Genomic DNA, 55712 nt, shown 5'->3' on the forward strand with positions numbered 1-55712 from the left:
TCGGCAATGGCGGGGCCGACCTGCTGGCGGGCGGGGCGGGAAATGACCAGTTGGACGGCGGCGAGGGCAATGACACGCTGCGCGGCGGCGCCGGGGCGGACCGGCTGGCGGGCGGCGGGGGCGTGGATTACGCCACCTATGCCGATGCGGCGGCAGGCGTGCGGGCCGATCTGTCGAACCCCGCCGGCAATACCGGCGATGCGGCGGGCGACAGCTATGTTTCGATAGAAAACCTTGCCGGATCACAATCCGCCGACACGCTGACCGGCGATGGCGGCGACAATGTTCTGATCGGCAATGGCGGGGCCGACCTGCTGGCCGGGGGCGCGGGCGCTGACACGCTGGACGGGGGTGAGGGCAACGACACCCTGCGCGGCGGGGCCGGGGCGGACCGGCTGGCCGGGGGCAACGGCGCGGATTACGCCACCTATGCCGATGCCACAGCGGGCGTGCGGGCCGATCTGACGAACCCCGCCAGCAATACCGGAGATGCGGCGGGGGACAGCTACCTGTCGATCGAGAACCTTGCCGGATCGCAATTGGCCGATGTGCTGATGGGCGATGCCGGGGCGAACCTGATCAACGGCAATGGCGGCGCGGACTGGATCGACGGGCGCGGCGGCGATGACCTTCTGGCCGGGGCGGCCGGGGCCGATACTTTCGTGTTCAATGCCGGGCGGGATACCGTGCTGGATTTCGAGGATGACACCGACACCATCCTGCTGGACCCGGCCCTTTGGGGCGGCGGCGCGCGCGACATCGCCAGCATCCTGGCGCCCGAGAACGTGATCGTCACTGCGACTTCGGTGATCCTGGTGTTTTCCGACACCGACCGGCTTGAGGTGCGGGGCGTGACCGATGCCGCGCTGCTGGCCGACGATCTGGTGATCGGCTGATCCGGGCAGGCACGTTTTCCGACCGGCGGCAAGGAAGCCTTAACCCTGGTCGTGCAGAGATCGGGGCAAGGCGGGGGCAGGCTGTGCCCCCAGACGGCAGGAGGTCGCGGTATGACGCAGCATGTCTTCGCACAAGGCAGACAGGCCCCGGCCCGGGGCGGGCCCTTCCTGGCCGGTCCTTCTGGCTGACCCCCCCGGAATTTCAAGGATTCTGACCCATGCTCAGGCTTTTGGGCTATCTGCACACGCTTGCCCTTTACCCGGCGGCCCGGACCGTTGTGACCGCCCAATCGCTGCGGATGTGGCTGAAAACGCTGGGACAGCGGCCCCGGGTTCACCATGAGACGGCCTATGACGGCCGCCCGATCCTGTTGCTGGCGCTGTATGAAAAGGGCGGGCTGCGGCCCGATGTGACGCGGCTGCTGCGGGCGGCGCGGGGGCAGGGGCTGTATGTTCTGGCCGTGAACACGCTGCGGCTGACCGACCCCGCCGCCACGCGCGACCTGATCGACTGCTATATCGAGCGGCCGAATTTCGGCCGGGATTTCGGCAGCTACAAGACCGGCTTCCTGCATCTGTTCGCGCGCGGCTGGCAGGGCACCTGCCCGCGCCTGCTGATGCTGAACGACAGCATCTATTTCTCGCAAGAGCGGATGCCCGCCTTCCTGCGCGACATGATGGCCCCGGAGGCCGAGGTTCTGGGCGGAACCGAGAATTTCGAGATCGAATATCACCTTGGATCGTTCTGCATCGCGATGGCGGGGCGCATCCTGGCGCATCCGCAGTTCCGGGCCTATTGGCGCGGCTACCGGCTGACCGACGTGCGCCCGGTGGTCATCCGGCGGGGCGAGATGGGGCTTTCCAAGGCCCTGAAGCGCTGCGTTGCCGACCCGCGGGGCTTTGCCGCGCTGTATGGCGCCGCCCGCTATCTGCGGGCCTTGCAACAGGACGACAGCCTGATCGACGTGACGCTGACCCGCGCCCGCACATCGGACCTGACGGGGTGGAAGCGGGTCAGCCCGGAAAACATTCGCACGGCCTTGCAGGGCCGGTTCCTTGCCCCGGTGAACACGCTGTCGAAGCAGGTTGAAAAGCACGACATCCAGTTGGATGCCCGGCTGGAGGAACTGAACCGCCGGATGTTCGTAAAGGATCGGGAAACCCTGCTGGGCTATCTTCGCAAGAACCTGGACGACGGGGCGCAAGCGGATGAGGCGATCTTGATGGAAGCGATCCGGTCCGAACTGGGCCATGCCTTTCTGGAGGGCAGCCAGATCCACCAGAACGCGGCGATCCTGCTGCATATGGGGATGCCGCTGGTCAAGCTGGACGGGCTGTATCGCGGCATGTTCAACCTGTTCGACATCCGCAACATCACCGCCGCCCTGACGGTGGACGAACAGCAGGAACTGACCGCGCTGCTGGTGGAGCGGCCCTATGGCAATGACACGCTGACGGGCTGGCGCCGCGCCGCCTTCAACCGTGGTCTGATCTGAGGGGGGGCCGCGATGAACGCCTTTTCTGCTGCGCTGAACGGCCTGCCCGCGGATTTCGATCCCGAACTGTATCTGCGCCTGAACCCCGATGTCGCCGCCGCCGGGATCGCGGCCGCCGCGCATTACCTGGCCCATGGCCGGGCCGAGGGGCGGGTCTGGCGCAGCGATCCCCTGCCGGCGGATTTCGATCCGGGGCTTTACCTTGACCTCAACCCCGAACTGGCCCGGGCGGGCGTTGACCCGGCCCTGCATTACCGCACCTTCGGCCGGCGCGAGGGGCGGTTCTACCGCGATGCCGATCCGGCCGCCGCGCCGCGCCGCGAGGCGCTGGTGGTCTTTGTCCATATCGGCAAGACGGCGGGCAGCAGCCTGAACGAGGTGCTGTACCGGGCCCTTGGCCCCGGTGTCCGGCATGTCGAGACGCTGGTGGACCATCCGTCGGTGGCGGCGCGGCAACTGGCGCAAAGCGGCTGGGTTTCGGGCCATCTGTGGACGGGGGCGCTGTGTGGCCTTGTCCGCGGCGTGACCGACCGGCCGCTGCGGCTGTTCACCCTGCTGCGCGATCCGGTGGAGCAGATCTGTTCGGCCTATAACTGGCTGCTGGTGCTGGCGGCCCGAGGCCCCGCCGCCGAAGCCGTGATGCCCGAGGACATTCGCGCCGCCACCCGCGCGGTGGCCGCCACCGACCACGGCGATCCGGCAGCGGTGATCCGCACGCTGGCGCGGCATGGCGGGCTGTTCCTGAACCATCAGGCCCGGGCGGTGTTTGGCCCCGGTGCCGGCACGATGACCGACGAGGAGATGCGCGCCGGCCTTGCCCGGTTCGAGGGCGTGGGTCTGCCGGACCGGATTGGCGATCTGGCGGCGCAGATGACCGGATGCCCCGACATCACGGTGCCCCGGGAAAACGCCAGCCCCTATCGCTTTGACAAGGCGGTGTTCCGCAGCCCGGCGGTGGCCGGGTTCCTGGCCCGGGCCCATGCCGCCGATGCGCGGCTGGTGGCGCTGGTGCGGGCCGGAAAGGGATGAGGCCGATGTTCCATCTGCGCGCCCCTGCCGTGGAACCGGCCCCGCCGCTGGCCGAGGTGGTGCTGGCGGTGCGCAACGGGGCCCGCTTTCTGCCGCAGCAGATGGACAGCCTGTTCGCACAGACGGGGGTGCGGTTGCGGCTGCGGGCGCTGGATGACGGGTCCACTGACGGATCGCGGCAGGTGATGGTGGATCAGGCCGGGCGGGCGGGCCGGGTGCTGCATCTGGCCGAAGGGCCGCGCGCCGGTGTGGCCGAGGCCTTCTTTACCCTGTTGGACCGGGTTGGTGCCGATGCCGATCTGATTGCGCCCTGCGATCAGGATGATGTCTGGCTGCCGCGCAAGCTGGCGCGGGCGGGCCGAGCGCTGGCGGCCTTGCCCACGGGCTGCCCCGGGGCGGTGATCGGCGCGCGGATGGTGACCGATGCCGGCCTGCGCCCCCTCGCGCGCGATCCGGCTTGGCGGCGGCCACCGGGCTTTGCCAATGCGCTGGTTGAAAACATCGTGCCCGGCAATGCGCTGGTGATGAACGCCGCCGCGCTGGCGCTGGTGCGGGCCAGCCTGCCCGCCGCGCGCGCCGCCGGGGTGCCGCTGCATGACTGGTGGATCTATCTGGTGCTGTCCGGGGCCGGGGCGAACCTCTGGCACGACCCCGAGCCGATGGTGCTGTATCGCCAGCACGGCGGGAATGAGATCGGCGGTGCGCCGCGCGGGCTGCGCCGGAGCTTGCGGATGCTGGCCGCGCTGGACGGGCGCTATCGCCGGCGGATCGACGCCAACCTGTCCGCCCTGCTGGCCTGCGCCGACCTGCTGACGCCGGAAAACCGGCGCCTGTTGCAGCAGTTCGCGGCGCTGCGGGTGGCCCCACCGGTGCGGCGGCTGGCGGGGGCTTTCGGCCTGGGCCTGTACCGGCAGGGGCGGGCGGCGCAGGCGGCGCTGCGGGTGGGTCTGGCGCTGGGGCGGGCGTGACCCTAACGCTCCAGCAGCAGCCACTTTGCCTGCCAGCTCAGCAGCCGCAGCCCGGCCAGCAGCAGCGCCAGCGACACCCCGCAGACATAGACCGCCGAGGTGTAGCTGTCAGGGTAATCGGGAAAGAAGCCTGACCGCATGATCCCGGTGACATGCACCAGCGGGTTCCACCACAGCACGGCCTGCAGCGCCTGCGGCATCCGCTCAAACAGCACCAGACCGCCCGAGATCAGGAACAGCGGGCGCGAGATCAGCGACCAGATCACATGCCAGGTGTGAAAGCGCAGGAACAGCCAGGCGTTCAGCGTGCCCACGGCCAGCGCGAAAAGCGCCGCCAGAGCAAGGGCTTCGCCGATGCGGGCGATGTCCGGCACGGCGCGCGTGTCGAACATCAGCAGGATCGCGGTGATGACGATGTAGAACACCAGAAGTTCGGCCAGCAGGTTGACCACGAACCGCGCCGTGATGGCATCGACGAAGGTGACCACCGGATAGCTGAGCAGGGGCCGCGAAAAGACCAATGCCCCGCTGACCCGGTTCGCCACCGTGGTGAACAGCGCGAAGGGCAGCATCGCCGTGGCATAGAACAGCTCGAAACTGCTGCCGATGGGGGGCGCCGCGAAGAAGAACGAGAAGGCGAAGGTCAGGATCGCGATGCCGGCCACCGGCTCAAGGATCGCCCAGAGATAGCCGCCGGGCGAACGGCCATAGGTCGTGGCCATTTCGCGCAGCATCAGCGCCCCGACCGCGCGCGGGCTGAACAGCCGCCGCAGGGGCGGGCGGCAGGGGCGCAGGGCAGGGCTGATTCGGCTTCCATCCATGGGGCCTTATAGCCGGGCAGTCGTTAGGCGTTTCTTAGCACCCGCCGGGCATTGTCTGTGAAAACCGGCCCGCAGGGGCCAAGCCGCATGAGGATGAGGTGACCGCAGACCGCCAGATCGCCCCCCAGATCGCCGCCGTGGAAGCTGCTGTTCCGGCGCCCGCGAAACCTTCGGTCGTGGCGCTGGCGCCGCCGCCCCTGCTGCCCGCCGCCGCCCCCGAGGCTCCGGTCCGCCCGCCCGTGCGGCGGATGCGGGTCCGGCTGCGGCATCATCTGGTGGCGCTGTCCTTCGTGCTGGTCGTGCTGCTGCCCTCGGCGCTGGGGGCCTGGTATCTGTGGGCCCGCGCCGCCGACCAGTATGCCTCGACCGTGGGCTTTTCGGTGCATCACGAACAGACGGATTCCGCGCTGTCGCTGCTGCGGGGCATCGCGTCCTTTTCCGGCTCCAGCTCGGCCGATACCGATATTCTTTACGAATACATCTTCAGCCAGCCGCTGGTGGCCGAGATTGATGCCGAAATCGGCCTGCGCGACATGTGGTCGAAACCGCAGGGCGACCCTGTGTTCACCTTCGGCCCCGACGGCACGATCGAGGATCTGGTCGCCTATTGGGAAGACATGGTGACGGTCTATTACAACGCCAGCACCCGCCTGATCGAGATCAGGGTGCTGGCCTTCACCGCCGAGGATGCGCAGCGCATCAGCGAGACGATCTTTGCCAAGTCGAACGCCATGATCAACCGGCTGAACGACATCGCGGCGAATGACCTGATCCGCTACACGTCCGACGAACTGGCCCGGGCCGAGGCCGAGTTGCGGCGGGCGCGGCAGGCGCTGACCGATTTCCGCAACCGCAACCAGCTTGTCGATCCGGCGGCGGATCTGGCCTCGCAAAGTGGCATCCTGGCGGGGCTGCAGCAGGAACTGACCGGCGCTATGGTGGAACTGGATCTGCTGCGCGACCGGGGCGCGCAGGAAGACCCGCGCATCGGCCCGATGGAAAAGCGCATAAGGGTGATCGAGGCGCGCATCGCCGCCGAGCGGCAGAAGCTGGGCCTTGGCGCGGATGGCGATGGCGCCAACGCCATGGCGGATGTGGTGGCCGAGTACGAGCGGTTGCAGGTTGACCGTGAATTTGCCGAAACCACCTATGCCGCCGCCCGCGCCGCGCATGAGGCCGCGCTGACCGAGGCGCGGCGGCAAAGCCGCTATCTTGCGCCGCATATCGCGCCGACGCGGGCCGAAAGCGCGCGCTTTCCCGAACGCGGCAAGATCCTGGCGGTGGGGATGGTGTTCCTGTTCATGCTCTGGGGCATCGCGGTGCTGCTGTATTATTCGCTGCGCGACCGGCGCTGAGGCTCGGCCATGATCGAATTGCGCAACCTTTCCAAGACCTACCGCATGGACGGGGTGTCAAAGACCGTGCTGCACCCCACCACGATGCGGCTGCCGCGCGGGCGCACCATCGGGCTGGTGGGGCGCAACGGGGCGGGCAAGTCCACCCTGTTGCGCATGATCGCCGGCACGCAGGCAGCTTCGGGCGGGACGATCCGGCTGCACGGCACGGTGTCCTGGCCGGTGGGGTTTGCCGGATCGTTCCACCCGGATCTGAGCGGCGCGCAGAACGCCCGCTTCGTGGCGCGGATCTATGGCGTGGACAGTGATGAGCTGATCGGATTCGCCGAGGATTTTGCCGAACTGGGCGGCCATTTCCGTCTGCCGGTGCGCACCTATTCGTCGGGGATGCTGTCGCGGCTGGCCTTCGCGCTGTCGATGGGAATCGCCTTCGACTGCTATCTGGTTGATGAGGTGACGGCGGTTGGCGATGCGGGCTTTCGCGCCAAGTCGGAACGCATGTTCCGCGCCCGGATGCGGGGGGCGGGGGGGATTGTCGTCAACCATTCGGACGCGGTGATCCGCGATCTGTGCGATTGTGTGCTGCTGCTCGAAGGGGGGCGCCTGACCTGGTATGAGGACGTGGCCGAGGCGCTGCGCCAGCATCAGCGCAACATGACGGGATAGCCCGGCACGGTTCGACAAACACGCCCGCGTCAGATAAGGCAGGCCGCGAAACCTGAACAGGGGAACGAGATGGGTGAGTGTGTGCTGGTCACCGGGGGGGCGGGCTATGTTGGCGCCCATGCCTGCAAGGCGCTGGCGAAGGCGGGGTTTCAGCCCGTGGTGTTCGACAATCTGGCCACCGGCTGGGCCGAGGCGGTGAAATGGGGCCCTCTGGTGCAGGCCGACCTGATGGATCGCGCCGCGATTGACCGGGCGCTGGCCGACTATCGCCCGGTTGCGGTGATGCACTTCGCAGCGCTGTCGCTGGTGGGCGAATCGATGAAAGACCCCGGCCTTTACTGGCGGGTGAATGTCGGCGGCGCGCTGAACCTGGCCGAGGCCTGCGTTGCGGCGGGTGTGAAGAACTTTGTCTTCTCGTCAACCTGCGCCACCTATGGCGATCAGGACGGGGTGATGCTGACGGAGGACACCGCCCAGCATCCGATCAACGCCTATGGCGGGTCGAAACTGGCGATCGAGCATATCCTGCGCGACTACAGCGCCGCGCACGGGCTGAACCATGTGATCTTCCGCTATTTCAACGTGGCCGGCGCCGACCCCGAGGGCGAGATCGGCGAACAGCACCGCCCCGAGACGCATCTGATTCCGCTGATGCTGGAGGCGGTGGCCGGCACCCGCCCGGCGCTGACGGTGTTCGGCACCGATTACCCCACGCCCGACGGCACCTGCGTGCGCGATTATGTGCATGTCAGCGATCTGGCCGCCGCGCATGTGCTGGGGCTGCGGCGGCTTTTGGCGGGGCAGGGCAACGGGGTGTTCTGCCTGGGCTCGGGCCGTGGCTTTTCGGTGCGCGAGGTGATCGACGCCAGCCGCGCCGTGACCAACCGCGAGGTGCCGGTGGTGATCGGCGCGCGGCGGCCCGGCGATGCGGCGGCGCTGGTGTCGTCGTCCACGCTGGCGATCACCGACCTGGGATGGGAGCCGCAGCGATCGACCCTGCGCCAGATGATCGGCGACGCCTGGGCCTGGGCGCAGAAGCCGGGCTACAGCCGCTGACGCTGCGTCGATTTCTTTGAAGAAATCTTGCCGGAGCCTTTGAAGGCTCCGGTGCGGAGTTTTTTGAAAACGCCGCGGTCTGCGCTACAGATCCCAGTCCAGCGCGGCTTTCTTCGGCGCGGCCGCCGCCGGCGTGTCCTCAAGCCCCAGCCAGCCGCCGCGGATGGGCAGCTTGCGTTCGGCGCCCCAGTCGCCGGTCACGGTCAGCGTGTCGCCGTCCAGCATCACGCCGGCCACCGCCTGCCCGGCGGACCAGCGGATTGCCCCCAGGATATGGCGCACCTCGACCGTTCCCATCGGGTCCAGCGTCACCAGGCCGGGTTGGCCGGCGGCGGTCAGCGGATCGGGGGTTTCGCGGGCGGACAGGCCCAGGTTGGGCAGGGCTGCGCCTTCCTCGACCCCAAGGCAGCCGCGGTGACGGCCGTTCCAGGGGGCGTAATCGCGGCCGCCGTTCGAATGCCAGAGCATTGTCATCGGCAGGCGGCGGGCATTGCGCAGCGACAGGAACAGGTCGCCCTCCTGGGGGCGGACGACGGCGGTCCAGCCAAGGCGCGAAGCCGGGTCTTCCACCGCGCTGACGAAATCTTCATGCGCATCGCCCCAGGGGTAGCGGTGCAGGTTCACCGACCCGCCATCGGCGGCGGGGAATTCGGCCGGGTCTTCGCTGCGGCGCGGATAGGCCAGCCGCGACCGGCCACGGGTGGGGGCAGCTTCCAGCGGTTCGGCAAGGGTTTCGAACCAGCGCTTGCGCGAGAACGAGAGTTTCGCGCCATTCGGGACCGAGATCATGGCGTGATTGCTGACGGGCAGGCTGCCGGTGCCGCCGATGAACAGGTGGCGCTGGTAAAGGAAGGGGTGGTCGTCGCTGACCGAAAGTTCCTTGACCAGCGTGGCCCCCTGCACCTCGCCCGAGAGGATGGCGCGCAGGATGCCGGGGCCGGCGGGCGTGGGAACCCAGGTGCCGTTTGCTGCCAGACCGTGCAGCCCGGCGGGGCTGGCGCCCATGGGGGCGGCCAGAAAATCGCCGCCCAGCCGGCGCTGATGCGGTGGGGCCTCGGCGGGCACCTCGTCTTCGGTCCAGGGGGCGTGGTGCAGCGGGCTTATCGCGGCGCCTTCATCGGTGATGGTCAGGCGGGTGATCTGGCCGCCCCGCGCATCGAAGGCAACCGCGATGCCACGGGCGGCAAGGGATGAGGTCTGGGGCATCGGGTCTGTCTCCTGCGGGCGGTGTCGGGTGCAGGGTAGGCCCGCCGATGCCCGGCCTGCAAGGGCGGGTCAGGGAACTGGCATGTCGGCGGCCGGGTCTCTAGGTTGCGGTCAGGCGGATCTGCAGGGAGGCAGGGATGGGGCGGCTGGACGGCAAGGTGGCGGTGGTGACGGCGGCGGGGCAGGGCATCGGCCGGGCGTCCGCGCTGGCGATGCAGCGCGAGGGGGCGCGGGTCATCGCGACTGACATCAACAGCAAGACGCTGGCCGAACTGGCGGCGGCGGGGCTGGAAACGCGGCTGCTGAACGTGCGCGATCCGGCGGCGGTGGCGCAGATCGCGGCGGACCTGCCCGAGACCAGCGTTCTGTTCAACTGCGCGGGGTTCGTGGCGAATGGCACGATCCTGGAGTGCAGCGATGATGACTGGGCGTTCTCGCTGGATCTGAACGTGACGGCGATGTTCCGCATGTGCCGCGCCTTTCTGCCGGGGATGATCGCCCAAGGCGGCGGGTCGATCGTCAACATGGCCAGCGCGGTGGGGTCGATCATCGCGGCGCCGAACCGCTTTGTCTATGGCGTGACCAAGGCGGGGGTGATCGGGCTGACCAAGGCGCTGGCGGCGGATTTCGTGACACGGGGCATCCGCTGCAACGCGATCTGCCCCGGCACGGTGGAAAGCCCCAGCCTGGAGCAGCGGCTGCGGGCGACGGGGGATTACGAAGCCGCCAGAACGGCCTTTATCGCCCGCCAGCCGATGGGGCGGATGGCGACGGCCGAGGAGATTGCCAATCTGGTGGTCTATCTGGCGTCGGACGAGTCGAGCTTCACCACGGGACATGCCCATGTGATTGATGGGGGCTGGTCCAACGTCTGACCGGGGGATGTTGCCCCACGCCGCCGAAGGCCAGCCGCCGCGCCCGGGTGGCTGGCCGGTCAGCAGTCAGTCGTCAAGGCCGACCATCACGTCCGAGGCCTTGATCACGGCATAGGCTTTCTGGCCGACGGTCAGACCCAGTTCCTCGACCGATTCATTGGTGATCGAGGCGGTGACGATGCTGCCGCCCACGTCGATGCGGACATGGCTGGTGACCGCGCCCGAGACGATTTCGACCACGGTGCCGGGCAGCAGGTTGCGTGCGCTGAGTTTCATGGGGGAGTCCTTTTCTCAGGGTTGTGGGAAAACTGTTCTCCTGCATCTGTGGATTGTCCATCGGATGTGGCGCAAAGGGGCCGCGACAAATCTGCCTTGCCTGCGAAACGGGCATTCAGGTGCGGAATGTGCCGGCAGGCCGACCCGTTGTCGCACAGGGTGGCCGAAGGCGAGGCTGGCGCCGTGGTCCGGCCTATCCGGCTGAAATGATTTGAAGAATCCGGTCCGTGGTATTCTTTCTGCCAGAGCCGGGGCCGGACGCGCCACCTTGACAGACCCGTGCCCCCGCCGGATAAGCCCGGTGCCTCCGTCTTGTAGTGCCGCTTTGGCAGGAAAGGCCCGCCGATGCCCGCCGCCTCCTCCGTCGATTTGACCCGCGTCTTGCCCGCGGCCCGCATCCCGGAACTGCCCCATCCCTATTTCGGTAAGGTGCGCGATTGCTATGATCTGCCGCCGTCGGACGGGTTTCCGATGGGGCGGCGCATCCTGATTTCGTCGGACCGGATCAGCGCCTTCGATCGCATCCTTGCGGCCATTCCCTGCAAGGGCCAGGTGCTGACGCAGACCGCCCGCTACTGGTTCGATGCCACCCGCGACCTGTGCGACAACCATGTCGTGGCCTATCCCGACCCGAATGTCGTGATCGGCCGCCGGCTGACCATCCTGCCGGTCGAGGTGGTGGTGCGCGGCTATCTGGCGGGCACCACGTCAACCTCGATCCTGACGCAATACAAGGCCGGCGCGCGCGAGATGTATGGCCATACGCTGCCCGATGGCCTGCGCGACAACGAGGCCCTGCCGCAGGCGATCATCACGCCCACCTCCAAGGCGTTTGACGGTGGCCATGACGAACCGCTGACCGCCGACGAGATCGTGGCGCAGGTGCTGCTGACGCGGGCGCAGTGGGATGAGGTGTCGGAAAAGGCGTTGGCGCTGTTCGCGCGTGGCCAGAAGATGGCGGCCGAGCGCGGGCTGATCCTGGTGGACACCAAATATGAATTCGGGCTGGACGAGAACGGCCGCATCCTGCTGGCGGACGAGATCCACACCCCCGACAGCAGCCGTTACTGGATCGCCTCGGGGTATGAGGCGGCGCTGCGCGACGGCACCCGTCCGCCCAGTTTTGACAAGGATGTGATCCGGTCCTGGGTGGTCAGCCGCTGCGACCCCTATCGCGACCCGATCCCCGAGATTCCGGCCGAGATGATTGCCCGCACGGCGCAGGTCTATATCGACGCCTATGAGGCGATCACCGGCCAGACGTTCGTGCCCGATACCACGGGTGACACGCCGCTGGACCGTGTGCGCGCCAATCTGGCGCCCTGGTTCACGGCCTGATGCAGCCTGCCCTTTGCAGCATGACCCCGCGCCGCCCTATGCTGCGCGGGAACCGGGAGATTAAGCGATGATTCTGTCCTGTGGCGAAGCCCTGATCGACATGCTGCCGCGCACCGCGACCACGGGTGAGGCCTGTTTTGCCCCCTATGCCGGCGGGGCCGTCTTCAATACCGCCATCGCGCTTGGCCGCCTTGGGGCGCCGTCGGCGTTCTTTTCCGGCGTGTCGAACGACATGCTGGGCGAGATCCTGACCGAGACTCTGACCGCGTCAAAGGTGGACACGCGCTATCTGGCACGGTCGGACCGGCCCACCACGGTGGCCTTTGTCAAGCTGGTGAACGGGCAGGCGACCTATGCCTTTTATGACGAGGCGACGGCGGGGCGGATGCTGTCGCCCGACCAGTTGCCCGACCTGCCCGCCGGGGTGGCGGCGCTGTTCTTCGGCGGCATCAGCCTTGTGAACGACCCCGCCGCCAGCACCTACGAGGCCTTGCAGGCCCGCGAGGCCGGCGCGCGTGTCACCATGATCGACCCGAACATCCGCCCCGGCTTCATTGCCGGCAAGGAAGAAGCCTACCGCGCCCGCATTGGCCGGATGATCGGGCGCGCCGACATCGTGAAACTGTCGGACGAAGACCTGCACTGGCTGGAAGGCAGCGGTGACCTGACCGCGCTGGCGCGCGGGATCGTGGCGCGTGGCCCGAAGGTGGTGTTCATTACCGAAGGCGCGAAAGGCGCGCGGGCGGTGACGGCGACGCAAGACCGCTTTGTCGCGGCCACGCCGGTGACGGTGGCCGATACGGTGGGGGCGGGCGATACGTTCAACGCGGGCGTGCTGGCGGCGCTGCACGCGGCGGGCGTGCTGACCAAGGCCGGGGTCGCGGCCCTGCCGGACGCGGTGCTGGATCAGGCGCTGTCGCTGGGCACCCGTGCGGCGGCCGTCACGGTCAGCCGCGCCGGCGCGAACCCGCCCTGGACGCACGAACTGTGAGGGCTGTCCTGCAACGGGTGAGCCGCGCGCAGGTCTCTGTCGCGGGCGAGGTGGTCGGGCGCTGCGGGCCGGGCCTGATGATCCTGATCTGCGCCATGCAGGGCGACAGCGACGAGGCGGCGGCGAAGGTGGCGGCCAAGATCGCCAAGATGCGGATCTTCAAGGACGATCAGGGCAAGATGAACCTGTCGGTCCGCGATGTGGGGGGCAGCGCGCTGGTGATCAGCCAGTTCACCCTGGCCGCCGACCTGCGCGGCAACCGCCCCGGCTTCAGCACCGCCGCCGCCCCGGAGGAGGGCAAGCGGCTGTACGAATTGTTCGCGGCGCATCTGGCGGCGGAAGGGGTGCCGGTCGAGACCGGCATCTTCGGGGCCGACATGGCGGTGGAACTGGTGAATGACGGGCCGGTCACCATCTGGATCGACAGCGAGGCCGGCTGACCGGCCTATTTGAACGGGTTGCCGGGCGATTGCTTGGTGATCACGTCCCCGCAGCCGATCAGCGCGTCGATCGAGGCGCGCGATCCGGCCAGCGTGTAGTTCTGCACATCCGCCCCGTCCGCCGACCGCAGGAACAGCCGGTTGCCCTTGGCCACCTCGACGATGAAGTCGATGCCGGCATCGCTGTCGGGCAGGGTGAACAGCACCGAATTCAGCCGCAGGTTGGCGGCGTTCAGGTTCCAGGGCGCCATGCGGTCGATCTGCACCTGAAGGTCGGCGGTATCGCCGGTATCGCCGGTATCGCCGAAATCCCATTGGGTGGAATAGAACTGCAACTGGACCGAACCGTCCTGGAACGTCCAGATCGAGAAGGTTTCGCCGGGGGCCGAAACCGTGGCGACGCAGCCCATCGTGCCATCGTCCCAGGCCACCATTTCCACCAGCCAGGCCTTGTTGCGTTCAAGCACCTGGGATTCATAGTTCTGTGCAAGCGCCGGTGTGGCGGTCAGCAAGGCGGCGGCTGCGGCAAGGGCTTTGGGCGAAATCATCTGTCAGGTCCGATCTGTGGCAGGCGCGGCCAGTTTGGCCGCGCCGGCACGATTCCTGCAAATGAAAACTCCCGTCATGCGGGCTGTTGAGGGGTCAGGCCTTCCAGTCCCAGGCGCCGGTGAAGCCGCCCAGAAGGTGGCCGACCTTTTCCTCATCCACCGGGCCGGTCTTGGCCAGACGCGCGACCAGGCCGCGCTTCTTGTCTTCGACCACCTCGGCCACATGGGCGGCGATGCCTTCCTTCTGCAGGGCGGCATCATAGACCCGGGTGATCGACATCCGGCGCAGGGCCGGCTTGAACACCTTGCCCACGGCCGTTTTCGGCATGTCATCGACGATTTCCAGATACTTCGGCACCGCCGCCCGTTCGACGATATGCGCCTCTGCATGGGCGATCAGCTCGTCTGTCGTGACCGTCGCGCCCTTGACCAGTTCGACATAGGCCGCGGGCAGTTCGCCGGCATGGGCATCGGGCTGGCCGATGGCGCCGACCATGGCCACGGCCGGGTGGCTCATCAGGGCCTCTTCGATGATCGCCGGGTCGATGTTGTGGCCGCCGCGGATGATCAGATCCTTGGCGCGCCCGGTGATGAACAGATAGCCGTCCGCATCCAGGCGGCCCAGGTCGCCGGTGCGCAGGAAGCGGCCTTCGGCGAAGAGTTCGCGGTTCTTGTCGGCTTCGGTATAGGTCGAGCCTTCAAAGACGCCGGGGTTCGAGACGCAGATTTCGCCCACCTCATCGACGCCGCATTCCCGCAGGCCGATGGCGCCCATGCTGGTCAGGATGCGCACCTGGGTGTGCGGGAAGGGCAGCCCGACCGAGCCGATCTTCTTGGCACCGTCCGGCGGGTTGATCGAGACAAGGCAGGTGGCTTCGGTCAGGCCATAGCCTTCGATGATCTCGATGCCGGTTTCCTTCTTGAAGCGGTTGTACAGTTCGACCGGCAGCGCGGCAGACCCTGAAAACGCATTCCGCAGCGAGGAAATATCGGCATTGACCGGGCGCTGCATCAGGGCGGCCAGCGCCGTGGGCACGGTGATCAGATAGGTGACCTTGTGGCGTTCGATCAGCTTCCAGAGGTTGTCGAACACGCCCTCGCCGCGATAGCCCGCCGGCGTGGGGAAGACGACATGCGCGCCCGAGGCGATCATCGACATCATGATCGGGTAGCAGGCGAAGACGTGGAACAGCGGCAGCGGGCACATGACCACATCTTCCGGCTTGAACAGCAGCCGTTGCCCGAGCCAGCCGTTGTAGACCATGCCCGAGACCTTGTGCTGGGCCACCTTGGGCATTCCGGTGGTGCCGCCGGTGTGGAAATAGGCGGCAACGCGGTCTTCCTGCGGGTCGGCAAAGGTCAGCCGGTCGGCGGGCTGGCGGGCAGCCTCGGCGTGGAAGGACTTGACCTCGGCCCGGTGGTGGAAATGCAGCTTCGGCCGGATCAGCGGCACGATCAGCCGCTTGAGGCCGGTCAGATAGGTGAGCAGGTCGATTTCCAGCACGGTCTGCACGCTGGGTGCAAACTTGACCGCCTCGGCCACCTTGTCGGGCACGTCAGTCTTGGGGAAGGCGCGCAGCGTGACCACGACCTTGGCCTTGGTCTCGCGCAGGATGGCGCTGATCTGGTCGGCTTCCAGCAGCGGGTTGATCGGGTTGACGATGCCCGCCACCGCGCCGCCCAGCAGGGTGACGGCGGTTTCCAGCGTGTTCGGCAGGATGAAGGCGACCACATCCTTTTCCCCCACGCCAAGGCTGCGGAACAGGTTGGCGGCCTGGGTCACGCGACCCAGAAGCTGCGACCAGGTCAGCGTCGATTTCGGCGCCTTCGGGTCGGATAGCAGTTGATAGGTGATCGCAGGGCGTGACCCGTGGCGGGACGCGGCCCGCGACAGGAAAGCATACATGCTGCGCGGTTCGTCGCGATCGGGCCATGGCATTTCGGCCTCGATCGCCCGCACGTCGGCGAGCGTGGAAAAGCTTCCCATAAGTCTCCTCCCTTCTGGTCAGCGCCCCGGTTCTGACGGCCGGGTTATCGGCGAATGTGGGGGCTGGGCCGGTCTTTGCCAACCGCTTTCCGTTGCCGGATACGCAACGTCAGGGCCGGGTCAGATCGTGCCGTCGGTAAATTGCAGCCGCGCCAGCCGGGCGTAAAGGCCGCCTTCGGCCACAAGCGCATCATGCGTGCCCTGTGCGACGATCTGCCCGTCCTCGAACACGATGATGCGGTCGGCGCGTTTGACGGTGGCCAGACGGTGCGCGACGACCAGCGTGGTGCGGCCCTGCGACAGGTGTTCGACCGCCTCTTGCACGGCGCGTTCGCTTTCGGCGTCCAGCGCGCTGGTCGCCTCGTCCAGCAGCAGGACGGGGGCGTTGCGCAGGATGGCGCGGGCGATGGCCACGCGCTGCTTCTGGCCGCCCGACAGCATGACGCCGCGTTCGCCAAGGAAGCTGTCATAGCCCTGCGGCAGCACGCTGATGAAGTCATGCGCGGCGGCGGCGCGGGCGGCGGCTTCAACCTCGGCATCGCTGGCTTCGGGGCGGCCGAAGCGGATGTTGTCGCGGGCCGAGGCGGCAAAGATCACCGGATCTTGCGGCACAAGCGCCAGCGCGCGGCGGAAGTCGCTGCGGGCCATGTCGCGCAGGTCGATCCCGTCCAGCGTGATGCGGCCCGATTGCGGGTCGTAGAACCGTTGCAGCAGTTGCAGGATGGTGGTCTTGCCGGCGCCCGAGGGGCCGACCAGCGCCACCGTCTCGCCGGGGCGGACATGCAGCGACACGCCTTTCAGGGCGGAAACATCGGGGCGGGCCGGATAGCGGAAGGTGACGCCTTCGAAGGCGATCTCGCCGCGCACGGGGCGGGGCAGGGGCTTGGGCCGGGCCGGGTCCTGCACGCTGTCTTCGGCATTCAGGATCTCGACCAGGCGTTCGGTCGCACCCGAGGCGCGCTGCAATTCGCCCCAGATCTCCGAAAGCGCGCCCACGGCCCCGGCCACCAGAACGGCATAGATCACGAACTGGATCAGTTCGCCCATGCTCATCCCGCCCGCCCGCACGTCGCGGGCACCGACCCAGAGCACGCCCACGATGCCGGTGAAGACCAGGAAGATCACGATCACGGTCATCACCGCCCGCGTGCCGATGCGGCGGCGGTTGGCGTCAAAACTTTTCTCGGTCACTTCGGCAAAGGCGGCGCGGGTGGGGCCTTCATGGGTGTAGGATTGCACGGTCTGGATCGCCAGCAGCGATTCAGAGGCCGAGCCCGAGGAAGAGGCGATCCAGTCCTGGCTTTCGCGCGACAGCGACCGCAGGCGGCGGCCCAGAACGATGATCGGCACCACCACGGCGGGCACGATCAGCAGGACAAGCCCCGTCAGCTTGGCCGAGGTGAGCAGAAGCATCACCATCCCGCCCAGAAGCAGGATCAGGTTGCGCAGCGCGATGGAAATCGACGAGCCGATGACAGACAGGATCAGCGTGGTGTCGGTGGTGATGCGGCTGAGAACCTCGCCCGTCATCACCCGTTCGAAGAAGGACGGGCTGAGGGAGGTTACCTTGTCAAAGGTGGCGCGGCGGATGTCGGCCACGACGCGTTCGCCCAGCCGGGTGACAAGGTAGTAGCGCAGCCCGGTGCCCACGGCCAGAAGGGCCGCGATCAGCAGGAAGGCCCCGAAATATTCGTCCAGAAGCGCGACATTGGTCGAGTTGAACCCGTCCACCACGCGGCGCACCGCCAGGGGCAGGATCAGGCTGATCCCCGCCGTGACCACCAGCGCCGCCAGGGCCGCCACCGTCATCATGCGATAGGGCCGCAGGAAGGGCATCAGACCGGCAAGGGCGCCGACGCGGCGCGAGGTCGGGCGGTCTTCGGTCGGGGCGGTCTTCGGGGATCTGGCCATGGCGTCGCGGCTTCCTCTTGCTGCCGGGCCGGGGTTTAGTCCGCATGGCCTGCGGGGGCAAGCAATGCCTTGCCGAAAGGGGTATCCGTCTCTCCTCTTTTCCCCGGTCGCGGGGCGTGCCAGTGTTGCCCCGCACCGGGACGATCCGGCGACGATCCGGCCGAAGCGGCTTCGGGCCGGCGGGACGATCCACGATTCTTGCGGTTTCTTCGAGGGGATGACCATGCCGCAGCATTTTACCGCCACGGACGGGGCGCGGCTGGCCTATCGCGACGAGGGCACCGGGTTGCCGGTGCTGTGTCTGGCCGGCCTGACCCGCAACATGGCCGATTTCGACGATGCCCTGCCGGCGCTGGCCGGGGTGCGGGTGATCCGCATGGATTACCGTGGCCGCGGCGACAGCGACTGGACCGGGGCCGCCAGCTATACCGTGCCGCAAGAGGCGGCGGATGCGCTGGCGCTGCTGGATCATCTGGGGCTTGAACAGGCGGCCATTCTTGGCACGTCGCGCGGCGGGCTGATCGGGATGCTGCTGGCGGTAACCGCCAAGCCCCGGCTGCTGGGGCTGTGCCTGAACGACATCGGCCCCGAAATCGTGCGGTCGGGGCTGGAGCGGATCAAGGATTATGTCGGCCGCCGCCCGGCGGCGCGGACGCTGGCCGAGGTGGCCGAGAAGCTGCCGGCCAATTCGCCGGGCTTCGAAGGCGTCAGTGCCGCGCAATGGCAGGCCATGGCAGACCGGCTTTACCGTCAGGGCGAGGGACGGGTCGAACTGCGCTATGACCCCGCGCTGCGCGAGTCGGTGCTGGCCTCGTTCGCGGTGCCGCCCACCGACCTGTGGCCGCTGTGGGCGGCGACGGCGGGCCTGCCGGTGGCGCTGATCCGGGGCGCGAATTCCGATCTGCTGACCCCGGACACCGTGGCGCGGATGCAGGACATGCGGCCCGACCTGATTTTCACCGATGTGCCCGACCGGGCGCATGTGCCCTTTCTGGATGAACCCGAAGCCGTGGCGGTGCTGCGGCGGTGGCTGGAGCAAATGGAATGACTCTGCAGGCGATCGAGGCGGCGGCGGCGCGGATGCGCGGCCATGTGCGGGTGACGCCGCTGTTGAACGCGCCCCTGCTGGACCGGCTGGCGGGGCGGCGGATCTTCGTCAAGGCGGAATGTCTGCAGGTGACCGGCAGTTTCAAGGCGCGCGGCGGATGGGCGGCGGTGTCAGCCCTGCCGGCGGGCGCAAGGGGCGTGCTGGCGATGTCGTCAGGCAACCACGCGCAGGGCGTGGCCTGGGCCGCGGCGGCGCATGGGGTGCCGGCGGTGATCGTCATGCCGTCGGATGCACCGGCGGTGAAGGTGGCCAATACCCGCGCCTATGGGGCCGAGGTGGTGCTGTATGACCGCGTCCGCGACGACCGCGACGCGCTGGCGGCGGGGATCGCGGCCGAGCGGGGGCTGGCGCTGGTGCCGCCCTATGACCACCCCGAGGTGATTGCCGGTCAGGGCAGCGTGGGGCTTGAGATTGCCGTGCAGGCGGCCGAGGCCGGGATTGCCGGTGCCGATGTGCTGGTCTGCTGCGGGGGCGGCGGGCTGTCGGCCGGGGTGGCCATGGCGCTGGACGCCCGCGCGCCGGGTCTGCGTGTCCGCACGGTGGAACCGGCGGGGTTCGACGACATGGCGCGGTCGCTGGTTTCGGGGCAGCGCGAAGGCAACGCGGCGGCGACCGGATCGGTCTGCGACGCGATCCTGACGCCGATGCCGGGGGCGCTGACCCTGCCCATCCTGCACCGGCTGGCCGGGCCGGGGATGGTGGTCAGCGATGACGAGGCGCTGCGGGCGGTGGCGCTGGCCTTCCGGTATCTGCGCATCGTCGCCGAACCGGGCGGCGCGGTGGCGCTGGCGGCGGCGCTGTTCCGCGATGACCTGCCCGAGACGGTGATCTGCACCGTCAGCGGTGGCAATGCCGACCCGGAGATCTTTGCCGGGGCGCTGGCCCGCTTTGGCGGCTGAGGCCGCCCGGAAACGACAGACGACGAAGGTTCCCATGGCCCCGATCTTCCTGCCCGACCTGCGCCTGAACGCCCGGCTTGACGGCCCCACCGACGGCCCGCCGCTGGTGCTGCTGCACGCGCTTGGCCTGCGGCTGGAGCTGTGGGACGCGGTGGTCGCGCGCCTGCCGCGCCACCGCATCCTGCGGCTGGACATGCGCGGCCATGGCGGCAGCGACGTGCCGCCCGCCCCCTATGCCATGGGCACGCTGGTGCGCGATGCCGAACGGGCGATGGACCATTTCGGAATGAAGGAGGCGGTGGTCGTCGGCCTGTCGATCGGCGGGCTGATCGCGCAGGGGCTGGCCGTCAAGCGGCTGGATCTGGTGCGCGGGCTGGTGCTGTCGAACACCGCCGCCCGCATCGGCATTGCCGGACAATGGCAGGACCGCATCGCCACGGTGCGCGACGGGGGCCTTGCCGCCCTTGCCGATGCCACGATGGAGCGCTGGTTCGGCCGCAAATGGCGCGAGGTGTCGCAGATGCCGGCGCTGCGCGAGATGCTGCTGGCCTGCCCGGCCGAAGGCTGGATGGGCTGCGCCGCCGCGATTGCGGGCACGGATTTCTATGAAACCACGGCCATGCTGCGCCTGCCGCTGCTGGCCATTGCCGGGGCGAATGACGGGTCAACCCCGGCCGATCTGGTGCGCGAGACCGCCGATCTGGTGCCGGGCAGCCGGTTCACGGTGATCCGTGGCGGCGGGCATCTGCCCTTTGTCGAACAGCCCGACGCCTATGTCGCGGCGCTGGCGGAGTTCCTGACCGGCATCGGCCATGGCTGAGGTGCTGCTGGTGCCGGGATCGTGCCACGGGGCGTGGTGCTGGCACCGGGTCATTCCGGCGCTGGCCGCGCTGGGGCACAGTGCCCGCGCCATTGACCTGCCCGGACGCGGGGCGGATGCGGCCACGGTCACGCTGGACGATCTGGCGGCGGCCATCGTGGCGGCGCTGGACCGGCCGACCGTGGTTGTGGGCCATTCCGCGGCGGGATACGCCATCACCGCCGCTGCCGAGCGCGACCCCGCGAACATGGCCGCGCTGGTCTATCTTTGCGCCTATGTGCCGGTGTCGGGCCAGTCGCTGGCGCAGATGCGGCGGGCCGGGCCGCGCCAGCCGCTGGCGGGCAGCTACCGGCTGGATGCGGCGCGGACGGTGTTTTCCTTTGATCCGGCGCGGGTGGACGATCTGTTCTATCACGACTGCCCTGCTGAGGACCGCGCCCTTGCGGCACGCTGCCTGGCGCCCGAACCCATTGCCCCGCAGGAAACGCCGTTGCGGCTGACCGCCCGGTCGCAAGACCTGCCGCGCCATTACATCGCCTGCACCGAGGACCGGGCCATTCCGCCGGAGTATCAGGCGGTGATGGCGGCTTCGGTGCAGGAGGCCAACCGGACGGCGCTGCCTTCGTCCCATTCGCCGTTCTTCGCCATGCCGCAGGCGCTGGCCGCGCGGATCGACCGCATCGCGGGGGGCCTTTCGGCGGCGGGCCGGGGTGATATGGTCGCGCCCGTTCCGAAAGGCTGAGCCATGCCCAACCCGCGCCTTGCGCTGACCTTCATCCTGATCACCGTGGCGATGGACGCGATCGGGATCGGCATCATCTTTCCGGTCATGCCCGACCTGATCCGTCAGGTAACGGGGCGATCCTTGTCCGAGGCCGCGCTTTGGGCCGGAACGCTGGGCACTGCCTTTGCGGTGATGCAGTTCCTGTTCGGCCCCGTCCTGGGCGCGCTGTCCGACCGTTTCGGCCGCCGTCCGGTGTTGCTGGTGTCGCTGGCGGTCATGTCGGCGGATTATCTGGTGATGGCGACCGCGGGCACGATCTGGCTGCTGCTGGCGGCGCGCATCGTGGCCGGCATCACGGCGGCCACCTATTCCACCGCCACCGCCTTCATTTCCGACATCACCCCGCCCGAAAAGCGCGGCGCGCGTTTCGGCCTGATCGGGGCCTGTTTCGGGGTGGGCTTCGTTGTCGGGCCGCTGATCGGCGCCGGTCTGGCCGGGATCGACACCCGCGCGCCGTTCTTTGCCGCCGCCGCCATGGCCGCCGCCAACATGCTGCTGGGCTGGTTCACCCTGCCCGAGACGGTGACCGATGCCACCCGCCGCCCGTTCCTGTGGGCGCGGGCCAATCCGCTGGGGGCGCTGCGGTCGGTCAGCCGGTTGCCGGGGGTGGGCTATACGCTGGCCTGCTTCCTGATCCTTGGCATTGCGATGAATGTCTATCCCACGGTCTGGGCCTTTTACGGCGAGGCCAATTTCGGCTGGTCCTCGGGCATGGTCGGGGTGTCGCTGGCGCTTTATGGCATCAGCTTTGCGGTGGGGCAGGCGGCGATTGTCGGCCCGGTGATCCGTCGCTGGGGCGAACACCGGGCGGCGCAGTTCGGCATGGTGGTGGATGTGGTGACGCTGACCGCGCTTGGTCTTGTCACCTCGCCCGTGGTGGCGCTGGCCATCATCCCGGTCACGGCGCTTGGCGGCACCGTCACGCCGTCGCTTCAGGCGCTGGCCTCACGCGCGGCGCCGGCCGATGCGCAGGGTGAGGTGCATGGCGTGTTGTCCAGCCTGAACGCGGTGGCCACCATCCTTTCGCCGCTGGTGATGACGACCACCTTCGCGCATTTCACCCGCGAGGGCGCTGCGGTCCATGCCCCCGGCGCGCCGTTCCTGCTGGCCGCCGGGCTGATGGCCGGCTGCCTTGCGCTGCACAGCCTGGCGGCGCACCGTCCCCGGAGCTTGCCCGCCTGATTGCCCGTTTGCGGCATGTTCTGTCGCTGAAAGACCGGCCCGGGCGGCCTTGGCTGCCTAGGCTTTCGGCTGACGGTGCAAGGGGGGCGCGCATGAAACTCACGGATCTTGAAATCTTCGTCGTCGCCCCGCCGGCGCCGGGCTGGGGCGGGCGCTACTGGATCTTTCCGAAGATCACCACCGACGATGGCATCACCGGCTATGGCGAATGTTACGCCTCGACCGTGGGGCCGAAGGCGATGCGGGCGGTGATCGAGGACGTGTTCGACCGGCACATGCGCGGCCAGTCGGCCGAGGATCTGGAGCTGATGTATCGCCGCGTTTATTCCAGCGGCTTCACCCAGCGGCCCGACCCCACGGTGATGGGCGCCTTCGCGGGGCTGGAAATTGCCTGCTGGGATATTCTGGGCAAGGCGCGGAACCGGCCGGTCTGGGCACTGCTGGGCGGGCGGATGAATGACCGGGTGCGCAGCTATACCTATCTTTACCCGGACCCCGGGCAGGACCAGACGGAATTCTGGGTGAACCCCGACTGGCAGGCCGAGGCGGCCGCCAAGGCGGTGGCGCAGGGCTTTACCGCCGTCAAGTTCGACCCGGCCGGGCCTTATACCATTCGCGGCGGGCACCAGCCCGCTATGAGCGATATTTCCCGCAGCGTTGCCTTCTGCAAGGCGATCCGCGAGGCCGTGGGCGACCGGGCCGACCTCTTGTTCGGCACCCATGGCCAGTTCACCACCGCCGGGGCCATCCGGCTGGGCCGCGAGCTGGAGCCGTTCAACCCGCTGTGGTACGAAGAACCGATCCCGCCCGACAACCTGCTGGAATTCGCCGAGGTGGCGCGGGCGGTGCGTATTCCGCTGGCCACGGGCGAACGGCTGACCACCAAGACGGAATTCGGGATGCTGCTGCGGGCAGGCGGGGTGAAGATCCTGCAACCGGCGCTCGGCCGGCTGGGGGGTATTCTTGAGGCCAGGAAGCTGGCCGCCATCGCGGAAATCTTCAACGCCGAAATGGCGCCGCATCTTTATGCCGGCCCGGTGGAATGGGCCGCGAATGTGCATCTGTCGGTGTCGATCCCGAACCTGCTGATCGCGGAAACCATCCAGACCGGCGGCGCCTTCCACATGGCGCTGATCCGCAACAGCCTGACATGGGAAGATGGCTACATCCTGCCGCCCGAGGCACCGGGGCTGGGCATCGACTTCGACGAGGATCTGGCGCGCGCGCATCCCTTCACCGGCACGGGGCTGCATCTGCAGATGCAGGAGGCGCCCTGCGATTACCGCCACGGCAACCGCTTTGAGGGCGGCGCCCCTGCGGCCAAGGCCTGAGCCGGCCGAAGGGCGCCGGACCCTGCCCGGAAAAGCAAAACCCCCGCCGGTGGCGGGGGTTTTCTTTTCTGGATCATTCGGCCGTCAGCAGCGGGGGCTTCTGGCCGGTCAGCCGGGGTTTCTGCGGTTCCTGCACCTCAAGGACGATGGCATCGTCCTTGACGCCCACCTTCACCAGCCCGCCCTTGGTCAGCTTGCCGAACAGCAGTTCCTCGGCCAGCGGCTTCTTGATGTGTTCCTGGATCACGCGGCCCAGCGGACGCGCGCCCATCTTGTCATCATAGCCCTTTTCGCCCAGCCAGGCCGCCGCTTCCGGCGTCAGCTCGATATGGACGTTGCGGTCGATCAACTGGGCTTCAAGCTGCAGCACGAACTTCTCGACCACTTGCAGGATGATCTCGCGCCCAAGGGGCGCGAAGGAAATCACTGCGTCCAGACGGTTGCGGAATTCCGGCGTGAAGGTGCGTTCCACCGCCGCCGTATCCTCGCCCGTGCGGCGTTCGCGGCCGAAGCCGATGGCTTCCTTGGCCATGTCCGCCGCCCCGACGTTCGAGGTCATGATCAGGATCACGTTGCGGAAATCCACCGCCCGGCCGTTGTGGTCGGTCAGCTTGCCGTGGTCCATCACCTGCAACAGGATGTTGTAGACATCCGGGTGCGCCTTCTCGATTTCGTCCAGCAGCAGCACGCAATGCGGGTGCTGGTCCACGCCATCGGTCAGCATCCCGCCCTGATCGAAGCCGACATAGCCGGGCGGGGCGCCGATCAGACGGGAAACCGCGTGTTTCTCCATGTATTCCGACATGTCGAAGCGCAGCAGTTCCACGCCCAGCGTGGCCGCAAGCTGTTTGGCCACCTCTGTCTTGCCCACGCCGGTGGGGCCGGTGAACAGGTAGTTGCCGATGGGCTTTTCCGGTTCGCGCAGGCCGGCACGGGCCAGCTTGATGCTGGCCGACAGCGCCTCGATCGCCTTGTCCTGGCCGAACACCAGCCGTTTGAGCGTTCTTTCCAGATCGCGCAGCGTTTCGGCATCGTCCTTCGAGACGTTGCGCGGCGGGATGCGGGCGATCTTGGCCACCACGGCCTCGATCTCCTTGGTGCCCAGAACCTTCTTGCGCTTGGAATCGCTGACCAGATGCTGCGCCGCCCCCGCCTCGTCGATCACGTCGATGGCGCTGTCGGGCAGCTTGCGGTCATTGATGTAGCGGCTGGCCAGTTCCACCGCCGACTTGATCGCATCCGCGGTGTAGCGCAGTTCGTGGTGTTCCTCGAAATGCGGCTTGAGGCCCATCAGGATCTTGATGGCATCGGGCACCGACGGTTCGTTCACGTCGATCTTCTGGAACCGGCGCGACAGCGCGCGGTCCTTTTCGAAGTGCTGGCGGAATTCCTTGTAGGTGGTCGAGCCCATGCAGCGCAGCTTGCCGCCCTGCAACGCGGGTTTCAGCAGGTTCGAGGCATCCATCGCTCCGCCGCTGGTGGCGCCGGCGCCGATGACGGTGTGGATCTCGTCGATGAAGAGAATCGCATCGGGGTGATCCTCAAGCTCTTTCACCACGGCTTTCAGCCGTTCCTCGAAATCGCCGCGATAGCGGGTGCCGGCCAGAAGCGCGCCCATGTCGAGGCTGAAGATCGTGGCGCCCGACAGAACCTCGGGCACCTCTTTCTTGATGATCTTCCAGGCCAGGCCTTCGGCGATGGCGGTCTTGCCGACGCCGGGGTCGCCCACCAGAAGCGGGTTGTTCTTGCGCCGGCGGCACAGCACCTGGATCGCCCGCTCAACCTCGGCCTCGCGGCCGATCAGCGGATCGACATCGCCCTTGCGGGCCTTGATGTTCAGATCGACGCAATACTTGGACAGCGCCGATTCCTTGGCTTCGCCCGCCTCGGCCTTGGGGGTTTCCTGCGGTTCGTCCGCGCCCTGAACGGGGCGGCTTTCGCCATAGGACGGGTCTTTCGCCACGCCATGCGCGATGAAATTCACCGCGTCGTAGCGGGTCATGTCCTGTTCCTGCAGGAAATAGGCCGCGTTCGATTCCCGTTCGGCGAAGATGGCGACCAGCACGTTGGCGCCCGTCACCTCGGTGCGGCCAGACGACTGCACATGGATCGCCGCGCGCTGGATCACGCGCTGGAAGGCTGCCGTCGGCACCGCTTCGCTGCCTTCGACGCTGGTCACCAGCGTGGACAGGTCATCGTCGATGAAATCGGTCAGGGTCTTCTTCAGGTCTTCCAGATCAACCGAACAAGCCTTCATCACGCGGGCCGCGTCGGGTTCGTCGATCAGGGCCAGCAGGAGGTGTTCCAGCGTGGCGAGTTCATGGCGACGCGCATTGGCCAGGGCCAGCGCCGCGTGGATGGCTTGCTCGAGCGTGGACGAGAATGACGGCACTTGGGCGTGCTCCTGTTCCTCGGGGTCGGGCGGGGATGAACCCGCATTCGACCGTGGCCTCATGGGAGTAAAGTTCGGTTCTTTTTGTCGCACTTCAAGCGCAATCTGCGCCCGATCCGCATTTGTCTTGGTCCATCACCGGAAAAGTGATGTCCGCGTCTCAAAACAGGTCTTTCCGCGCGCGGATTTCGGCAAAGACCACCGTGTCGCTTGCCTGGGGCAGACCGACCGCTGCCTTCATCTGCGGCAGGGGGGCGCGCAGGAAGGGGTTGGTCGCCAGTTCTTCGGCAAGTGTCCAGGGCATTGGCAAGCGGCCTTCGCGGCGCATCTCGGACAACCGCCCTTGCCGAGAGATAAGCGCGGGATTGCCGGGTTCAAGGGCCAGAGCGAAGCGCAGGTTGCCGTCCAGATAGTCATGCCCCGAACAGATCAGCGTTTCGGGCGGCAATGCGGCCAGTTTCGACAGGCTGGCCCACATCTCGGCCGGCGTGCCTTCGAACAGACGGCCGCAGCCGGCGGCCATCAGGCTGTCGCCGGTGAAGGCCAGCGCGCTGCCCGGGAAGTGAAAGGCGATATGGCCGCGGGTATGGCCCGGCACGTCGATCACCACGGCGCTTTCGGCCCCGATGGCCACCCGGTCGCCTTCTCGCAGGGCGTGGTCCAGCGGCGGCAGGCGGTGCGCATCGGCGGCCGCGCCGTGGACGCGGGCGCCGGTTGCGGCGTGGATCTCGGGCACGGCCTGGATATGGTCATCGTGGTGATGCGTCAGCAGGATGTCGGTCAGCCGCCAGCCCTGCGCGGCCAGCGCCGACAGGACCGGCGCGGCTTCGGGGGCATCGACCAGCGCGGTGCGGCCCGACGCGGCGTCATGCAGCAGGAAGGCGAAATTGTCCTTCAGGCAGGGCACGGTCAGCAGGTTCAAGGCCATGGTCTTTCCCCGTTCAGCGGCTAAGATGCCCCGACCTTGACCCGAACGGGGGCCCGTCTGCAATGCACCTCGACGTGCAGGATCTGCGCGATTTCTACTATCGCACCCGGTTGGGCCGGGTGGCGCAACGGGCCATTCGTGACCAGATGCTGCGCCTTTGGCCACCGGCTGCCGGGCATACGGTGGCGGGCTTCGGCTTTGCCGTGCCGTTGCTGCGCCCCTATCTGGCCGAGGCGCGGCGGGTGGTGGGGCTGATGCCCGGGCCGCAGGGGGTGATGCCCTGGCCCGCGGGGATGCAGAACGTCTCGGTCCTGTGCGAAGAGAACAACTGGCCGCTGCCGACCGGGCTGGTGGACCGGCTGGCGGTGATGCACGGGCTGGAAACCAGCGAAAACCCCTCGGCTGTGCTGGATGAGGCGCATCGTGTACTGGGGCCGGGGGGCCGGGCGCTGTTCGTGGTGCCGAACCGCGCCGGGCTGTGGTCGCGCCGTGATGCCACGCCCTTCGGCTTTGGCCGGCCCTATTCCAACGCCCAGCTTGAGGCGCAGTTGCGCCGCCACGGCTTTACCCCCGAACGCAGCCTGACCGTGCTGCACGCGCCGCCCAGCCAGACACCGTTCTGGCTGCGCACCGCCGATGCCTGGGAAAAGCTGGGTCGCCGCCTGCCCTGGCTTTCGGGCGGGGTGCTGATGGTCGAGGCGTCGAAACAGGTTTATGCGCCTACACGGGGCGGCCTTGGGGCGGTGGTGAAAAAACCGCTGCGGGTGCTGGAGGGCATCGGGCAGGGCGCGGCGAAGCCCGCCCTGAACCCGCGCGCCGGGCAGGACTGACCCGCCCTCAGATCACCCGCACCCGCGTGCCCACCGGGCAAAGCTGGAACAGTTCGGCGATCATCTCGTTGTAAAGGCCGATGCAGCCGTCTGACGACCGGCGGCCGATCTTGCGGGTGTCATGGGTGCCGTGAATGATATAGGCTGGCCAGGACAGATACATCGCATGGGTTCCCAGCGGGTTGTCAGGCCCCGGCCCGATCGGCTTCCAGTCGGGATAGCGTGCCATCTGCGACGGCGTGGGGGTCCAGGACGGCCCTTCCTTCTTGCGCACGATCTCGGTGTAGCCGCGCTTGGTCAGATCGTCCGAAATCGGCACCGAGGTCGGGAAGATCCGGTGATCGCCGCCTTCGGCGTTCCAGTAATGCAGGGCGCGCGAGAAGGTGTCGGCCACAAGCATCGGCTTGCCAAGGCTGTCGAAATGATCGCGCCAGGCGTGCATCTGGAAGCCCGACACATTGTTGCGCACCGTGGCCGGGGCGGCGTCCTGCGAAAGGGCAGGGGTTGCAAGGGCGGCCCCCGCGGCGCTGGCAAGGCCAAGCGCCATTGCGGCGCGGCGGTTGAGGGTGTCGGTCATGGGGGCCTCCTGTCTGCTGGCCCGCGCGGCCTGACCCGACAGGCGACGGACCCTTCACGCGGACATATTCGGGTTTTTAGATGATTCTCTGATACATGATTGTCAACCGCAACGGGCGTGCCTGACGCCCTCGTGACAGGGGCGTGAGCTGGGGCGTGAGCGGGGCCGCCCTGCCAGAGACGGCAGACCGGCCGTCGATTCTGCGCAGCGGGATGCCCGCCGGGGGTGCATCACGTTGGCGCAGCGCAGCCCAAAGGTGCCGGATGCCCCCGATTTCCTACCTTTAGCGCCAACAGCGTGTTAAACCTCAGTAGCGCGGTCAGGAAAGCGCGTCCAACCCGTTGCGGGGCTGCAAAGCCTCTGCTAAGGACGCCGCAAAATCGGAATACTTGGGGCTTGCTTCTGTCCGTGGCCATTCGACGCATGGCCGAGGTCGAGAAAGGTGAAGCCCGAGACAAGGGAAGGACGATCGTGGCCGAAGCAGCTTCCATCTCGCAAGGCATCGCCGAGCGCTACGCCACCGCGCTCTTCGAACTTTCGAAAGAGACCGGCGCGCTGAAGACGCTGGAAACCGACATTGATGCGCTCAAGGACGTTCTGGCCGGCAGCCCCGACCTGGGCGCCATGATCGCCTCTCCGGTGATCAGCCGCGGCGATCAGGCCAAGGCCGTTGCCGCGATTGCCGGCAAGATGGGCCTGAGCCCGCTGATGACCAACACCCTGGCGCTGATGTCCGAAAAGCGGCGTCTGTTCGCGCTGCCGCAGGTTCTGTCGGCGCTGGCCGGCCTGATCGCGGAAGAAAAGGGCGAAGTGACCGCCGAGGTCACGGCTGCCACCAAGCTCTCGGCCGCGCAGGCCAAGAAACTGGCCGAAACGCTGAAGGCCAAGGTCGGCAAGACCGTGAAACTGAACACCACCGTTGATGAAAGCCTCATCGGCGGACTTATCGTCAAGCTGGGCTCGACCATGATCGACACGTCGGTCAAATCGAAGCTCGCTTCCCTGCAGAATGCCATGAAAGAGGTTGGGTGATGGGAATTCAGGCTGCCGAGATCTCTGCGATCCTGAAAGAGCAGATCAAGAACTTCGGCAAGGATGCCGAGGTGGCCGAAGTTGGCCGCGTGCTGTCGGTCGGTGACGGGATCGCCCGCGTCTATGGTCTCGACAACGTGCAAGCCGGTGAAATGGTCGAATTCCCCGGTGGTATCCGCGGGATGGCCCTGAACCTTGAAGTGGACAACGTCGGGATCGTGATCTTCGGCGACGACCGCGACATCAAGGAAGGCGACACCGTCAAGCGCACCAAGTCCATCGTGGACGTGCCGGCCGGCAACGGCCTGCTGGGCCGCGTCGTGGACGCCCTTGGCAACCCGATCGACGGCAAGGGCCCGATCGTGGCCTCGGAACGCCGCATCGCTGACGTGAAGGCGCCGGGCATCATCCCGCGCAAGGGCGTGCACGAGCCCATGGCGACCGGCCTCAAGGCCGTGGACGCCATGATCCCGATCGGCCGCGGTCAGCGCGAGCTGATCATCGGCGACCGTCAGACCGGCAAGACCGCCGTGGCGCTGGACACCATCCTGAACCAGAAGGTCTATAACGACGCCGCCGGCGACGATGAATCGAAGAAGCTGTATTGCGTCTATGTCGCCATCGGCCAGAAGCGTTCGACCGTTGCCCAGCTCGTGAAGAAGCTGGAAGAAACCGGCGCCATGGCCTACACTGTGGTCGTTGCCGCCACCGCGTCGGACCCCGCTCCGATGCAGTTCCTGGCGCCCTTCTCGGGCACCGCGATCGGCGAATTCTTCCGCGACAACGGCCGCCACGCCCTGATGATCTACGATGACCTGTCGAAGCAGGCCGTGGCCTATCGTCAGATGTCGCTGCTGCTGCGCCGCCCGCCGGGCCGCGAAGCCTATCCGGGCGACGTGTTCTATCTGCACTCGCGCCTGCTGGAGCGTTCGGCCAAGATGAACGGCGATTTCGGGGCCGGTTCGCTGACCGCGCTGCCGATCATCGAAACCCAGGCCGGCGACATCTCGGCCTATATTCCGACGAACGTGATCTCGATCACCGACGGCCAGATCTTCCTGGAATCGGAACTGTTCTACCAGGGCATCCGCCCGGCCGTGAACACGGGTCTGTCGGTGTCGCGCGTGGGGTCTTCGGCGCAAACCTCGGCCATGAAGTCGGTGGCCGGCAAGGTGAAGCTGGAACTGGCGCAATACCGCGAAATGGCGGCCTTCGCGCAGTTCGGTTCGGACCTGGACGCTTCGACCCAGGCCCTGCTGAACCGCGGCGCCCGTCTGACCGAACTGATGAAGCAGCCGCAGTATTCGCCGCTGACCAACGCGGAAATCGTCTGCATCATCTTCGCGGGCACCAACGGCTATCTCGACAAGGTTGCCGTCCGGGATGTCGGCCGTTTCGAGGCCGGCCTGCTGAAGCACCTGCGCACCAAGGGCAAGGCGCTGCTGGACGACATGACCAAGAATGACCGCAAGGTTGCGGGCGATCTTGAAAAGGCCATTCGCGCGGAACTCGACGCTTTCGCCAAAGACTTCGCCTGAGCCCCTGAAGGAGTAGGCAGATGCCCAGCCTGAAGGACCTCAAGAACCGGATCGGAAGCGTCAAGAACACGCGGAAGATCACGAAGGCGATGCAGATGGTCGCCGCGGCGAAACTTCGTCGCGCGCAGGATTCGGCCGAAGCCGCCCGTCCCTATGCTGAACGCATGGGGGCGGTGATTGCCTCGCTGGCCTCGGGGCAGGGTGCCGGTGCGCCCCGCCTTCTGGCAGGAAACGGTCGCGACCAGATTCACCTTCTGGTCGTGATGACCTCGGAACGCGGCCTTTGCGGCGGCTTCAACTCGACCATCGTGCGTCTGGCCCGCCAGCGCGCGAACGAGCTGGTGGCGCAAGGCAAGACGGTCAAGATCCTGACCGTCGGCAAGAAGGGCCGTGAGCAGCTCAAGCGGGACTGGGCCAGCGCGTTTGTTGGCCATGTCGATCTGTCGGACGTGCGGCGCCTTGGCTATTCCAACGCCCAGGGCATTGCGCGCGAAGTTCTGGCGGCCTTTGAGGCCGGCGAAGCCGATGTGGTGACGATCTTCTACAACCGCTTCCAGTCGGTGATCAGCCAGGTTCCGACCGCGCAACAGGTTATCCCCGCCAAGTTCGAGGCGGCCGAGACCAATGCGCTGTATGACTACGAACCCAGCGAAGAGGCCATTCTGGCCGACCTTCTGCCGCGGGGCGTGGCCACGCAGATCTTCACGGCGCTGCTGGAAAATGCCGCTTCGGAGCAGGGCGCGCGGATGTCCGCCATGGACAACGCAACCCGCAACGCCGGCGACATGATCAACAAGCTGACGATCCAGTACAACCGGAGCCGTCAGGCCGCGATCACCAAGGAGCTGATCGAAATCATCTCCGGCGCCGAGGCCCTGTAAGACGCCATGAAACCCGTGCCGACATATGTGCAGGACAAGGACGAGAGCACGCTGATGTTCTCGGTCTGCTCGTTGGTGCGGGATCAGGCGAAATACGACCGTCTGCTCGAGTCGTTCGAGCGGTTCGGTTTCACCCCGGACAAGGCCGAGTTTCTGGCGGCCGACAATCGTGAGGGCAACCAGTTCCACGGGTTTTCCTGGCACAAGCAGATGCTGCCCCGTTGCAAGGGCCGCTATGTGATCTTCTGCCATGAGGATGTGGAGCTGGTCGACCGCGGCTACGACGATCTGGTTGCCGCGATCGAGGCGCTGGAAGAGGCCGATCCGAAGTGGCTGGTGGCCGGTGTTGCCGGCAGCCCCTGGCGGCCGCTGAACCACAGCGTCACCGCGCAGGCGCTGCACATCAGCGATGTCTTCGGCAACGACCGTCGGCGGGGCAATGTGCCCTGCCGGGTGGAAAGCCTGGACGAATGTTTTCTGCTGATGCGGCGGCTGAAGCCGGTGCTGAACTCTTACGACATGCAGGGGTTCCACTACTACGGGGCGGATCTTTGCCTGCAGGCGGAATTTCTGGGCGGTCGCGCCTATGCGATCGACTTTCACCTGCACCACTACGGCCGCGCGATCGCGGATGAGAACTTCCATCGCCTGCGCCAGGAAATGGCGCAGAAATACCGCCGCTGGTTCCCCGGCCGGATCCTTCACTGTGTGACGGGACGGGTGGCACTGGGCGGCGGATGGTATGAGGCCCGATAGGCGCAGGTCATCGGAAATAGGTAGCGGCGCGGGCAACCGGGCCGAAGGAAACACAGCGAAACGAGGCTTATGACAATGGCAACGACTGTCTCCAAAGGTAAGGTGACCCAGGTCATCGGCGCCGTCGTGGACGTTCAGTTCGAAGGCGTTCTTCCCGCGATTCTGAACGCGCTGGAAACCACCAACAACGGCAAGAAGCTGATCCTGGAAGTCGCCCAGCACCTGGGCGAGAACACGGTCCGCTGCATCGCCATGGATGCCACCGAAGGCCTCGTGCGCGGCGCCCCGGTCAGCGACAGCGGCACCCCGATCTCGGTGCCGGTGGGCAATGCCACGCTGGGCCGCATCCTGAACGTCGTCGGGGAACCGATTGACGAGCGCGGCCCGATCGCGGCCACGGAAAAGCGCGCCATTCACCAGAAGGCGCCCGACTTCCAGTCGCAGTCGACCGAATCGCAGATCCTTGTCACCGGCATCAAGGTGATCGACCTGCTGGCCCCCTATTCCAAGGGCGGCAAGATCGGCCTGTTCGGCGGCGCCGGCGTGGGCAAGACGGTTCTCATTCAGGAACTGATCAACAACATCGCCAAGGTGCACTCGGGCTACTCGGTGTTCGCCGGCGTGGGCGAACGGACCCGTGAAGGCAACGACCTGTATCACGAGTTCATCGAATCGGGCGTCATCAACATCGACGATCTGGAAAAGTCGAAGGTGGCCCTTGTGTACGGCCAGATGAACGAACCTCCGGGGGCGCGTGCCCGCGTGGCGCTGACCGGCCTGACGCTGGCCGAGCAGTTCCGTGACCAGTCCGGCACCGACGTTCTGTTCTTCGTGGACAACATCTTCCGCTTCACCCAGGCGGGTTCGGAAGTGTCGGCTCTGCTGGGCCGTATCCCTTCGGCCGTGGGCTACCAGCCGACGCTGGCCACCGACATGGGGCAGCTTCAGGAACGCATCACCTCGACCAAGGCGGGTTCGATCACCTCGGTTCAGGCGATCTACGTTCCGGCCGACGACCTGACCGACCCCGCGCCGGCCACGTCCTTCGCCCACCTCGACGCCACGACCACCCTGTCGCGCGCCATTTCGGAACTGGGGATCTATCCGGCGGTTGACCCGCTCGACTCGACCTCGCGTCTGATGGACCCGCAGATCCTGGGCGAAGAGCACTACAACACCGCCCGTGCGGTGCAGGGCATCCTTCAGCGCTACAAGTCGCTGCAGGACATCATCGCCATCCTTGGCATGGACGAACTGTCGGAAGAGGACAAGCTGACCGTGGCCCGCGCCCGGAAGATCCAGCGGTTCCTGTCGCAGCCGTTCGACGTGGCGCAGGTCTTCACCGGCTCGCCCGGCGTGCAGGTGCCGCTGGACAAGACCATCGCCTCGTTCAAGGCGGTTGTGGCCGGCGAATACGACCACCTGCCGGAAGCGGCCTTCTACATGGTCGGCGACATCGAGGAAGCCAAGGCCAAGGCCGCGAAGCTTGCCGCGGCTGCGGCCTAAGGGGGCGTCATGGCAGCAACCCTGCAATTCGACCTGGTTTCCCCTGAACGGCGGCTTGCCTCCGTTCAGGCGACCGAGGTGCAGATCCCCGGTGCCGCTGGCGACATGACGGCGATGCAAGGCCATGCGCCGACCATTACCACCCTGCGCCCCGGCATCCTGCGCGCCGTTTCGGCCGAAGGCACCAAGGCCTATGTGGTGACCGGCGGCTTCGCCGAAATCAGCGCGACCGGCGTTTCGGTCCTGGCCGAACGCGCGGTGCCGCTGGACGAAATGGACGCCAAGCTGATGGATCAGCTTGTTGCCGACGCTTCTGCCGCCAGCAGTGTCGGTGTGGACAAGGACACCGCCGAAAAGGCAATGTCCGATCTGCAGGCGATGAAGGCCGCAGCCGGCTTCTGAGCCAGGCCACGGCCCGTGATCATATGTCCCCCGCCGATGGCGGGGGCATTTCTTTTAACTAGTCGCTCACATTTGTACTGTGTAGTTGTCACAAAGTTGATGGAGTGACGTTATGCTGCGTCTTGGGGCTTCGGTCGGCGTACATCAAGGATCGCGGATTCTGTTTTCGGATTTTGCGGACGGCGGGCAGATGTGGACGGGGAATGGCCCGCGCGAATACCGCCTGGACGTGACCTTTCCCGAACCCTTCACCCGGACGCCGGCGGTTACGGTTGGCCTGTCGATGTGGGACATGGACCACAAGACCAATTCCCGCATGGACATCGGCGCCGAAAACATCACGCCGCAGGGCTTTCAGATCGTGTTCAAGACCTGGGGCGATACGCGCATTGCGCGGGTCCGGGCCGACTGGCTGGCCATTGGCTCGGTCCGCGATGATGAGGATTGGGAAATCGAATAGCGCCGGTCCTTGCCAGGGGCGGCCGCGTCAGAACCGATAGGCCAGTCGCAGCGCGCCCCAGTGCTGGCCCTGCACCAGAATGGGTGCCGAGACATCCTTCATCATCACGAAGTTGTCCCCGCCCATGTCGCGCCGGTAGATCTGCATCAGGAACGGGGCGGTTGACCGGGCTGCTGCCTGCCCCACCCTGTCGGCAAAGATGCGGCGGTTGCGGCAATGGGCGGCATTCCAGACCGGATCAGGGCCCTGCGGGGCCGAGAATTTGCGGTTGTGGGTCGGCAGATACCCGGTCCTGTTCACTGCGGCACAGAACACCACCCGCGGGTCCAGCGCCAGTACCGGTTCCTGCACCGGGGGGGGCAGCCGGTCTGTCAGGGCGGTGAAGGGGGCCAGCACCTGCTGCGGGGCCGTGCCCGGAACCGGCTCATAGGCGGTCGAGAACAGGTCTGCCCCCGAAATCTCACCCTTTGCAAGGGCTGCTTCCAGTGCCTGACCGATCTGACGGGCGCGGTCCATGGCCGCGTCGATCAGGGGGCGGTCTGCGGTTGCCCCGCCAAGGGCGAACATGTGCTGCACCATCCCTTCGCCCAGATGCACCAGCGCGGCGACGCGATCCCGCGCTTCGTTCACCAGACCGGCCTGGGCGGTTACTTCATCATGCAGGGCCCGGAAGGTGGGGGCAAAGCCCTGCATCACCCCGCGCAGACGTGCCGCCTCATCCGACAGGGTGGACAGCTCGCCGTCCGCCTGTGCCGCCTGGGCGCCGATCAGGCGCAGGGCGGTTTCTGACGCGGCAAGTTCGGCCATGCCGGCCTGCGCCTGCACGGCCACCCCCTGGGCTTCGGCCTGCAGGATCCCGATCTCGCCCGCCAGGGCGCCCACGGTATCCGAAATCAGCCGTGCCGCATCGGTGGCCTGGGCGGCCAGCGCGTTCACCGCATCGGCCACGACCGCAAAGCCGCGCCCGGCGGGGCCGGCGCGGGCGGCCTCGATCTTGGCGTTGATCGCCAGCAGGCTGACCTCGCGCGCGATTTCCAGCACCCTTGCATTTGACTGGCTGGCGGCGCGCATTGCCTGGTCGATGCGGCCCAACTGCCCGCCGACGCCGCCCACCCAGCCCATCACCTGCTGGCTGGAGGACAGCGCAAGCCCGACTTGGCCGGTTGATGTGGCCAGCGCTCCGATCAGCCCGCCGATCACCGATGACAGCCGATCGGTCGCCGCGATCATGGTGGCACTGGCGGCTGAAACCCCGCGGGCCCCGCCCCGCGCTTCGGTCAGCCGGGCGAGTTGCTGGCGGGCTGCCGATTCCACACCTTCCAGAAAGCCCGCGACATCAACGATGTCATGCCCCAACTGCATGGAAACCGACGCCATCTCGTCAAGGATACGGTCCATAGACTGCCGCAGCGGAGGGGGCGGCGGAGAGGCAAGGGGGACGGCTGACGAAGGGGGGGGCATGCGGAGCGCGGCTCCGGGCAGGTATGGCGCCACACTGACCGACAGCCGTTTCCGCCCGGTTAATGCCGGCTCACCCGCGCGGGTAGAGGCCTTCGTAGATGGGCGTCAGGGTCTCGGTCTCGAACAGGCTGGAGACCGACATGCCGCCCCAGATGTTCAGGATCGCCTGTGCGAACATCGGTGCGGTCGGCACGATGCGGATGTTCTTTGCCGCCTGCACCTTGTCGCCCTGTTCGATGGAATCGGTGATCACCAGCGATTTCATCACCGATTTCGACACCCGCTCGACCGCCGGGCCCGACAGCACGCCATGGGTGATGTAGGAATGAACTTCCTTCGCGCCCTGTTCCATCAGCACCTCGGCCGCCTTGCACAGGGTTCCGGCGGTGTCGCAGATGTCGTCGACGATGATGCAGACCTTGCCCTCGACATTGCCGATCACCGTCATCTCGGCCACTTCGCCGGCCTTTTCGCGCCGCTTGTCCACGATCGACAGGGGCGCGTTGATCCGCTTGGCCAGTTCGCGGGCGCGGGCCACGCCACCCACGTCGGGCGAGACGACCATCACCTCATCAAGGCGGCCCTTGAAATGGTGTTCGATGTCCAGCGCGAAGACCGGGCTGGCATAGAGGTTGTCCACCGGAATGTCGAAGAAGCCCTGAATCTGCGCGGCGTGCAGGTCCAGGGTCAGCACGCGGTCCACGCCGGCCTGGGTGATGAGGTTCGCCACCAGCTTTGCCGAGATCGGTGTGCGGGCCTTGGCGCGGCGGTCCTGGCGGGCATAGCCGAAATAGGGGATCACGGCGGTGATGCGCGCCGCCGACGACCGGCGCAGCGCATCGACCATGATCAGCAGTTCCATCAGGTTGTCATTCGCCGGGTTCGACGTGGGCTGGATGACATACATGTCTTCGCCCCGGACATTCTCATAGACCTCGACGAAGATTTCCTGATCGTTGAAGCGTTCGATCCGCGCCTCGACCAGATTGATCGACATGCCCCGGTGCATCGACATCCGACGCGCGATGGATTTCGCAAGGCTGAGGTTGGCATTGCCGGAAATCAGTTTCGGCTCGGTGATGGCGGGCATTTGAACACTCCGGCTGGGCAACGGAATCGGTTGCGGCGGGCATAGCACCGGGGCGGGCGGGGCGCAAAGGGGCGGCGGCACTTCCTGAGAAGGCAACACGCCGGATTGGCTTGAACATGGGCTTTTGCGGGTCTATGGCGAAAACCTGTGTTGCGGAATGACCAATGCCTGAAGATTTCACTGCCCCGCCGCTTGCCCCCGTGCGCGTCTGGGACCGGGGTGATCCGCGCCCGGTTCTGGCGGTGCATTGCAGCCTTGCCCATGCCGGAGCGTGGTCCGGTCTGGTCGAAAGGCTGCACGGGCTGACGCTGACCGCGATGGACCTGCCCGGTCATGGCCGCGCGCCCGATTGGGATGGCATTGCCGACCTTCAGGATCTGGCCACCCGCGATGCGATTGCACTGGCCGAGGCGCAGGGGCGCCCGGTTGACCTGTTCGGCCACAGTTTCGGCGCCACCGTCTGCCTGCGGATCGCGCTGGAGCGCCCTGATCTGGTGCGCAGTCTGGTTCTGGTCGAACCCGTGCTGTTTGCCGCCGCGCGCAGCCATGCCGCCTTTGCCGGGTTTCAGGCCCGCCATGAGGCGGTGGCCGCGGCCATGGCAAGCAACCGGGCCGAGGCGGCGGCGCTGTTTCATGCCGACTGGGGCAATGGCGAGGCGCTGGCCGATCTGCCGGACCGCCAGCGGCACTATATCATCGACCGCATCCACCACATCGCGGCGCAATCCGCCGCCCTGGTGGACGACCGCGCGGGTCTGACGCGGCCCGGCGGGCTTGAATCCGTGGCCGTGCCGGTGCTGCTGATCGAAGGATCGGAAAGCCCGGCGATCATCGAGGCGATTCAGGGGGCGCTTGCCGCACGCTTGCCGCGCGCCATCCGGCTGATCGTGCCGGGGGCGGGGCATATGGTGCCGATCACCCACCCGCATCTGATTGCGCCCGCGATACAGGCGCATCTCGACGCGGCCTGAGCGGGCGTTTCAGCCGGCCAGAGCCGCAAGAAAGCGGTCGACATCCGCGCCGGTGGTGTTCCAGCTTGTCACCAGCCGCGCCGCTTCGCGCCCCTCGGGGGCGGGCATCTCGTAATAGACGGCCCCGGAGGCCTGCAGCCGGGCATGGGTGCCGGCGGGCCATTCGGGGAACATCATGTTGGCCTGAACGGGGTGGGTCTGGCGCACGCCGGGAATGGTGGCCAACCCCGCCGCCAGCCGCGCGGCGGCGGCATTGGCCTGCGCGGCCAGCCGCAACCAGAGGCCGCCGTCCAGATAGGCGTCCATCTGCGCGGCCAGATAGCGGTGTTTCGAGAAGAGATGACCGCCGCGCTTGCGGCGCAGCTCGAATTCCCAGGCTTTGGCCGGATCGAAGATCACCACCGCCTCGACGCCCAGACAGCCGTTCTTGGTACCGCCGAACGAGAGCAGATCAATGCCGGCCTTCCACGTCATCTCGGCCGCCGTCGCGCCCGTTGCCACCAGCGCATTGGCGAAGCGGGCCCCGTCCAGATGGCAGGGCAGGCCGAAGTCATGCGCGGCGGCGGCCAAGGCCGCAATTTCCGCCGGGGTGTGGACGGTTCCCGCCTCGGTCACGTTGGTGATCGACACCGCCCCGCGCTGCACGCCATGCACGCTGCCGCCGGTGCCAGCGATGGTGGCGCGCAGGCCTTCGGGCGTCATCCGTCCATGGGGGCCGTCCACCAGAACCAGCTTGGCGCCGTTGGAATAGAACTCGGGCGCGCCACATTCATCCTCGGCGATATGGGCGTGCCGGTGGCAGAAGATCGCGCTCCAAGGTGGGGCCACGGTTGCCAGGGCCAGTGCGTTGGCGGCGGTTCCCGTCGCCACCAGATGCACCGCCGCCTCGGGGGCCTCGAACAGCTCGCGCAGGCGGTCCTGCACCCGTTCGGTCAGCGCATCGGCGCCGTAGCCGCGGGTGAAGCCGTCATTGGCGGCGGCCAGCGCGGCCATGACTTCGGGCGCCGCGCCCGAGCTGTTGTCAGAGGCGAAAAACATCAGGGCCGTTCCTCGATGATGTGGTCTTCCCAGTCGTCCTCGGGGACGGCTGCTTCCGAAAGGGTCTGCCCCCGGACCGAATGTCCCGAGGAATGGGTGGTTTCCGCGTCGCCCGTCACCAGCGGGTGCCAGTCGGGAAGTGGCTCTCCCAGCCAAAGCAGCTTGTAGGCGCAGGTGGAGGGCATCCAGTAGGCCACGCGCGGCAGCGACTTGGGCGTCAGCACCACACATTCGGGAACATGTTTCTTGCGGTTCGGATAGTCGGCGCAGCGGCAACCGGCATCATCGAACAGCCGGCAGGCGATGCGGGTGTAAAGCACCTCGCCCGTGTCCTCGAACTCCAGCTTGTTCAGGCAGCACTTGCCGCAACCGTCACAAAGCGCCTCCCATTCGGGGGCGGTCATCTTCTTCAGCGGGACGGTTTCCCAGAACCGGGGGCGCAGCTTTTCCATGCGGGCAACCTGCGCTGAACGCGGCCGGAAGGGAAGGGGAGGCAAAAATCTTCCAGAATTTTTGCGGTTGCCCCTGAAGGAACCCGGGGCCTAGACCGCCGACAGGATCGCCCTTGCGCGGGCGCAGTCGGCCTGCATCTGGTCGATCAGGGCCTGCAGCCCGTCGAACTTCAGCTCGGGGCGCAGGTAATCGACCAGCGCGACCGAAAGGTGGTGGCCGTAAAGATCGCCCTTGAAATCCAGCAGGTTGGTTTCAAGGTTCGGCACCTGCCCGTCGAACATCGGCCGCACGCCAAGGCTGGCCGCGCCCATATAGGTGCCGACCTGCGGTCCGGTCCGCACATCGACCTTGACCGCATAGACGCCGAAGCGGGGCAGGTGCAGCCCGTCCAGCGCCATGTTGGCGGTGGGGAAGCCCAGTTCGCGGCCGCGCTTTTCGCCGTGGATCACCTCGCCCTCGATCCGGTGCCAGTGGCCCAGCATGGCGGCGGCATCGCGCGGGCGGCCTTCGGTCAGCGCGGTGCGGATCGCGGTGGACGACACCTCGATCCCGCCTTGCCGCAGCAGCGGTGCGATGGTGGTGCGGAACCCCAGCTCGCGGCCCAGCCGGGCCAGATCCTCGGCCGTGCCGGCGCGGCCCTTGCCGAAGCGGAAGTCTTCGCCCACCACCAGATGCGAGATGCCCAGACCTTTCATCAGCACCTGGCCGGCGAAGTCTTCCGGCGACAGGCCCGACAGCAGCGTTCCGAACTGAAGCTGGAACAGATGTTCGACGCCCAGCTTGTCCAGCCGGTTCGCTCGCGCCTCGGCATTCATCAGGCGGAAGGCGGGGGCGTCGGGGGCGAAGAACTGCCGTGGGTGCGGTTCAAAGGTGATCACCCCAAGCGGGCCTTGTCCGCGCGCAAGGTCGATGACCGAGCGGTGGCCCAGATGCACCCCGTCGAAATTGCCCATTGCGCAGGATGCCCCGCGCGCGGCCGGGTCAAGCCATTGCCAGTCCTGATGAATCTGCATCGGCCCCCCGGGCAGCGGGCCGGCGTCGGGCGCGGGCCGCTCAGTCGAACTTTCGGCTTGGCGCCAGAACCAGCGCCTCGCCCTTCAGGACCACGGTTTTACCCACCGAGGCCCAGGTTTCAAGGGTCACCCGGCGTTTCGCGTGGTCGATGGCCAGAACACGCACTTCGGCGGTGACCTGATCGCCCGGCCGGACCGGGGCCATGAACTTGAGGCTTTGGCCCAGATAGACCGTGCCATGCCCCGGCAACTGTTCCCCGATCACCGCCGAGATCAGCCCGGCGGTCAGCATCCCATGCGCGATGCGGCCCTGGAACATGGTGTCCTGCGCATAGGCTTCATCCAGATGCACCGGGTTGCGGTCGCTGGAGACCTCGGCAAACAGTTCGATGTCGCGATCGGTGACAACCTTGGTCAGGCTGCGCGTCATGCCGATTTCAAGATCTTCAATGCAGATCGTGCCGCGGGGCAGGTTGTGCGTTGTGTCCAGCATCATGATGAGTCCCATCCAGGTGGCGGGACGCTAGCAGATGCCGCAGCGCAGCGCAATTCCCGTGCGCAAGAAATGTTCTGCTGCGTTTTGATTGTCGCAACAATATTTCCGGCGCGATTTGGCGATCAGCGCAGATGACCCATGGCCAGCGTGGGCGAAAGTTGCCGCTCGGCCAGCCATTGCGCAAGTTTCGCGGCATCGGGGGTGGTGCTGTCGGGACCGAAGGCGGCGGCGTCGATGCCGCCGGTGATGAACAGCGTGTCCAGCCCTTCGGCGATGCCGCCCTGAATATCCGTCGCGATGCCATCCCCGATGCAGAGTATGGCGCCATCGGTATCGCGCAGCGCGGCCAGGCGACGCCGGGCCAGATCATAGATCGGCGGATGCGGTTTGCCGAAATACAGCGCCCGGCCCCCCATCGCCTCGTAATCCCGCGCAAGGGCGCCGGCGCACCACAGGCGGCGGTCGCCATAATCGACCACGATGTCGGGGTTCGCGCACAGCATCGGCAGGCCCAGCGTCTTGGCCATCAGCAGTTCGGCCCGGTAATCCTCGGGCGTTTCGATCAGGTCGTCGCGCAAGCCTGTGCAGACCACGCCTTCAGCCTCGCGCAACGGCACGCGGAGGATGGGCGGCTGGCCTTGGGCAAAGGCGGCGATGTCGGGGGCAAAGTCGGTGTAGAAGGGTTCGTCCTTCTCGGCCCCGATGGCAAAGACCTTGCGCCCCACCGCGCCCGACAGCAGCGCGAACTGCGCCGCATCGCCCGAGGTGACGATCTCGTCCCAGGCATCTTCCGGCACGCCCATGCCCAGAAGCTGCTGCGCCACGCTGGATTTCGGCCGGGGCGCATTGGTCAGCAGGACCACCGCGCCACCGCCCGCCCGATAGGCGCGCAGGGCGGCAACCGCATCGGGAAAGGCGGTCTTGCCGTTGTGCAGGCACCCCCAAAGATCGCAGAACACGGCATCATAGCGTGCGGCAACGTCTGACAGGCGGGGGATGATCTCGGTCATGGCGGCTCCTTCTCTTGGGGGTTTGTCGCCCCGGCAGCGGAAAAAGGAAAGGCCCGCTTGGCCCGGGCGGCGAAGCTGCGTTATATGCGAATCGTGGAATGTGATCGGAGAGCAGGATGAAACTGGCAATGATGCGGCTTGCCCTCGTGGCCGCTCTCGCCGCCGCGGCCCCCGCGCTGCGGGCGGGCGAGGCGGTGGAAGAGGCGCTGACCGTCGAACAGATGCAGGCCAGCGGCGCGCTGGTGGTGGACATCCGCACGCCCGAGGAATGGGCGGAAACCGGCGTGATCGACGGCGCGAAGCTGGTGACCTTCACTGACGCCGACAGCTTTCTGGCCGCCATTGGCCCCGAGATTGCCGATGGCCGCGACCTTGTGCTGGTGTGCCGGTCGGGCCGACGCAGCGGCATTGCCGCCGAGGCGCTGGCGGAGGTGATTCCGAACCGGGTCATCTCGCAGCAGGGCGGCATGGTGGGGCTGGTCGCCGGCGGCTACAGTCCGGTGCCGCCAGGCTGAAACGAAAAGGGCCGGGGAAACCCCGGCCCGGTTCCGTTCTCTGACCCGGATCAGATCTTCAGCGCCGGGATGATCTGCTTCTTGCGGCTCATGATGCCCGGCAGAACGACGGTATCGCCCGACACCTTGCAGGGGAAAGAGGCTTCTGCGATCTGCTTCACCAGATCGTTCGGCACCAGCAGGGTGGCCTCTTCCTTCAGGATGTCGATGATGAACAGCAGCACCTGATCGGCGCCGTCTTCCTTGGCAACGGCGGGCATACTGGCCATCAGGCTGGCCTTGCGGTCCAGCAGAACCTTCGGCGCGGTGGTTTCCAGAACCGAGACGCGCAGTTCCTTGCCGTCGATGTTGTATTCCTTGCTGTCCATCCGCAGCAGGGCGGCATCCGAGAAGGCCGAGACATCGGATTTGGCTTCGAAGAGCTGCGCCGCGAAGTCCGGGATCGACACGCCAAGATCGGCGGCCAGCTTCTCGGCCACGGCCTTGTCATGGGCGGTGGTGGTGGGGCTGCGGAATTCCAGCGTGTCGGACAGGATGCAGGACAGCATCGCGCCCTTGATCGCCTTCGGGGCCTTGGCCAGATCGTCCCCCATCAGATCGTGCAGGATGGTGGCGGTGCAGGCCAGCGGGCGGATGGTGATGTCGATCGGGTTCTTGGTCTTCAGGCCGCCGACCAGCATGTGGTGGTCGATGATGCCTTCGATCCTGGCCTCGTTGATCGAGGGCGGCAGTTCGGCGGGATTGTTGGTGTCAACGATCACGACGCTGGTGCCGGCGTCCACATCCGCAATGATCTCGGGCTTGGTCAGGCCCCAGTGGCGCAGCACGAAGGCGGCTTCGGTGTTCGGTTCGCCCAGCAGCACGGGCTTGGCGGGCACGCCCTTCACCTCGGACAGATACCAGGCCCAGATGATGGGGCTGCCGGTCGAGTCGGTGTCGGGGGATTTGTGGCCGAAAACGAGGGTGGTCATGGAACGGGACTCATGTTTTGGGGTTTGGCCGGGCTTATAAGTGAGGGTTGGGGAAATGTCACCCTGTCCGGTGGGGCGGCGGTGCCCCGCCGGTTTTGACAAGGGCGGCGCGGGCGGATAGCGGTTGGCGCATCATGTCAGACGACGCTTTTTCCCCCGAACCCCCGCCGCGCTTTCTGCAGGGGCTGCTGCAATCGGTGCCGATTGCGCTTGGCTATTTCCCCATCGCCTTTTCCTTCGGCGTGGCGGCCACCCGGGCCGGGCTGACGGCGCCCGAGGCGGTGATGCTGTCGCTGGTGATCTATGCCGGGGCTTCGCAGTTTCTGGCGCTGGCGCTGGTGACCAGCGGGGCGCCGGTGCTGGTGTCGGCCTTCACGCTGATCGCCATGAACCTGCGGCATGTCCTTTATGGCCCCGCGCTGATGAAGCAGGCAGGTAGCGGCGCCAGCCGGCGGCTGGCCTGGGGCTGGGCCTGGGGACTGACGGACGAGGTGTTCGGTCAGGCCCTGGGGGCGCTTGCGCGCGGGCAGCGGTTTTCCGAACGCTGGATGTTCGGCCTTGGCCTTGGCGCCTATGCCGCCTGGGTGGGCGGCACGGCGGTGGGGGCGCTGGCCGGTGGCGGCGCGCTCGAGGCCTGGCCGGCGCTGAACGCAGGCCTTGGCTTCATGCTGACGGCGCTGTTCCTGGCGCTTCTGCTGTCGATCCTGTCGCGGGCGGCGCTGCCGGCGATTGCCGTTGCGGCGGTGGCCACGGTGATCGGCACGCTGGCGGTATCGGGCACCGTGGGAATTCTGGCCGGCATGATCTGCGGCGCATTGGCGGGGGTGGTGCGGCGATGAACACCGATCTTGTCCTGCTGGCCGTTCTGGCCGGGGCGGCGAACTGGGCCTTCCGCGCGCTGCCGACGCTGCTGCTGCGGCAAGAGCCCCGGCCCGGCGGGCTGGCGGCGCGGTTTCTGGCGGCCACCGGGCCGGCGGCGATTGCGACACTGGTCGTCGCCTCGGCCCTGCCGCAGCTTTACCCGGTGCCGCGCGACCTGATCCCGCTGGCGGCGGGCGTGCTGGCAACCGTGGCGGCCTATCTGCCGCGCCGCTCGGTCGTGGGGGCGACGCTGGCGGGGGCCACGGCCTATGGCGCGGTTTTCTGGCTGGTCAGTTGAATCGGCGTGACATAATGACAGCCCTCGCCCCTTGCGCGCCGCGCCGATGCGGGCGACCATGCCCGCCAAGGAGGCCCGCCCGATGATCGAGATCAGTCCCAGTAAGGTTGTGCAAGTCATCTTCCTGTCGCGTGAGGAGGCGGCCGGCGAATCCGAGCTTTGGGCCTTCATCGACGGCATGAATTCCGAGGAGAAGGCGCATCTGACCGCCATCGCCTGGGTCGGCCGCGGCGCCTTTGAACCCGAGGATTACCTTGAGGCGGTAGAAACCGCCTTTGTGCAGGCCACGACGCCGACGGCAGACTACCTGCTGGGGATGCCGCATCTGGGCGAGAACCTTGAAGCGGGGCTTGAGGCGCTTGGAGTCGATGTCTCGGGCGAGGAAGAAGACCTGCTCTGACCCCTTGCAGGTGGCCGGGGCAGGGCACATTTATTCCGCAATCGGAATATGAGGTGTGCGATGCCCGCAACGATGGATGCCGTAAAGCTGACCTGCGCCACCTGTGGCCAGGCCAATCGTGTGCCGCTGGCCCGGCTGGCCGAGGGGCCGAAATGCGGCCATTGCGGCGATCCGCTGGCCGATGGGCGGGTGGCCGAACTGGAGGCCGCGACGCATGACAAGATGACGCGGGGTGACGGCTTGCCGGTTCTGGTGGATTACTGGGCACCTTGGTGCGGCCCCTGCCGCAGCATGGCCCCGGAATTCGCCCGCGCCGCCAGGACGCTGGCCCCGCAGGTGCGGCTGATGAAGCTGAACACCGAGGATTACCCGCAAATCTCGGCTCGGGCCGGCATCCGGGGGATTCCGGCGCTGATCCTGTATCGCAACGGGCGCGAGGTCGCGCGCCTTGCCGGTGCCCGCCCGGCGGCCGAGATCGTGGCCTTCGCACGCCAGCACAGCCAGCCCTGAGCCCCGCTTCGCCCGCTTGACAAGACAACGACATTGGGCCAGATACCCGCCACGGTCATTGGGGCAGTAGCTCAGTTGGGAGAGCGTATCGTTCGCAATGATAAGGTCAGGGGTTCGATCCCCCTCTGCTCCACCATTGACCGCTGATTTTATTGGGTAATTTCTCCTGCAAGGGGTCTTCCCATAGCGGGACGGCGCTTTCTGGCGCGGATGTACCGAAACACTCCCCAAATGAAACGCCTTTGTCAGCACACCCCAAAGGCCGCCTTCGACCACTGGGTCAGTATCAAAGTGCTGCGTCGGGTGCCGGTCATGATCTGGCGACCAGCGGCCAACCGGCTGTGTGAGGGAAGCCGTCAGCGCCGACGTTCAAGCACGACCTTGGCGACAAGCGCCAGCAGCGCGATCAATGTCAGGGTCGAGGCCGCGGCAAAGGCGCCGGCGATGTTCAGGTCGTTGAACAGCAGTTCGATCTGCAGGGGCAGGGTGTTGGTTTGCCCCCGGATCGAGCCGGACACGATCGAGACGCCGCCGAACTCTCCCACCGCGCGGGCCGAGCACAGGATGGCGCCGTAAAGCAGCGCCCAGCGGATGTTCGGCAGCGTGACCCGCCGGAACACCTGCCAACCCGAGGCGCCCAGCGTGACCGCCGCCTCTTCCTGATCGCTGCCCTGCGCCTGCATCAGGGGCAAGACCTCTCGCATCACGAAGGGAGAGGTGACGAACAGCGTCACCAGCACGATCCCCGGCAGGGCAAACAGGATCTGCAGGTCATGCGCGGCCAGCCAGGGGCCAAGCAGGCCCTGCCGGCCGTAGAGAAGCAGGTAGCAGATCCCGGCGATGATCGGCGAAATCGAGAACGGGATCTCGATCAGCGTCAGCAGGGCGCCGCGCCCCGGAAAGCGGAACCGGGCCACAAGCCAGGCCGCCGCGATGCCGAAGGCCACATTCACCGGCACCACCACAAGGGCGACCAGAACCGTCAGCCAGACGGCATGAAGGGTGTTCGGTTCAAGAATATTGGCCGCGAAGGCCGCCCAGCCGGCGGCGAAGGCCCGGTAGAAGATGTAGGCCAGCGGAATGACCACCAGCAGCAGGCTGGACAGCAGGGCTGCCGCGATCAGCAGCCGGGGGATCAGCCGGCCCTGGCCGGGTGCCGCGGTGTGAGTGGGCGACAGGGGCAGGGGGCTGCTCATTGCCGTTTTCCCTTGTAGCGCATGGCCCTTGCCTGCAGCAGGTTCGACGCCGCCAGCAGGACCAGCGCAAGGATCAGCAGCGTCAGCGCGATCACCGCGGCGCCGTTGTAATCGTATTCCTCAAGCCGGATCACCGCCAGAAGCGAGGCGATCTCGGTTTCCATCGGCAGGTTGCCGGCAATGAAGACCACGGCCCCGAATTCCCCCAACGACCGGGCGAAGGACAGGGAGATGCCCACCACGAAAGCGGGGAAGATCGCCGGAAACACGATCCGCCGGAACGCGGTGAACGGAAAGGCCCCCAAGGTTGCCGCCGCCTGTTCATACTGCGGGTCCAGGTCTTCCAGCACGGGCTGGACGGTGCGCACCACGAAGGGAATCGAGGTGAAGGCCATGGCGATGGTCACCCCCCAGATCGTGTAGACAACCTTGATGCCCTGCGGTTCCAGCACGGCGCCATACCAGCCGTTCCCTGCAAACAGCGCCGACAGCGTAAGCCCTGCAACAGCCGTTGGCAGGGCGAAGGGGATGTCGATCAGTGCATCCAGCAACCGCTTGCCCGGAAAATCATAGCGCACCAGCACCCAGGCCATCAGCAGGCCATAGACGGCACAGAGAACCGAGGCCATCGCGGCGGCCGAGATCGTCAGCTTCAGCGCCGCAAGCGTGCGCGGCGCGCTGGCAATCTCGAGGAACCGCAAGGGGCCGACCTCGGCCCCTTTCAGCACCAGCGCGATGATCGGCAGAAGGATGATGATGCCGACATAGGTCAGCGTCAGCCCCATTGTCAGGCCGAACCCGGGAAGAACCCGCTTCGGCCGGATGACCGAAGCGGTTGGTGTCGATGCCGTCATTGGTTCACGAACAGCGTGTCAAGGATGCCGCCTTCGGCAAGGTGCTCGGCCTTGATCTTGTCCCAGCCGCCGAAAACCTCTTCGACCGTCACCAGCTTCACATCGGGGAAGTCTGCCGCGGTCTCTGCCTTCACGGCCGGATCGTTGACCCGGTAGAAATGCCTGGCAAGGATGCGCTGACCTTCGGGGCTGTACAGGAATTCGAGATAGGCTTTCGACACCTCTTCCGTGCCCTTCTTTCTGGCATTCTCGGTCACGACCGCCACCGGGAATTCCGCCAGCAGGCTGAGCGAGGGCGTCACGCGGACAAAGCCCTTGTCGGCGTATTCCTTGGCGATGCCGCCGGTTTCGGCCTCGAACGTGATCAGAACATCGCCGATGTCCTTTTCCGCAAAGGTCGTGGTGGCTGCGCGCCCGCCAGTATCGAACACCGGAACGTTCGCGAACAGGGCCTTGACGAACTCTTGCGCCTTGGTTGCATCGCCGGCGTTCTTGTCCAGCGCATAGGCATAGGCGGCCAGATAGGTATAGCGCGCATTGCCCGAAGTTTTCGGATTGGGGAAGACAACCTTCACATCCGCGCGGACAAGATCATCCCAGTCCTTGATGCCCTTGGGGTTGTCCTTGCGCACAAGGAACGCCGGCAGCGAGTAATAGGGCGACGCCTCGTTCGGGAAGGCCTTGCGCCAGTCTGCGTCCAGCAGGCCGCCGGCGGCCAGAACGTCGATGTCGGTCACCTGGTTGAAGGTCACCACGTCAGCCGGCAGCCCCTCCAGAATGGCGCGTGCCTGTTTTGACGAACCGGCGTGCGATTGTTCGATCGTAACGTCCTTGCCGGTGGCATCTTTCCAGACCTTTGCGAAGGCGGGGTTCACTTCGGTGAACAGCTCTCGGGACACGTCATAGGACACGTTCAGGATCGAATCCTGCGCCATAGCCGGCAGCGCAAGGCCCAGGCCAAGGGCTGCGGCAAGAATACGGGTTTTCACGGGAGAGACTCCTTGAGTTCGGAAAGGGGGGCATCGGCAGGAACTGTCGGTCTTGCAGGCGGCGCCGTGGCGCTGCGCGGATCGACAAACACGCATCCCGCCTGCACGCGCAGATGAACGGCTTGCCCGACCGCCAGTGCCGTGGCGGTTCGTCTTGGCACCTCGGCGTCCATCTCGACACCGGCGGATTCGGTCAGCCGCACCCGCAACAGGGCGCCGGTCGAGGCAAGGTCGGTAATCCGGTAGCGGCCATCTTCGGCCGGAACGGGGGTGATGTCAGAGGCCCGCAGGAACAGCCGCGCCGGGCCATCGGGCAGCGCGCGGCGGGGCAGGGCGGTTGCGTCCAGCCCCCGCGCCTGAACCCGGCCTGCCTGAAGGGTGACCGGAAGTTCGACGGTGTGCCCCAGAAACCGCGCCACGAACGGAGAGGCGGGATGATCATAAATCTCGTCGGGCCGACCGATCTGTTCGATCCGGCCGGCACCCATGACAACTACGCGATCAGCCAGCTCGAAGGCTTCTTCCTGGTCATGGGTGACAAAGATCGTGGTGGTTCCCGACGCTTCATGGACGTGGCGCAGCCAGCGGCGCAGGTCGCGCCGGACCTGCGCGTCGAGCGCGCCGAAGGGTTCGTCCAGCAGCAGGATACGGGGCGAGGTTGCCAGTGCCCGCCCCAAGGCAACCCGCTGGCGCTGTCCGCCGGACAGTTCCGCCGGGTATCTGTCGGCCAGGGTTTCGATCTGCAGGAACTGCAACAGTTCGTTCACCCGGGCGGTGATGGCCGCCGCATCGGGGCGGCGGGGGCGGGGCTGAACGGTCAGCCCGAAGGCGATGTTGTCGCGTACCCGCATGTGGGGGAACAGGGCATAATGCTGGAAGACGAACCCCGTCTCCCGGGTCTGCGGCCGCCGCGCCAGCCAGTCCTCGTCCGCAACGGTCAGCGAACCCGCGTTCGGCCAGTCAAGGCCGGCGATGATCTTCAGCAGCGTGGTCTTGCCCGACCCGGACGGCCCCAGCAGCGCCACCAGTTCGCGGTCGGCGACGGCAAGATCAATGCCCCTGAGGACTTCGGTCGCACCGAAGCGGCGTGTCAGGTTTTCGATCACAAGCGCCATGGGGCCTCCTTCAGACCCGGGCAAGGTAACGGCCCGGGGGGCGCAGGGGCAAGGAACGGGGCGAATTGAACTTGATGCGTGAAAGGGGATAATTTTTCCTTTCATGCCGCCATTTTCGGTGAAATCTTCTATTCAGGCGAAATTCGGCAGATTTGATGCAGGATTCGCCCACCGGCGTTCGTGCCATTCCGGGCGTATGGAAAGGTTGCGGACGGGGCCCTGCCCTGCCGCGTTCGGCCCTGGAAAACCCAGCACTTTCAAGCGGATCAGGCCTGCCTTGCCGGCTCTGCCACTGACAGGGCGCGGGCTGGGAGGCCGTGGTTTCGCGGGATGTCCGGCGAAGGGGCCGGGGGGCTGCGCCGCCCTGCGTTCAAAGACGCATCCGCAAGGCGGATCCGCCTTCATCAGAGCAGAGTTCATCGCCGGGATGCGCCTGCGAGGCGCGCGCCCGGACTGCCGCGGCAATGGCGGCAGCAAACCGATTGACCCGAATCAATGTGTATCATATGTTGATATGGCGTTTCAATATAAGAAACGAAATGGGAGGAGAAACCATGAATATCCGATACGGCGCCTTCGCCGTAATTGCGCTCCTGTGCCCTGCGGCTGGCTGGGCGCAGGACTACACGCTGAAGTTTGGCCACGCCGCGACATCGACGCACCTGTTCCAGGACGGGCTGGTGATGTTCGCCGAAAAGGTGGCCGACAAGACCGATGGCAAGGTGAAGGTCGAAGTCTTCGGTGACCGCCAGCTTGGCGATGACAAGCAGCTTCTGGAGGGGGTGCAGCTTGGAACAATCGACGGTGCGCTGGTGTCAGTGCCGACAATCCCGCTGACGCTGAACGCCCCGGCGTTCGACGCGCTGCAGTTGCCGTTCCTTGTGCCGAGCTATGACAAGATGGCCGAAGTCCTGTCCTCGGATGTCGGGTCGCAGTTTCTGGATACCTTGACGCCCCTGGGCATCAAGGGGCTGGGCTATGTCGAGGCGGGACAGCGCCACTTCCTGTCGCGCACCAAGCAGGTGACGACGGTCGATGATTTCAAGGGCCTGAAAACCCGCATCGTTCCCACGCCACTTCACAAGGCAATCTGGGAAGCGGTTGGCACCAGCCCCATCGGCATGGCCTTCGGCGAGGTGTTCTCGGCGCTGGAAACCGGAACGATCGACGCGGTCGAGATCAACCTGTCGTCTGCCTATGCCGAAAGCTATTACGAGGCCGCCAAGAACGTGACGCTGACAGGCCATTACTTCTGGCCCGGCGTGCTTATGATGAGCGGTGCCAAGTTCGACAGCCTGCCGGAAGATGTGCAAAAGGCCATTGCCGAGGCTGCGCATGAAGTCATCGTCGAGCAGTATGCGCTGGCCCGCGATCAAGAGGCGGAAACTGCCAGAAAGCTGGAAGAAAAGGGCGCGATCATCTCGCAGTTCAGCGAACTGCCCGAGATGCAGGCCCGGGTGCAGCCGGTGGTCGATGCCTGGCTGACAAAAGACCCGCTGATCCAGGTCTTCGTTGACGCGGTGCGCGCCACGAACTGATCCGCGCGGGGCGCGGCCAGCCCAAGGCGGCCGCCCCCCTCTCCGTCCGCATCACTCCGACACGGTTTCCAGCGTGGCCCACGGGCCGCGGCGGGGAAGGTGTGTCCGATCACGGGAAACAAGCCATGCGTGCCATGCGACGCACATTCGACGCGATCCTTTCGACCTGCCTCATCTGGATGCTGGTTGTTCTGTTGGGGGTGATGTTGGTGCAGATCTTTCTGCGCTACGGGTTTTCCACTTCGCTGATCTGGGGCGAAGAGGTGTGCCGGTATCTGCTTGTCTGGGTGTCTTTCCTGGGGGCGATCCTGGCCTATGAACGCGGCGAGATCGCAAGCGTTCCGATGCTGCGCGATGCGCTGCCGCGCCGGCTTGGCCTTGTCCTGGCCATGTTTGCCAATGCCTGCGGCGTGGTGCTGCTGGCTGTGCTGGTCTGGTACGGCTGCATCTATGCCCATCGTCTTGGGTCGGCGCCAATTCCCGCGATGAAATTCCTGCTGGGCGATCTGTTCGGGCCGGATGTGGCGGTGCCCAGCATGTTCTGGATCTATGTCGCGCTGCCTGTGGGCCTGGCCCTGTTCGCGCTGCGGCTGGCGATGGATATTCTGCTCTACGCCCGGATGATGAACCGTGGCCAACGTGCCTCGGACCTGCGCGACGATCTTGCCCGGGAGATGCACGGATGATCCTGTATCTGGGCATTTTCTTCGTTGCGCTGATGATCGGTATGCCCGTTGCCCTGGGGCTGGGCATGGCCTCGCTGATCTATCTGCTGATCGAGGGGCACGGTCATCTGCTGATGGCCTTCCCGCAGCGCATGATCGCCGGGATCGACAGTTTCCTTCTGCTGACGATCCCCTTCTTCATCCTGGCCGGAAACCTGATGAGCGCGGCCAACATGACCGGCCATATCGTGCGGTCCGCCCAGCTTTTGGTCGGGCGCATCAAGGGCGGGCTGGCAATCGTCAACGTGCTGTCAAACTTCCTGCTGTCGGGGGCCAGCGGGGCTGCAACTTCTGAGGCGGCTGCGGTCGGCGGCATCATGATCCCGCCGATGAAGCGCGATGGCTATGATCCGGCCTATGCGGCCGCGCTGACCGCGACCGGCTCGCTTCTGGGGCCGCTGATTCCGCCGTCCTTGCCGCTGATCCTGTTCGGTGTGCTGTCGGGCACCTCGATCGGCGATCTGTTCCTGGCGGGGATTGTGCCGGGCATCATCCTTGGCGGGCTGCTGCTGGTGTACGCCCTTTGGAAAGGGCACCGTGAAAACCACCCCGTCGCCCCCCGCGTGCCGGTGGAAGAGCGGCGCGGCATCCTGATCACGGCCACCCCGGCGATCATCATGCCCATCCTGATCGTGGTGGGCATCCGCAGCGGGATCTTCACCCCGACCGAGGCCGCCGGCGTGGCCTGTCTTTATGCGCTGGCCTGCGGCTTCTTCATCTATCGCTCGCTGAACTGGACAAAGCTGCGGAAGTGCTTCTACGACACCGCCACCATGTCTTGCGGCGTGATGCTGGTGGTGGCGATGGCCAGCATGACGGGCTTTGTACTGGGGATCGAAAGCCTGCCGCAAAAGGTTGCCGCGCTGATCCTGGGGCTGACAGAGAACCCGGTTCTGCTGGTGATCCTGCTGAACGTGATCCTGCTGATCCTGGGGCTTTTCCTGGAGCCGCTGGCTGCGATGGTCCTCATCATGCCGATCCTGAATGCGCTGGCGCCGACCATCGGCATGGATTCGGTGCAGATGGGCGTGATGGTTGTCCTGAACCTGATGATCGGCCTGTGCACGCCTCCGGTGGGGCTGGTCCTGTTCATCGTCAGTTCCATCGCGCGCAGCCCGCTTCAGGCCGTGGCGCGGGCATCGCTTCCCATGCTGTGCCTGTGCCTGATCGTTCTGTTTCTCGTTGCGGCGGTTCCAGGCATCACGCTTGGCATCCCGGCTTTGTTGAAGTGAGGGAACTATGACTGTGGAACTCGACAAATCAGTGAACCAGTCCACCCAGATGGCCTTCATGGTGATCGAAGTGATGGCCGAGATCGGCAAGCCGGTGGCGCTGTCCGAACTGTCGCGGCGGATCGGATCGTCAAAGGTTCGCGTGTTCCGGTTTCTGCGCACGCTGCTGTCGCTGGGCTATGTGCTGCAAGACCCGGAAACCGACAAATACCGGCTGTCCTACAAGCTGTATCACCTGGGGCAGGCGCTGGCGGATTCCACCGATATTCTGCGCGAGGCCCGGCCCGTGATGGTGGAGTTGCGCGATACGACCGGCTTCACGGTGTCGCTTTCGCAGATGGAAGCAACGGGAATGCGTATCCTGGACATGGTGCGCACCGAGCAGCCGGTTGAAATCGTCACCCGCCCCGGCGCGCTGCTGGACTTTCATGCCTCGGCGCAGGGCAAGATTGCCCTGGCCTTCGGCGGGGCACATCTGGCCGAAGGGCCGCTGCGCCAATGGACGGGCGAAACCCCGACAGATCGCGCGATCGTGGCTGCGGACGTTCTGGCCGCGCGCAAGCTGGGCTGGGCCGAGGCCCCCAATCAGACGCTGCAAGGGGTGACCGCGGTCTCGGCCCCTGTGTTCGACAGGGACGGCGCCTTCATCGCCACACTGACCATCGCCGGGCCGACGATGATCATCGGCACCCCCCCGGCCGAGCGCTTCATCGAGGCGCTGATCGGGGCGGCCCGCAAAATCTCCATCAATCTTGGAAACACGGACCAACACACATGACAAGATACTCTCTGGCGGTCGACATAGGCGGCACTTTTACAGACGCCGTGCTGCTGGTCGACGATGGCCGCACCTATGTGGACAAGACCCTGACCACGCATGGCAACCTGTTGGAAGGGTTCTTCCGGGGGGTGAACCTTGTGATGGGGCGCGCGGGAATCAAGCCTGCCGACGTGAACGATGTGATCGTTCATGCAACGACCGTCGTCACCAACGCCCTGATCGAGCGGAAGGGCCCGCCGGTGGGGCTGATCCTGACAAAGGGGTTCACGGATATCCTCTATATCCGGGACGAGCATCGCTATGACATGTACGATCCCCAGATCGAATTCGCCGAACCCCTGATCCCCCGCGAACGGACCTGGGCGCTGGATGAACGTGTTCTGGCCGACGGTTCGGTCGAGACTGCGGCGCAGGTGGCGGAGATCGAGGCCATCGCCAGGGACTGTCTGGCGCGGGGCATTGAATCTGTCGGCGTCAGCCTGATCAACGCCTATCGCAACGGTGTGAACGAGGCGCTGGTGGCCGAGGTCTTTGCCCGCGTGGCGCCGGAGATCTTCGTTTCGCTGTCGTCAGAGATCGCGCCGCAGATGCGGGAATATCTGCGCACGTCGACCGTTGCGATCAATGCCTATACCGTGCCGATCACCCGGCCCTATCTGAACGCGCTGATTGCAGAGCTGGAAAAGCAGGGCTTTTCGCAGCAGCCGCTGATCATGCTGTCAAATGGCGGTGTGATCGGGGCGGGCAGGGCAGGAACGCTGCCCGTGCGCATGATCGAAAGCGGCCCGGCGGCCGGGGCGCTGGTGGCCTGCTATTTCTCGCGCATCTTCGGGTTGCCGGACCTGATCTCGTTCGACATGGGCGGAACCACGGCCAAGGCCTGCATGATCCAGAACCACGAACCGCTGGT

Annotated in this window: 57 protein-coding genes and 1 tRNA gene (1 of these 58 running past the window's edge); 37 read left to right on the forward strand and 21 right to left on the reverse strand. The window is 66.5% G+C overall.

What is annotated here, in order from left to right:
• From C5F44_RS13635 to C5F44_RS13650, 4 genes are all read left to right on the forward strand, one after another.
• The coding region (locus tag C5F44_RS13635; RefSeq protein WP_146161954.1) for a calcium-binding protein at positions 1-896 on the forward strand (896 nt) is incomplete at its 5' end.
• 218 nt (positions 897-1114) lie between these two features.
• Positions 1115-2392 carry a hypothetical protein gene (locus C5F44_RS13640; RefSeq protein WP_146161955.1) on the forward strand — a complete coding sequence of 426 codons (1278 nt, stop codon included), beginning with the start codon at positions 1115-1117 and terminating at the stop codon, positions 2390-2392.
• Positions 2393-2404: 12 nt separating this feature from the next.
• Entirely contained in the window at positions 2405-3421 is a 1017-nt protein-coding gene (locus C5F44_RS13645) for a hypothetical protein (RefSeq protein ID WP_107674100.1), read from the forward strand.
• A gap of 5 nt (positions 3422-3426) precedes the next feature.
• Positions 3427-4389: a glycosyltransferase gene (locus C5F44_RS13650; protein WP_181318273.1), complete on the forward strand. Its 963-nt coding sequence runs from the start codon at positions 3427-3429 to the stop codon at positions 4387-4389.
• A 2-nt stretch (positions 4390-4391) separates the two neighbouring features.
• On the opposite strand, the gene C5F44_RS13655 is transcribed toward C5F44_RS13650, so the two are convergent.
• Positions 4392-5210 (reverse strand): ABC transporter permease, encoded by an 819-nt coding sequence (locus C5F44_RS13655; RefSeq protein ID WP_107674102.1) that lies wholly within the window; start codon positions 5208-5210, stop codon positions 4392-4394.
• Positions 5211-5308: 98 nt separating this feature from the next.
• On the opposite strand from C5F44_RS13655, the gene C5F44_RS13660 reads away from it, so the two are divergent.
• From C5F44_RS13660 to galE, 3 genes are all read left to right on the forward strand, one after another.
• On the forward strand, positions 5309-6565 hold the full coding sequence (locus tag C5F44_RS13660; protein ID WP_235822632.1) for a KpsE/RkpR family capsule polysaccharide export protein: 1257 nt from the start codon (positions 5309-5311) through the stop codon (positions 6563-6565).
• A gap of 9 nt (positions 6566-6574) precedes the next feature.
• A complete protein-coding gene (locus C5F44_RS13665; protein ID WP_107674103.1) occupies positions 6575-7231 on the forward strand; it encodes an ABC transporter ATP-binding protein in 657 nt (218 codons plus the stop codon).
• A gap of 69 nt (positions 7232-7300) precedes the next feature.
• Positions 7301-8287 (forward strand): UDP-glucose 4-epimerase GalE, encoded by a 987-nt coding sequence (gene galE, locus C5F44_RS13670; RefSeq protein ID WP_107674104.1) that lies wholly within the window; start codon positions 7301-7303, stop codon positions 8285-8287.
• An 84-nt stretch (positions 8288-8371) separates the two neighbouring features.
• Here the strand turns inward: galE and C5F44_RS13675 are convergent, their stop codons facing one another.
• Positions 8372-9493 (reverse strand): hypothetical protein, encoded by a 1122-nt coding sequence (locus tag C5F44_RS13675; protein WP_107674105.1) that lies wholly within the window; start codon positions 9491-9493, stop codon positions 8372-8374.
• 137 nt (positions 9494-9630) lie between these two features.
• Between C5F44_RS13675 and C5F44_RS13680 the strand changes: the two genes are divergently transcribed.
• A complete protein-coding gene (locus C5F44_RS13680; RefSeq protein WP_107674106.1) occupies positions 9631-10368 on the forward strand; it encodes an SDR family oxidoreductase in 738 nt (245 codons plus the stop codon).
• A 66-nt stretch (positions 10369-10434) separates the two neighbouring features.
• Here the strand turns inward: C5F44_RS13680 and C5F44_RS13685 are convergent, their stop codons facing one another.
• Positions 10435-10644 carry a TOBE domain-containing protein gene (locus C5F44_RS13685; RefSeq protein WP_107674107.1) on the reverse strand — a complete coding sequence of 70 codons (210 nt, stop codon included), beginning with the start codon at positions 10642-10644 and terminating at the stop codon, positions 10435-10437.
• 345 nt (positions 10645-10989) lie between these two features.
• Here C5F44_RS13685 and C5F44_RS13690 point away from each other — a divergent pair, with 345 nt between their 5' ends.
• From C5F44_RS13690 to dtd, 3 genes are all read left to right on the forward strand, one after another.
• The gene (locus tag C5F44_RS13690; RefSeq protein WP_107674108.1) at positions 10990-11982 is read left to right on the forward strand and encodes a phosphoribosylaminoimidazolesuccinocarboxamide synthase; all 993 of its coding nucleotides are present in this window, start codon (positions 10990-10992) and stop codon (positions 11980-11982) included.
• A 67-nt stretch (positions 11983-12049) separates the two neighbouring features.
• On the forward strand, positions 12050-12973 hold the full coding sequence (locus C5F44_RS13695) for a carbohydrate kinase family protein (RefSeq protein ID WP_107674109.1): 924 nt from the start codon (positions 12050-12052) through the stop codon (positions 12971-12973).
• Positions 12970-13413, forward strand: a complete 444-nt coding sequence (gene dtd / locus C5F44_RS13700) for a D-aminoacyl-tRNA deacylase (RefSeq protein ID WP_107674110.1) — start codon at positions 12970-12972, stop codon at positions 13411-13413. The genes C5F44_RS13695 and dtd overlap by 4 nt, the downstream gene beginning before the upstream one ends.
• A gap of 5 nt (positions 13414-13418) precedes the next feature.
• Here dtd and C5F44_RS13705 read toward each other — a convergent pair whose 3' ends face one another.
• From C5F44_RS13705 to C5F44_RS13715, 3 genes are all read right to left on the reverse strand, one after another.
• Positions 13419-13961, reverse strand: coding sequence for a hypothetical protein (locus C5F44_RS13705; protein WP_107674111.1), 543 nt, complete (start codon positions 13959-13961; stop codon positions 13419-13421).
• 94 nt (positions 13962-14055) lie between these two features.
• Positions 14056-15948, reverse strand: coding sequence for an acyl-CoA synthetase (locus C5F44_RS13710; protein ID WP_107674112.1), 1893 nt, complete (start codon positions 15946-15948; stop codon positions 14056-14058).
• 120 nt (positions 15949-16068) lie between these two features.
• Positions 16069-17859 (reverse strand): ABC transporter transmembrane domain-containing protein, encoded by a 1791-nt coding sequence (locus C5F44_RS13715; protein ID WP_107674113.1) that lies wholly within the window; start codon positions 17857-17859, stop codon positions 16069-16071.
• Between the two features lie 223 nt (positions 17860-18082).
• Here C5F44_RS13715 and C5F44_RS13720 point away from each other — a divergent pair, with 223 nt between their 5' ends.
• The 6 genes from C5F44_RS13720 to C5F44_RS13745 all read left to right on the forward strand — a co-directional run bounded on the left by C5F44_RS13720 (position 18083) and on the right by C5F44_RS13745 (position 23983).
• On the forward strand, positions 18083-18907 hold the full coding sequence (locus C5F44_RS13720; protein ID WP_107674182.1) for an alpha/beta fold hydrolase: 825 nt from the start codon (positions 18083-18085) through the stop codon (positions 18905-18907).
• Positions 18904-19866 carry a threonine ammonia-lyase gene (locus tag C5F44_RS13725; RefSeq protein ID WP_107674114.1) on the forward strand — a complete coding sequence of 321 codons (963 nt, stop codon included), beginning with the start codon at positions 18904-18906 and terminating at the stop codon, positions 19864-19866. Before C5F44_RS13720 ends, C5F44_RS13725 begins: the two co-directional genes overlap by 4 nt.
• A 34-nt stretch (positions 19867-19900) precedes the next feature.
• The gene (gene pcaD / locus C5F44_RS13730; RefSeq protein ID WP_107674115.1) at positions 19901-20686 is read left to right on the forward strand and encodes a 3-oxoadipate enol-lactonase; all 786 of its coding nucleotides are present in this window, start codon (positions 19901-19903) and stop codon (positions 20684-20686) included.
• Positions 20679-21428 carry an alpha/beta fold hydrolase gene (locus C5F44_RS13735; RefSeq protein WP_107674116.1) on the forward strand — a complete coding sequence of 250 codons (750 nt, stop codon included), beginning with the start codon at positions 20679-20681 and terminating at the stop codon, positions 21426-21428. Before pcaD ends, C5F44_RS13735 begins: the two co-directional genes overlap by 8 nt.
• Positions 21429-21431: 3 nt before the next feature.
• Entirely contained in the window at positions 21432-22652 is a 1221-nt protein-coding gene (locus C5F44_RS13740) for a TCR/Tet family MFS transporter (RefSeq protein WP_107674117.1), read from the forward strand.
• 92 nt (positions 22653-22744) lie between these two features.
• Complete coding sequence (locus tag C5F44_RS13745; protein WP_107674118.1) at positions 22745-23983, forward strand: mandelate racemase/muconate lactonizing enzyme family protein; 1239 nt, start codon at positions 22745-22747, stop codon at positions 23981-23983.
• A gap of 73 nt (positions 23984-24056) precedes the next feature.
• On the opposite strand, the gene clpA is transcribed toward C5F44_RS13745, so the two are convergent.
• Together clpA and gloB are read right to left on the reverse strand one after the other, a co-directional pair.
• Positions 24057-26375, reverse strand: a complete 2319-nt coding sequence (gene clpA, locus C5F44_RS13750; RefSeq protein WP_107674119.1) for an ATP-dependent Clp protease ATP-binding subunit ClpA — start codon at positions 26373-26375, stop codon at positions 24057-24059.
• Between the two features lie 160 nt (positions 26376-26535).
• Complete coding sequence (gene gloB / locus C5F44_RS13755) at positions 26536-27303, reverse strand: hydroxyacylglutathione hydrolase (RefSeq protein ID WP_107674120.1); 768 nt, start codon at positions 27301-27303, stop codon at positions 26536-26538.
• A gap of 62 nt (positions 27304-27365) precedes the next feature.
• Between gloB and C5F44_RS13760 the strand changes: the two genes are divergently transcribed.
• Positions 27366-28133 (forward strand): class I SAM-dependent methyltransferase, encoded by a 768-nt coding sequence (locus C5F44_RS13760; RefSeq protein WP_107674121.1) that lies wholly within the window; start codon positions 27366-27368, stop codon positions 28131-28133.
• 7 nt (positions 28134-28140) lie between these two features.
• Here C5F44_RS13760 and C5F44_RS13765 read toward each other — a convergent pair whose 3' ends face one another.
• On the reverse strand, positions 28141-28710 hold the full coding sequence (locus tag C5F44_RS13765) for a L,D-transpeptidase (RefSeq protein WP_107674122.1): 570 nt from the start codon (positions 28708-28710) through the stop codon (positions 28141-28143).
• A 471-nt stretch (positions 28711-29181) separates the two neighbouring features.
• On the opposite strand from C5F44_RS13765, the gene C5F44_RS13770 reads away from it, so the two are divergent.
• The 7 genes from C5F44_RS13770 (at position 29182) to C5F44_RS13800 (ending at position 35285) form a co-directional block, all read left to right on the forward strand.
• A complete protein-coding gene (locus tag C5F44_RS13770) occupies positions 29182-29742 on the forward strand; it encodes a F0F1 ATP synthase subunit delta (protein WP_107674183.1) in 561 nt (186 codons plus the stop codon).
• Positions 29742-31280 (forward strand): F0F1 ATP synthase subunit alpha, encoded by a 1539-nt coding sequence (atpA, locus tag C5F44_RS13775; protein ID WP_107674123.1) that lies wholly within the window; start codon positions 29742-29744, stop codon positions 31278-31280. Before C5F44_RS13770 ends, atpA begins: the two co-directional genes overlap by 1 nt.
• 20 nt (positions 31281-31300) lie before the next feature.
• A complete protein-coding gene (locus C5F44_RS13780; RefSeq protein ID WP_107674124.1) occupies positions 31301-32161 on the forward strand; it encodes a F0F1 ATP synthase subunit gamma in 861 nt (286 codons plus the stop codon).
• Between the two features lie 6 nt (positions 32162-32167).
• Complete coding sequence (locus C5F44_RS13785) at positions 32168-32917, forward strand: hypothetical protein (protein ID WP_107674125.1); 750 nt, start codon at positions 32168-32170, stop codon at positions 32915-32917.
• Positions 32918-32992: 75 nt separating this feature from the next.
• Positions 32993-34423: a F0F1 ATP synthase subunit beta gene (gene atpD / locus C5F44_RS13790; protein ID WP_107674126.1), complete on the forward strand. Its 1431-nt coding sequence runs from the start codon at positions 32993-32995 to the stop codon at positions 34421-34423.
• A 9-nt stretch (positions 34424-34432) separates the two neighbouring features.
• Complete coding sequence (locus C5F44_RS13795) at positions 34433-34825, forward strand: F0F1 ATP synthase subunit epsilon (RefSeq protein ID WP_107674127.1); 393 nt, start codon at positions 34433-34435, stop codon at positions 34823-34825.
• 190 nt (positions 34826-35015) lie between these two features.
• On the forward strand, positions 35016-35285 hold the full coding sequence (locus C5F44_RS13800) for an H-type lectin domain-containing protein (RefSeq protein ID WP_328588508.1): 270 nt from the start codon (positions 35016-35018) through the stop codon (positions 35283-35285).
• A gap of 27 nt (positions 35286-35312) precedes the next feature.
• On the opposite strand, the gene C5F44_RS13805 is transcribed toward C5F44_RS13800, so the two are convergent.
• Both C5F44_RS13805 and C5F44_RS13810 read right to left on the reverse strand, forming a co-directional pair.
• Positions 35313-36683 (reverse strand): methyl-accepting chemotaxis protein, encoded by a 1371-nt coding sequence (locus tag C5F44_RS13805; protein WP_181318274.1) that lies wholly within the window; start codon positions 36681-36683, stop codon positions 35313-35315.
• Between the two features lie 133 nt (positions 36684-36816).
• Positions 36817-37836 carry a ribose-phosphate pyrophosphokinase gene (locus C5F44_RS13810; protein ID WP_107674130.1) on the reverse strand — a complete coding sequence of 340 codons (1020 nt, stop codon included), beginning with the start codon at positions 37834-37836 and terminating at the stop codon, positions 36817-36819.
• Between the two features lie 164 nt (positions 37837-38000).
• Between C5F44_RS13810 and C5F44_RS13815 the strand changes: the two genes are divergently transcribed.
• A complete protein-coding gene (locus C5F44_RS13815) occupies positions 38001-38807 on the forward strand; it encodes an alpha/beta fold hydrolase (protein ID WP_107674131.1) in 807 nt (268 codons plus the stop codon).
• A 9-nt stretch (positions 38808-38816) separates the two neighbouring features.
• Here the strand turns inward: C5F44_RS13815 and C5F44_RS13820 are convergent, their stop codons facing one another.
• The 5 genes from C5F44_RS13820 to C5F44_RS13840 form a co-directional block, all read right to left on the reverse strand.
• Positions 38817-39845 (reverse strand): threonine aldolase family protein, encoded by a 1029-nt coding sequence (locus C5F44_RS13820; protein ID WP_107674132.1) that lies wholly within the window; start codon positions 39843-39845, stop codon positions 38817-38819.
• A complete protein-coding gene (locus C5F44_RS13825) occupies positions 39845-40297 on the reverse strand; it encodes a YcgN family cysteine cluster protein (protein ID WP_107674133.1) in 453 nt (150 codons plus the stop codon). Before C5F44_RS13825 ends, C5F44_RS13820 begins: the two co-directional genes overlap by 1 nt.
• Before the next feature lie 90 nt (positions 40298-40387).
• Entirely contained in the window at positions 40388-41311 is a 924-nt protein-coding gene (locus C5F44_RS13830; RefSeq protein WP_107674134.1) for a bifunctional riboflavin kinase/FAD synthetase, read from the reverse strand.
• 40 nt (positions 41312-41351) lie between these two features.
• Positions 41352-41804: a MaoC family dehydratase gene (locus C5F44_RS13835; protein WP_107674184.1), complete on the reverse strand. Its 453-nt coding sequence runs from the start codon at positions 41802-41804 to the stop codon at positions 41352-41354.
• Positions 41805-41929: 125 nt separating this feature from the next.
• Entirely contained in the window at positions 41930-42817 is an 888-nt protein-coding gene (locus C5F44_RS13840; RefSeq protein WP_107674135.1) for a TIGR01459 family HAD-type hydrolase, read from the reverse strand.
• Between the two features lie 116 nt (positions 42818-42933).
• Here C5F44_RS13840 and C5F44_RS13845 point away from each other — a divergent pair, with 116 nt between their 5' ends.
• A complete protein-coding gene (locus C5F44_RS13845) occupies positions 42934-43332 on the forward strand; it encodes a rhodanese-like domain-containing protein (protein ID WP_107674136.1) in 399 nt (132 codons plus the stop codon).
• Positions 43333-43382: 50 nt separating this feature from the next.
• Here C5F44_RS13845 and C5F44_RS13850 read toward each other — a convergent pair whose 3' ends face one another.
• Complete coding sequence (locus C5F44_RS13850) at positions 43383-44303, reverse strand: manganese-dependent inorganic pyrophosphatase (protein ID WP_107674137.1); 921 nt, start codon at positions 44301-44303, stop codon at positions 43383-43385.
• Positions 44304-44437: 134 nt separating this feature from the next.
• Between C5F44_RS13850 and C5F44_RS13855 the strand changes: the two genes are divergently transcribed.
• From C5F44_RS13855 to C5F44_RS13875, 5 genes are all read left to right on the forward strand, one after another.
• Positions 44438-45142: an AzlC family ABC transporter permease gene (locus C5F44_RS13855; protein WP_107674138.1), complete on the forward strand. Its 705-nt coding sequence runs from the start codon at positions 44438-44440 to the stop codon at positions 45140-45142.
• Entirely contained in the window at positions 45139-45462 is a 324-nt protein-coding gene (locus tag C5F44_RS13860) for an AzlD domain-containing protein (protein WP_107674139.1), read from the forward strand. Before C5F44_RS13855 ends, C5F44_RS13860 begins: the two co-directional genes overlap by 4 nt.
• An 82-nt stretch (positions 45463-45544) precedes the next feature.
• Positions 45545-45862: a DUF3775 domain-containing protein gene (locus C5F44_RS13865; protein WP_107674185.1), complete on the forward strand. Its 318-nt coding sequence runs from the start codon at positions 45545-45547 to the stop codon at positions 45860-45862.
• Between the two features lie 60 nt (positions 45863-45922).
• The gene (gene trxC / locus C5F44_RS13870) at positions 45923-46372 is read left to right on the forward strand and encodes a thioredoxin TrxC (protein WP_107674140.1); all 450 of its coding nucleotides are present in this window, start codon (positions 45923-45925) and stop codon (positions 46370-46372) included.
• A gap of 60 nt (positions 46373-46432) precedes the next feature.
• Positions 46433-46508, forward strand: a tRNA-Ala gene (locus tag C5F44_RS13875).
• A gap of 220 nt (positions 46509-46728) precedes the next feature.
• On the opposite strand, the gene cysW is transcribed toward C5F44_RS13875, so the two are convergent.
• Genes cysW through C5F44_RS13895 form a run of 4 tightly spaced genes read right to left on the reverse strand, consistent with a single transcriptional unit; the run spans position 46729 to position 50526 of the window.
• Entirely contained in the window at positions 46729-47568 is an 840-nt protein-coding gene (gene cysW, locus C5F44_RS13880; RefSeq protein ID WP_107674141.1) for a sulfate ABC transporter permease subunit CysW, read from the reverse strand.
• Positions 47565-48422 (reverse strand): sulfate ABC transporter permease subunit CysT, encoded by an 858-nt coding sequence (cysT, locus tag C5F44_RS13885; RefSeq protein ID WP_107674142.1) that lies wholly within the window; start codon positions 48420-48422, stop codon positions 47565-47567. Before cysT ends, cysW begins: the two co-directional genes overlap by 4 nt.
• Positions 48419-49411, reverse strand: coding sequence for a sulfate ABC transporter substrate-binding protein (locus tag C5F44_RS13890; protein WP_107674143.1), 993 nt, complete (start codon positions 49409-49411; stop codon positions 48419-48421). Before C5F44_RS13890 ends, cysT begins: the two co-directional genes overlap by 4 nt.
• Positions 49408-50526, reverse strand: coding sequence for a sulfate/molybdate ABC transporter ATP-binding protein (locus C5F44_RS13895; protein ID WP_107674144.1), 1119 nt, complete (start codon positions 50524-50526; stop codon positions 49408-49410). Before C5F44_RS13895 ends, C5F44_RS13890 begins: the two co-directional genes overlap by 4 nt.
• Before the next feature lie 554 nt (positions 50527-51080).
• Between C5F44_RS13895 and C5F44_RS13900 the strand changes: the two genes are divergently transcribed.
• From C5F44_RS13900 to C5F44_RS13920, 5 genes are all read left to right on the forward strand, one after another.
• Positions 51081-52064: a TRAP transporter substrate-binding protein gene (locus C5F44_RS13900; protein WP_181318276.1), complete on the forward strand. Its 984-nt coding sequence runs from the start codon at positions 51081-51083 to the stop codon at positions 52062-52064.
• 125 nt (positions 52065-52189) lie between these two features.
• Complete coding sequence (locus tag C5F44_RS13905; RefSeq protein ID WP_107674146.1) at positions 52190-52750, forward strand: TRAP transporter small permease; 561 nt, start codon at positions 52190-52192, stop codon at positions 52748-52750.
• Positions 52747-54021, forward strand: coding sequence for a TRAP transporter large permease (locus tag C5F44_RS13910; RefSeq protein ID WP_107674147.1), 1275 nt, complete (start codon positions 52747-52749; stop codon positions 54019-54021). Before C5F44_RS13905 ends, C5F44_RS13910 begins: the two co-directional genes overlap by 4 nt.
• Before the next feature lie 7 nt (positions 54022-54028).
• Positions 54029-54799, forward strand: coding sequence for an IclR family transcriptional regulator (locus tag C5F44_RS13915; protein ID WP_107674148.1), 771 nt, complete (start codon positions 54029-54031; stop codon positions 54797-54799).
• A protein-coding gene (locus C5F44_RS13920; protein ID WP_107674149.1) for a hydantoinase/oxoprolinase family protein crosses the window boundary here: on the forward strand, positions 54796-55712 show its beginning. The gene runs 1159 nt beyond the window's last position; only the first 917 of its 2076 coding nucleotides appear in the window; it begins with the start codon at positions 54796-54798; its stop codon lies off the right edge, out of view. The genes C5F44_RS13915 and C5F44_RS13920 overlap by 4 nt, the downstream gene beginning before the upstream one ends.

This window comes from Fuscovulum blasticum DSM 2131, from assembly GCF_003034965.1.
GTDB lineage: Bacteria > Pseudomonadota > Alphaproteobacteria > Rhodobacterales > Rhodobacteraceae > Pseudogemmobacter > Pseudogemmobacter blasticus.

Bases quoted from the DNA above. Each gene is read 5' to 3' on its own strand.
- C5F44_RS13640 (WP_146161955.1), top strand. From the start codon at position 1,115: ATGCTCAGGCTTTTGGGCTATCTGCACACGCTTGCCCTTTACCCGGCG.
- C5F44_RS13645 (WP_107674100.1), top strand. From the start codon at position 2,405: ATGAACGCCTTTTCTGCTGCGCTGAACGGCCTGCCCGCGGATTTCGAT.
- C5F44_RS13650 (WP_181318273.1), top strand. From the start codon at position 3,427: ATGTTCCATCTGCGCGCCCCTGCCGTGGAACCGGCCCCGCCGCTGGCC.
- C5F44_RS13655 (WP_107674102.1), bottom strand. From the start codon at position 5,210: ATGGATGGAAGCCGAATCAGCCCTGCCCTGCGCCCCTGCCGCCCGCCC.
- C5F44_RS13665 (WP_107674103.1), top strand. From the start codon at position 6,575: ATGATCGAATTGCGCAACCTTTCCAAGACCTACCGCATGGACGGGGTG.
- galE (WP_107674104.1), top strand. From the start codon at position 7,301: ATGGGTGAGTGTGTGCTGGTCACCGGGGGGGCGGGCTATGTTGGCGCC.
- C5F44_RS13675 (WP_107674105.1), bottom strand. From the start codon at position 9,493: ATGCCCCAGACCTCATCCCTTGCCGCCCGTGGCATCGCGGTTGCCTTC.
- C5F44_RS13680 (WP_107674106.1), top strand. From the start codon at position 9,631: ATGGGGCGGCTGGACGGCAAGGTGGCGGTGGTGACGGCGGCGGGGCAG.
- C5F44_RS13685 (WP_107674107.1), bottom strand. From the start codon at position 10,644: ATGAAACTCAGCGCACGCAACCTGCTGCCCGGCACCGTGGTCGAAATC.
- C5F44_RS13690 (WP_107674108.1), top strand. From the start codon at position 10,990: ATGCCCGCCGCCTCCTCCGTCGATTTGACCCGCGTCTTGCCCGCGGCC.
- C5F44_RS13695 (WP_107674109.1), top strand. From the start codon at position 12,050: ATGATTCTGTCCTGTGGCGAAGCCCTGATCGACATGCTGCCGCGCACC.
- C5F44_RS13705 (WP_107674111.1), bottom strand. From the start codon at position 13,961: ATGATTTCGCCCAAAGCCCTTGCCGCAGCCGCCGCCTTGCTGACCGCC.
- C5F44_RS13710 (WP_107674112.1), bottom strand. From the start codon at position 15,948: ATGGGAAGCTTTTCCACGCTCGCCGACGTGCGGGCGATCGAGGCCGAA.
- C5F44_RS13715 (WP_107674113.1), bottom strand. From the start codon at position 17,859: ATGGCCAGATCCCCGAAGACCGCCCCGACCGAAGACCGCCCGACCTCG.
- C5F44_RS13720 (WP_107674182.1), top strand. From the start codon at position 18,083: ATGCCGCAGCATTTTACCGCCACGGACGGGGCGCGGCTGGCCTATCGC.
- C5F44_RS13725 (WP_107674114.1), top strand. From the start codon at position 18,904: ATGACTCTGCAGGCGATCGAGGCGGCGGCGGCGCGGATGCGCGGCCAT.
- pcaD (WP_107674115.1), top strand. From the start codon at position 19,901: ATGGCCCCGATCTTCCTGCCCGACCTGCGCCTGAACGCCCGGCTTGAC.
- C5F44_RS13735 (WP_107674116.1), top strand. From the start codon at position 20,679: ATGGCTGAGGTGCTGCTGGTGCCGGGATCGTGCCACGGGGCGTGGTGC.
- C5F44_RS13740 (WP_107674117.1), top strand. From the start codon at position 21,432: ATGCCCAACCCGCGCCTTGCGCTGACCTTCATCCTGATCACCGTGGCG.
- C5F44_RS13745 (WP_107674118.1), top strand. From the start codon at position 22,745: ATGAAACTCACGGATCTTGAAATCTTCGTCGTCGCCCCGCCGGCGCCG.
- gloB (WP_107674120.1), bottom strand. From the start codon at position 27,303: ATGGCCTTGAACCTGCTGACCGTGCCCTGCCTGAAGGACAATTTCGCC.
- C5F44_RS13760 (WP_107674121.1), top strand. From the start codon at position 27,366: ATGCACCTCGACGTGCAGGATCTGCGCGATTTCTACTATCGCACCCGG.
- C5F44_RS13765 (WP_107674122.1), bottom strand. From the start codon at position 28,710: ATGACCGACACCCTCAACCGCCGCGCCGCAATGGCGCTTGGCCTTGCC.
- atpA (WP_107674123.1), top strand. From the start codon at position 29,742: ATGGGAATTCAGGCTGCCGAGATCTCTGCGATCCTGAAAGAGCAGATC.
- C5F44_RS13780 (WP_107674124.1), top strand. From the start codon at position 31,301: ATGCCCAGCCTGAAGGACCTCAAGAACCGGATCGGAAGCGTCAAGAAC.
- C5F44_RS13785 (WP_107674125.1), top strand. From the start codon at position 32,168: ATGAAACCCGTGCCGACATATGTGCAGGACAAGGACGAGAGCACGCTG.
- atpD (WP_107674126.1), top strand. From the start codon at position 32,993: ATGGCAACGACTGTCTCCAAAGGTAAGGTGACCCAGGTCATCGGCGCC.
- C5F44_RS13795 (WP_107674127.1), top strand. From the start codon at position 34,433: ATGGCAGCAACCCTGCAATTCGACCTGGTTTCCCCTGAACGGCGGCTT.
- C5F44_RS13800 (WP_328588508.1), top strand. From the start codon at position 35,016: ATGTGGACGGGGAATGGCCCGCGCGAATACCGCCTGGACGTGACCTTT.
- C5F44_RS13805 (WP_181318274.1), bottom strand. From the start codon at position 36,683: ATGGACCGTATCCTTGACGAGATGGCGTCGGTTTCCATGCAGTTGGGG.
- C5F44_RS13810 (WP_107674130.1), bottom strand. From the start codon at position 37,836: ATGCCCGCCATCACCGAGCCGAAACTGATTTCCGGCAATGCCAACCTC.
- C5F44_RS13815 (WP_107674131.1), top strand. From the start codon at position 38,001: ATGCCTGAAGATTTCACTGCCCCGCCGCTTGCCCCCGTGCGCGTCTGG.
- C5F44_RS13820 (WP_107674132.1), bottom strand. From the start codon at position 39,845: ATGTTTTTCGCCTCTGACAACAGCTCGGGCGCGGCGCCCGAAGTCATG.
- C5F44_RS13825 (WP_107674133.1), bottom strand. From the start codon at position 40,297: ATGGAAAAGCTGCGCCCCCGGTTCTGGGAAACCGTCCCGCTGAAGAAG.
- C5F44_RS13830 (WP_107674134.1), bottom strand. From the start codon at position 41,311: ATGCAGATTCATCAGGACTGGCAATGGCTTGACCCGGCCGCGCGCGGG.
- C5F44_RS13835 (WP_107674184.1), bottom strand. From the start codon at position 41,804: ATGCTGGACACAACGCACAACCTGCCCCGCGGCACGATCTGCATTGAA.
- C5F44_RS13840 (WP_107674135.1), bottom strand. From the start codon at position 42,817: ATGACCGAGATCATCCCCCGCCTGTCAGACGTTGCCGCACGCTATGAT.
- C5F44_RS13845 (WP_107674136.1), top strand. From the start codon at position 42,934: ATGAAACTGGCAATGATGCGGCTTGCCCTCGTGGCCGCTCTCGCCGCC.
- C5F44_RS13850 (WP_107674137.1), bottom strand. From the start codon at position 44,303: ATGACCACCCTCGTTTTCGGCCACAAATCCCCCGACACCGACTCGACC.
- C5F44_RS13855 (WP_107674138.1), top strand. From the start codon at position 44,438: ATGTCAGACGACGCTTTTTCCCCCGAACCCCCGCCGCGCTTTCTGCAG.
- C5F44_RS13860 (WP_107674139.1), top strand. From the start codon at position 45,139: ATGAACACCGATCTTGTCCTGCTGGCCGTTCTGGCCGGGGCGGCGAAC.
- C5F44_RS13865 (WP_107674185.1), top strand. From the start codon at position 45,545: ATGATCGAGATCAGTCCCAGTAAGGTTGTGCAAGTCATCTTCCTGTCG.
- trxC (WP_107674140.1), top strand. From the start codon at position 45,923: ATGCCCGCAACGATGGATGCCGTAAAGCTGACCTGCGCCACCTGTGGC.
- cysW (WP_107674141.1), bottom strand. From the start codon at position 47,568: ATGAGCAGCCCCCTGCCCCTGTCGCCCACTCACACCGCGGCACCCGGC.
- cysT (WP_107674142.1), bottom strand. From the start codon at position 48,422: ATGACGGCATCGACACCAACCGCTTCGGTCATCCGGCCGAAGCGGGTT.
- C5F44_RS13895 (WP_107674144.1), bottom strand. From the start codon at position 50,526: ATGGCGCTTGTGATCGAAAACCTGACACGCCGCTTCGGTGCGACCGAA.
- C5F44_RS13900 (WP_181318276.1), top strand. From the start codon at position 51,081: ATGAATATCCGATACGGCGCCTTCGCCGTAATTGCGCTCCTGTGCCCT.
- C5F44_RS13905 (WP_107674146.1), top strand. From the start codon at position 52,190: ATGCGTGCCATGCGACGCACATTCGACGCGATCCTTTCGACCTGCCTC.
- C5F44_RS13910 (WP_107674147.1), top strand. From the start codon at position 52,747: ATGATCCTGTATCTGGGCATTTTCTTCGTTGCGCTGATGATCGGTATG.
- C5F44_RS13915 (WP_107674148.1), top strand. From the start codon at position 54,029: ATGACTGTGGAACTCGACAAATCAGTGAACCAGTCCACCCAGATGGCC.